Source organism: Burkholderia sp. WSM2232, assembly GCF_000472545.1.
In the GTDB taxonomy this organism is placed as follows: domain Bacteria; phylum Pseudomonadota; class Gammaproteobacteria; order Burkholderiales; family Burkholderiaceae; genus Paraburkholderia.
Map to the genome: position 1 here is coordinate 1 of NZ_AWZV01000043.1, position 40,675 is coordinate 40,675.

Genomic DNA, 40,675 nt, shown 5'->3' on the forward strand with positions numbered 1-40,675 from the left:
GGGCGGTGGGCGGTGCGCGGTGCGCGGTGCGCGGTGAGCGGTGGGCGGTGAGCGGAGCGCCTTGGGCCGTGCGCCCTAGGCAGTGAGCGGTGGGCGGTGGGCGGTGCGCCGTGGGCTGGGCGCGCTTCAAATGCACAGGCGCTGAACCGCGGCGACAGCACCCGCCTGAGCCCAGCAAGCCCCCCAAGCGCCAGGCGAACGGCGCGCGCTACTGGGTGCCCGCACGAAATAAGCCGATGCATTGGGCGCTACAATCGCACGATGAACCAGCCGACCGAACCCACTATCGCCATCGACGTCTACCGCACGCGCCGCGAGCGCGTACTCGCCGCGCTGCGCGCAGCGGGCGGCGGCGTCGCCATCGTGCCGACCGCGCCCGAAGCATTGCGCAACCGGGACGCCGATTATCCGTACCGGCACGACAGCTACTTCTACTATCTGACAGGCTTCACCGAACCCGAGGCGCTGCTCGTGCTCGACGCCAGCGCGGCGCCCGGCGAACCCGCGTCGATCCTGTTCTGCCGCGAGAAAAACGTCGAGCGCGAAATCTGGGAAGGCTTTCGCTTCGGACCCGACGGCGCGCGCGTCGCTTTCGGGTTCGACGCTGCATTTCCGTTCGGCGAGATCGACGTGCATCTACCGCGGCTTCTCGCCGACAAGCCGTCGCTGCACTACGCGCTCGGCGCGTCGGACAAGCTCGACGGCCAGGTGCGCGGCTGGCTGGAGGCGGTGCGCATGCAGGGCCGCGGCGGCGTCGCGGCGCCCACGGCCGCGCACGATCTGGTGCCGTTGCTCGACGACATGCGCCTCCTCAAGGACGACCACGAGCTCGCCATCATGCGCCGCGCCGGGCAGATTTCGGCGCAAGCACACCGCCGCGCAATGGCCGCGTGCCGGCCCGGCGTGCGCGAGTATGAGCTCGAAGCGGAGCTGCTCTACACGTTCCGCAAATTCGGCGCACAGGCGCCCGCTTACACGTCGATCGTCGCGGCGGGCGCCAACGCGTGCGTGCTGCACTACCCGGCCGGCAACGCGATTGCCCAGGAAGGCGATCTGATTCTGATCGACGCGGCGTGCGAGCTGGACGGCTACGCGTCCGACATCACCCGCACTTTTCCCGCGAGCGGCCGCTTCACGGCGGCGCAGCGCGAGCTCTACGACATCGTGCTGGCCGCGCAGCAGGCGGCCGTCGCCGCAACGCGCGCCGGCGCCAGCTTCGATGACCCGCACCAGGCGGCTGTGCGCGTGCTGTCGCAAGGCTTGCTCGACACGGGCATCGTCGAGCGGACGAAGTTCGCTTCTGCCGACGACGTGATCGCCGAGCGCGCCTATGCGCCCTTCTATATGCACCGCACGGGCCACTGGCTCGGCATGGACGTGCACGACGTGGGCGACTACCGCGAGCGCGGCGCGCCGCGCGACGAAGCGGGCATGCTGCCGTGGCGCACGCTGCAGGCTTCGATGACGCTCACCATCGAGCCGGGCCTGTACATCCGTCCGGCGCAAGGCGTGCCCGAGCGCTACTGGAACATCGGCATCCGCATCGAAGACGACGCGATCGTCACGCCAACGGGCTGCGAGCTGATTACCCGCGACGTGCCGGTGGCCGCCGACGAAATCGAGGCGCTGATGCAGGACGCCCGCGCGGCTAACGAAACAAGGAAGTAATCCGCAATGAACGACGTTTCCCCGTCGACGGTCATCCTGAAGCCGCGTGCGCTGGAGCAGACCTTCGATTTCGACGTGACGATTGTCGGCGCCGGTCCGGTCGGACTCGCGCTTGCCGGTTGGCTCGCGCGGCGCAGCGTCACGCGCGAGCTGAAGATCGCGCTGATCGACGCCCGCGAGCCCGAGGATTCGATTGCGGACCCGCGCGCGATTGCCGTGTCGCACGGCAGCCGCATGATTCTCGAACCGCTGCGCTGGCCCGCCGACGCCACCGCGATCCAGCGCATCCACGTGTCGCAACGCGGACATTTCGGCCGCACGCTGATTGACCACAGCGAGCACGGCCTGCCCGCGCTCGGTTACGTGCTGCGCTATGGCTCGATCGTGCACGGCCTCGCCGAAGCGGTGCGCGCCACGCAGGTGCACTGGTTCCGTTCGACCTCCGCCGGCGTGCCGGTGCAGGAAGAAGACGGCGTGACGCTGCCGATCGAAACCGCGGGCGTCACGCGCCGGCTGCGCACGCGCATTCTGGTCAGTGCCGAAGGGGGTCTGTTCGGCGATCAGAAGGGTGACAGGCATGAGGGCCGGCACGGCGTAAAAGGCGGTGACGACGACGCGGCACACGGCCTTGCCGCCGATGCCGCGCATAGCCCTGCTATCGCGAAGGCCCAAACCGCAGAACGCGATATGCTCAACGCCCGAAGCGAAGAACTTCCAATCCCGAACGCCCGAACCGCCGACCGCGACTTCGGGCCGCATGCACGCGGCCAAACCGCGAATCACGATAACGACAAGCACGCCCGCCACCGCGACAGAACCGACACCCGCGACTACGGCCAGACGGCGCTGGTCGGCACCGTCAGCGTGTCGGCGCCGCAACCGCACGTCGCGTGGGAGCGCTTCACGCCGGAAGGCCCGATCGCCCTACTGCCGATGGGCGGCGTGCGCGGCGCCGACTACGCGCTTGTCTGGTGCTGCGCGCCTGAGGAAGCCGCGCGCCGCGCGCAACTTCCCGACGACGCATTCCTGCGCGAACTCGGCACTGCGTTCGGTACTCGCATGGGACGCTTCACGCAAATCAAGGGACGCGCGTCGTTTCCGCTCGGGCTCAACGCGATCGATACGCTGGTGAGAGGCCGCGTCGTCGCAATCGGCAACGCGGCGCAGACGCTGCATCCCGTTGCGGGCCAGGGCCTGAATCTCGGCTTGCGCGACGCGCACGCGCTCGTCGACGCGTTGTCGGCGGAAGGTCCGACGCCGCTCGCACTGGCCACCTTCGCGCAGCGCCGCGCACTCGACCGGCGCATGACGATTGGCGCCACCGACACGCTCGCGCGCCTGTTCACCGTCGACTTCGCACCGCTCGCCATCTTGCGCGGCCTTGCGCTGACCGCGCTGGAATTCGCGCCGCCGGTAAAAACCGCGCTGGCGCGGCAGATGATGTTCGGCCAACGCCGCTGAGCGCGGCGCGCTGTTCGGGCCATGCGGCCAGCGCGGCACATCGGGTGTGGCGCGGCCGGCCCGGCAACCGCCTGAGCCGCGGTAAAACGCAGTTGCCGGATCAGCTTTCGAGCCGAAGCAAAGCGCACCGCGCGAGCCGCCGCTCTCTATGGCGGCGGCCACTTTCATAGGCAATTTAACGACTTACGACGCCCGTCACCGAAGTGCGGGCCATCCGTTAACGCTAAAATAGCGGTTTTCCCTCGCATTTCGCGAACGCTCCGATTGACACTTCGTGCAATCGGCGCTGCGCGCGTCCACGTACGTCATGCCCACCATTGGCTCGCACAATCTGCGCAATAACCTGTTCGTCGCGCCCATGGCCGGCGTGACCGACCGTCCGTTCCGGCAGCTTTGCAAGCGGCTCGGCGCGGGGTATGCGGTGTCGGAAATGGTTGCGTCCAACGCGCAGTTGTGGAAGAGCGAGAAGACCATGCGCCGCGCAAACCACGCGGGCGAGGTGGAGCCAATCGCCGTGCAGATCGCCGGCGCCGACCCCGCAATGATGGCCGAAGCCGCCCGCTACAACGTGGCGAACGGCGCGCAGATCATCGACATCAATATGGGCTGCCCGGCCAAGAAGGTGTGCAACGTGGCGGCGGGCTCGGCCCTGTTGCAGAACGAGCCGCTCGTGCAGCGCATCGTCGAGGCGGTGGTGGGCGCAGTGGGCGTCGGTCCCGACGCCGTGCCGGTCACGCTCAAAATCCGCACCGGCTGGAATCGCGAGAACCGCAACGCGCTGAACGTCGCGCGGCTCGCCGAAGCCGCCGGCATTTCCATGCTCACCGTGCATGGCCGCACGCGGGCCGACCTGTACCACGGCGAGGCCGAATACGAGACCATCGCCGCCGTGAAGGCCGCCGTGCGTATTCCGGTGGTGGCCAACGGCGACATAACGTCGCCGGACAAGGCGCGCCACGTGTTGGCCGTGACCGGCGCGGACGCCATCATGATCGGCCGCGCGGCGCAGGGGCGCCCGTGGCTTTTCCGCGAAATCGAGCATTTCCTGCAGACGGGCGAGCTGCTGCCGCCGCCGCGCATCGACGAAATCCAGCAGGTCATGAACGAGCACCTGGAAGATCACTACGCGTTCTACGGGGAATTTACAGGCGTTCGCACTGCGCGCAAGCACATCGGCTGGTACACTCGCGGCCTTTCTGGCGCCAACGTGTTCCGGCATCGCATGAATACGCTCGACACCACGCGCGAACAACTCCTCGCCGTCAACGAATTTTTCGACGCACAGAAGGCGATCTCCGAGCGCCTCGTCTACGTCGACGAAACCGCTGGCAACCCCGTACCGGGCGCAAGCGGCGAGGACCACACCGACCGACTAGCAGCATGAGCAAGAACAATATCGAACAATCTGTCCGCGACAGCCTGGGCATTTACTTCCAGGACCTCGACGGCTCCAATCCGCACGACGTCTATGACATGGTGATTTCGTGCGTGGAAAAACCCCTGCTCGAAGTGGTGCTCGAGCAGGCCGGCGGCAATCAGTCGCTGGCCGCCGAGTATCTCGGCATCAACCGCAATACGCTGCGCAAGAAGCTGCAACAGCACGGCCTGTTGTAGCGCAGGTAGTTTTCTCGCGCCCTGCCACGTTTCCCTTCGGCTTTTCGTCTTCATCATGATCAAGCAAGCGCTCATCTCCGTTTCCGACAAGTCCGGCATCGTCGACTTCGCCAGGTCGCTGTCGGACCTCGGCGTCAAGATCCTGTCGACCGGCGGCACTGCGAAACTGCTCGCGGACGCGGGCCTCTCCGTCACAGAAGTTGCCGACTACACGGGCTTCCCGGAAATGCTGGACGGGCGCGTGAAAACGCTGCATCCGAAGGTGCACGGCGGCATTCTGGCGCGCCGCGACCTGCCGGAACACATGGCCGCGCTCGAAAAGCACGACATTCCGACCATCGACCTGCTCGTCGTGAACCTGTACCCATTCGTGCAGACGGTCTCGAAAGAAGAGTGCTCGCTTGAAGACGCTATCGAGAATATCGACATTGGCGGCCCGACCATGCTGCGCTCGGCCGCGAAGAATCATCGCGACGTGACCGTCGTGGTCGATCCGGCCGACTACGCGCTCGTGCTGGACGAAATGCGCGCGAGCAACAACAGCGTGTCGTACAAGACCAATTTCCGTCTCGCGACCAAGGTTTTCGCGCATACCGCGCAATACGACGGCGCGATCACGAACTACCTGACGAGCCTCACCGAGGAATTGCAGCACAGCTCGCGCAACACGTATCCGGCTACGTTCAACCTCGCCTTCAGCAAGGTGCAGGACTTGCGCTATGGCGAGAATCCGCATCAGAGCGCCGCGTTCTATCGCGATCTGTCGGTGCCGGCCGGCGCGCTCGCGAACTACAACCAGTTGCAGGGTAAGGAACTGTCGTACAACAACATCGCAGACTCCGACGCCGCATGGGAATGCGTGAAGACCTTCGACGTGCCTGCCTGCGTGATCGTCAAGCATGCGAATCCGTGTGGCGTGGCGGTGGGCGCCAACGCGAACGAAGCGTATTCGAAGGCGTTCCAGACCGACCCGACGTCGGCGTTCGGCGGCATCATCGCCTTCAATCGCGAAGTGGACGAAGCAGCGGCGCAAGCGGTGGCGAAGCAGTTTGTCGAAGTGCTGATCGCGCCGTCGTTCAGCAGCGAGGCGCGCCAGGTGTTCGCGGCCAAGCAGAACGTGCGGCTGCTGGAAATCGCATTGGGCGACGGCCATAACGCATTCGATCTGAAGCGCGTGGGCGGCGGCCTGCTGGTTCAATCGCTGGATTCGAAGAATGTGCAGCCGCGCGAACTGCGTGTGGTCACGAAGCGTCACCCCACGCCGAAGGAAATGGACGACCTGTTGTTCGCATGGCGCGTCGCGAAGTACGTGAAGTCGAACGCAATCGTGTTCTGTGCCAACGGCATGACGCTCGGCGTCGGCGCAGGCCAGATGAGCCGTGTGGACTCGGCGCGCATCGCGAGCATCAAGGCGCAGAATGCCGGCTTGACGCTGGCAGGCTCGGCCGTTGCGTCGGACGCGTTCTTCCCGTTCCGCGACGGCCTGGACGTGGTCGTGGCCGCGGGCGCGACTTGCGTGATCCAGCCAGGCGGCTCGATGCGCGACGACGAAGTGGTAAGCGCCGCGGATGAGCACAACATCGCGATGGTGCTGACGGGCGTGCGTCACTTCCGGCATTGAGTTTCGCTTGAGCGGGGGCTCGTTGTTGCAGCCGCTGTAAGAGACATTGGAACGGTCTGACGGGAATTTCCGTTGGGCCGTTTTGTTTTTGTGGGCGTTTTTTAGTGTTTGGGCGGTGTTTGGGCGGTGTCGAGCGACGGATGGGCGTCCGTTGGTCTGCGTTTCCTCTGCGTTTCCTCTGCGTTTCCTCTGCGTTTGCTCTGCGTTTGCTCTGCGTTTGCTCTGCGGTCGGCGGCGGTTGGGCGGCGGTTCGTCGGCGCTTGAGCAGAGCTCGCTCAGCGTCCGCTCGCGCTCGTCGCCGCTTTGTTGCCGCGTCGACGGACGCAAGCCCGCAGTACGTTCTCGCGGCGTCAATCCGGAGGGTCCTTGCGCTCGTAGCCGTCCCTCACTTCGGGATGCTGGCTGATGTAGGTGCCGAGGCCCTCGCCGCGCTTTGCGAGTCGCCTGAGCGCCGCGACATGTGTTTTGCCGACGCTCCTTTCCGTGTACCAGTACGTCGTGCCCGAGTGGAAGCGAGCCGCGACGAAGTTCTCGCCGATCTCATACGCGACGACGCCAGATTTCCCACTTCTGTTTCCATAGCGCTGCATTCGCAATCCCCTCCGGCTGACAGCCCCAGCAGTTTTTATTCCGCTCGCGCCGCGCTTTGCGGGCCGCCGGCCGGCGTGTCTGTTGTAGTATCGCAGGCACTTGGCCTTAACCGCATGTGCGGCATTTCATGAGAATTCTCGGTATCGACCCCGGCTTGCGCGTCACTGGCTTCGGCGTGATCGACCAGAGCGGACACACGCTCAGCTATGTGGCGAGCGGCGTCATCAAGACTGCCGACGCCGACCTGCCGTCGCGCCTCGGCACCATTTTCGACGGCATTTCGACACTGATCCGCCAGCACTCGCCGGATCAATCGGCGATCGAAAAAGTCTTCGTCAACGTCAACCCGCAGTCTACCTTGCTGCTCGGCCAGGCACGCGGCGCGGCAATTTGCGGCCTGGTTGCGGGCGGCGTGCCGGTTGCCGAATACACCGCTCTGCAACTGAAGCAGGCCGTGGTCGGCTACGGCCGCGCGACCAAGGAGCAGATGCAGCAGATGGTCGTGCGGCTGCTGAGCCTGTCCGGCGTGCCGGGCACGGACGCCGCCGACGCCCTCGGCATGGCGATTTGCCACGCGCACGGCGGCACGACTTTGAGCACGCTCGGCGGCATCGCGCCGTCGCTGGCGAAAAAGGGCTTGCGGGTCAGACGCGGGCGCCTCGTCGGATAATCGTTCGCGGCGTCTTCTCGCGAAGCGCCGCCACGCGCATCGGGCAATCGTTTTTTCACGCGATGCGTGCCCCTGCGATCGGCGGCGCGCACGCGCTGCGCTACACTCGCCCTTTCTCACAAGTTTGAACTCGCCATGATCGGTCGCATTGCCGGCGTTCTGCTGGAAAAAAACCCGCCGCATCTGCTCGTCGACTGCAACGGCGTCGGTTATGAAGTCGATGTGCCGATGAGCACGTTCTACAACCTGCCGTCCACCGGCGAGCGGGTCGTGCTGCTCACGCAAATGATCGTGCGCGAAGACGCGCATCTGCTGTACGGCTTCGGCACCGCCGAGGAACGTTCCACCTTCCGCGAGCTGCTGAAGATTTCCGGCATCGGAGCCCGCATGGCGCTTGCCGTGCTCTCCGGCATGAGCGTGCACGAACTCTCGCAGACGGTCACGCTGCAGGACGCCGCGCGCCTCACCCGCGTGCCCGGCATCGGCAAGAAGACGGCCGAGCGGCTGCTGCTCGAGCTCAAGGGCAAGCTCGGCGCGGACCTCGGTGCAATGGCCGGCGCCGTGTCGGCCTCCGACCACGCGTCCGACATTCTCAACGCGCTGCTCGCATTGGGCTACTCGGAGAAGGAAGCCCTCGCCGCGATCAAGAACGTGCCGGCTGGAACAGGCGTGTCGGACGGTATCAAGCTCGCGTTGAAGGCTTTGTCGAAGGCGTGAGCGTTGGGCGGGCGGGAGCCGTGAGCAATCTGCGCCACCAGCGCACCCTGGCCATTCGGCCGATTTCGCGCCGCGCCTCGCGCGGTACAATGACCGCATGATCGAAACCGACAAACTCGCCGCCGAGCGCATCATCGCGGCCACGCCCGTCTCGCCGAACGAGGAAGCGTTCGAACGCGCGTTGCGCCCGCGCCAGCTCGAAGAATATGTCGGGCAGGAGAAAGTGCGCGGCCAGCTGGAAATATTTATCGAGGCCGCCCGGCGGCGTTCGGAGTCGCTTGACCACGTATTGCTGTTCGGGCCGCCGGGATTGGGCAAGACCACGCTCGCGCACATTATTGCGCGCGAAATGGGCGTGAACCTGCGGCAAACTTCCGGGCCGGTGCTCGAGCGTGCCGGCGACCTTGCCGCGCTGCTGACCAATCTCGAAGCGAACGACGTGCTGTTCATCGACGAAATTCACCGGCTCTCGCCGGTCGTCGAGGAAATCCTGTACCCCGCGCTCGAGGATTATCAGATCGACATCATGATCGGCGAAGGACCGGCCGCGCGCAGCGTGAAGCTGGACCTGCAGCCGTTCACGCTGGTCGGCGCGACCACCCGCGCGGGCATGCTCACCAATCCGCTGCGCGATCGCTTCGGCATCGTCGCGCGGCTCGAGTTCTATAACGCCGAAGAGCTTGCGCGTATCGTCACGCGTTCAGCTTCGCTGCTGAATGCGCAGATTCATCCTGACGGCGCGTTTGAAATCGCGAGGCGCGCGCGCGGCACGCCGCGTATTGCCAACCGGCTGCTGCGGCGCGTGCGCGATTTCGCCGAAGTCAAGGCCGACGGCAACATCACCGCGCAGGTGGCGGACGCGGCGCTGCGCATGCTCGATGTCGACGCGGTCGGCTTCGACCTGATGGACCGCAAGCTGCTCGAAGCGATCCTGCACAAGTTCGACGGCGGACCTGTCGGCGTCGATAATCTGGCGGCCGCAATCGGCGAGGAGCGCGATACGATCGAAGATGTCCTTGAGCCGTACTTGATCCAGCAAGGCTTTCTGCAGCGCACGCCGCGCGGCCGCGTCGCCACGCTGCTCACATACCGGCACTTCGGGCTCGCGGCGCCGGACGCGTCGAGCTCTCTGCCGGGCCTGTGGGACTCGGCTGCGACATAAGCACGGCCTGACCACAACCGGCACGGCGTAGCGGGGCGGTGCAAAAAGTCTCGAACGAGACTAGATAGGCCCGCTGTCGCGGCAAACTTGCACAAGCGCTCAGTCGCAGGTTGCGCATGAACCGCCGATGCGCCGCGCGGCGCCCGGGCCCGCAGTGCGCCTGGTTTCAGCTGTGACCGGATGAGCGTAGTGAATCGCGTATCTGAGGGAGCGCACCGCCGCGTGAGCGCTGTGCGCTGTGCGCGAAGCAGATTCACGCACAGCAACGCGCAAAGCACAACGACGCAACGGCATTTCGCGCGTAACAAACCCGTCGCGATTAACGGCCCGCTTCCGGGACCTTCCTGAAGCTATCGTCGGCCCCCGGCACGTCGAGATGCGATACATCGCCCCACGAGACTATCGTCGCGCGGCCCTCGTCGAAATTCACCACGTTCACGCTCGTATTCAGCAACGCGTAGTCGCGCGGCGCATCGAGCGGCAAACCGCATGCGAAGCGGCGCACGCAGTCGAGCACGCCGCCATGCGCGACGCAGGCAATCCGGCCGCCGGGATGCGCGGCAACCAGCGGCTCGATTGCATGCAGTACACGGTGATAGAACGCGCGCTGCGACTCGCCCTCGGGCGGCGCGAAGCCAGGGTCGCGGGTCTGCCAATGCGCATGTTCATCCGGAAAACGCGCGGCGATTTCATCGCTGTCGTGGCCCTGGAATGCGCCGTAGGAGCGCTCGCGCAACCCCTCGCGCAATTGCACCGGCAAGCCAAGTGCATCCGCAACGGGCTGCGCGGTTTGCCGCGCGCGTTGCAGGTCGCTCGAATAGATCGCATCGAGCCGCGCGCCGCGCTTCGCTTCATCCGCGATACGGCGGGCAAGATGTTGCGCCTGCGCGAGGCCGACCTCCCCGAGCGGAATGTCGATATGCCCTTGAATGCGCTTGATGCGGTTCCAGTCGGTCTCGCCGTGCCGGATAAAGAGGATCTGCGTGGTCATGGGTCCAAGTGGCGCCGTTCGCCGGTGGTGCCGAGCCGCTATTGTCGCAAGAACCGCGCGCAACTCAGGCGTGGGTCTGCAGCCAGAAGGTGACGGGCCCGTCGTTGACGAGCGAAACCTGCATGTCGGCGCCGAATTCACCCGTTTCGACGATTGGATGTTTCGCGCGCGCCGCAGCGACGAAATAGTCGAAAAGGCGCTTGCCTTCGTCCGGCGGGGCGGCTGGCGTGAAGCTCGGCCGCAGGCCGCTGTTGGTGTCCGCAGCCAGCGTGAACTGCGAGACCAGCAGCAAGCCGCCCGCGCGGCCCGCGCCGTCCAGGTTCTGCACCGACAGGTTCATCTTGCCGGCGGCGTCGCTGAACACGCGGTAGCCGAGTACCTTGGCGAGCAGCCGGTCGGCCGCCGCTTCGGTGTCGCCGCGCTCGGCACACACGAGTGCGAGCAGGCCAGCGTCGATTGCGCCGGCCACGCGTTCGCTTTGCCCCTCCACGACGCGCACCTCGGCGCGCCGCACGCGCTGGATCAACGCGATCATCGTGCCGGCTCCGGCTTTGCAGTTCGTTGCATGGCTCGCAAGCTCAGGCTGTCAGCGAGACGCGCGCAAAGCGGCGCTTGCCCACCTGCACTACGTACTCGCCGGCCTCGACTTTCAGGCCCTTGTCGGACACAGTCGCGCCGTCGATCTTCACGCCACCCTGCTCGATATTGCGCAGCGCTTCGCTCGTCGACGGCACGAGGTTCGCCTGCTTGAGCAGTTGGCCAATGGCGAGCGGTGCGCCGGTGAGCGCGACTGCGGGGATATCGTCCGGCACGCCGCCCTTCGCGCGGTGGTTGAAGTCTTCGAGCGCACGCTCGGCATCGGCCTGCGAATGGAAGCGCGCCACGATTTCCTGGCCCAGCATGACCTTGAAATCGCGCGGATTGCGGCCGGCCTCGGCCTCCTTCCTGAACGCCGCGATTTCGTCCATCGGACGGAACGACAGCAGCTCGAAGTAGCGCCACATCAGCGTGTCGGAAATGCTCATCAGCTTGCCGAACATATCTGTCGGCTTTTCGCTGATGCCGATGTAGTTGTTCTTCGACTTCGACATCTTTTCGACGCCGTCGAGCCCTTCGAGTAGCGGCATGGTCAGAATGCACTGCTGTTCCTGGCCATATTGCTTCTGCAATTCGCGGCCGACCAGCAGGTTGAACTTCTGGTCGGTGCCGCCGAGTTCCAGGTCCGCATTGAGCGCGACGGAGTCATAGCCCTGCATGAGCGGGTACAGAAATTCGTGGATCGAAATGGGAACGCCGCTCTGGAAACGCTTGGTAAAGTCTTCGCGCTCGAGAATGCGCGCCACCGTGTAGCGCGACGCGAGCTTGATCATGCCGTCGGCGCCGAGCGGCATCGACCATTCGCTGTTGTAGCGGATTTCGGTCTTCTCGCGGTCGAGCACCAGCGCGGCCTGTTCGAAATACGTCTTTGCGTTCGATTCAATCTGTTCGCGCGTGAGCGGCGGGCGCGTGGCATTACGGCCCGACGGGTCGCCGATCAGCGAGGTGAAATCGCCGATCAGGAAAATCACCGTATGCCCCAGATCCTGCAACTGGCGCATCTTGTTCAGCACGACCGTGTGGCCGATGTGAATGTCGGGCGCGGTCGGATCAAGCCCGAGCTTGATGCGCAGCGGCGTGCCCGTTGCCGCGCTTTTCGCGAGTTTTTGCGCGAATTCGTCCTCGATCAGCAATTCGTCGACTCCCCGCTTGGTGACGGCGAGCGCGTGACGGACTTCGTCGGTGATCGGAAAGGCGGGGGCGGGGTTCGGCTTGTTGGACTCGGTGCTCATACTGGAAACGTGAAGTCGCGAAAAAAACAGATTGTCCCATAGATGCGCTCCGCCGCGCCCTCCAAAGCCGTGGCGAGCGCGGGCGGGCGAGGAGAAATCCGCAGCCGGCCACGCGCGCATGCAAGGCGGGTGCTTCATATTGAACCGCGCTTGCGTCGATAATCTGCTACAACCTTGGCAGACAGGCGATCAGGACGCAGCAGTGAACCCGCAACGAAAAACCATCGACAGGAGCAGCAACGTGGCGCAAGACTCGGCAGACGGCGTCTACTTTGGCTTGATGTCCGGCACCAGCATGGACGGCGTGGACGGAGTAGCCGTACGCTTCGCCGAGGGTGAGCCGCCCGTGGTGCTGGCTGAGGCGTTCGTCGGTTTCGCGGCGGGCTTGCGCGAGGCGCTGTTCGCGCTCCAACAGCCCGGCGAGAATGAAATTGAACGCGAGGCGCTGGCCGCCAACGCGCTCGCCACGCGGTATACGGTGTGCTGCCACGAACTGCTGCGCGAGTGCCACGTCCCTGCCGCCGAAGTGCGCGCGATTGGCGTGCACGGACAGACGGTGCGGCACCGGCCGGAAAAAGGCTATACGCGGCAGATCAACAATCCCGCGCTGCTCGCCGAAATGATGCATATCGACGTGGTCGCCGATTTCCGCAGCCGCGACGTCGCGGCGGGCGGCCAGGGCGCGCCGCTCGTTCCGGCGTTTCACGCAACCGTGTTCGGCGCGAAAGACGAGACGCGCGTGGTCTGCAACCTTGGCGGCATCAGCAACATTACGATTCTGCATGCGACCGGCAACGTGCGCGGCTTCGATTGCGGCCCGGCGAACGCGCTCCTCGACGAATGGGCGCAACGCAACCTCGGCAAACCGTTCGACGAAAACGGGCACTTTGCGGCCGGCGGCCAGGTGGACCGCTCGCTCTTGAACGCGTTGCTCGACGAGCCGTACTTTTCGCAGCAACCGCCCAAAAGTACGGGGCGCGATCTGTTCAACGCCGAATGGCTGGACGCGAAGCTAAAGCCGTTTGTCTCAATCGCGCCCGCCGACGTCCAGGCAACGCTCGTCGCGTTGACTGCTGTGACGATTGCGCGGGAAATCGAGCGACATGCGTCGGACGCGAAAGCAGTCTACGTGTGCGGGGGAGGCGCACGTAACCCTGAGGTGATGAAGGCCCTGCAACAGGCGCTGGAAGACAGCGGCGTACGCGGCGTGCCCGTCATGACCACCGACGCGCTCGGCGTGCCGCCAAGCCAGGTCGAGCCGCTTGCGTTCGCGTGGCTTGCCATGCGCTGCGTCGCGCGCCTGCCGGGCAGTTTGTCGGCGGTCACGGGCGCCAGCGCGCCGCGGGTGCTTGGCGCGATTTACCCGCGCTGACGGCTGCGCCTCGGCGTTTGCGCGTTGGCGGGCGCACATGGGCGTTTCATTCGAGGCGAATGCGGGCCGCGCTTCGCCGTGCGCGGCAGGCAACAAAAACGGGGCCGTAGCCCCGTTTCTGGCAATGTACTGCCTGAGCGGCTTTTAAACCGAGAACGACGAACCGCAACCGCAAGTCGTGGTTGCGTTCGGATTCTTGATGACGAATTGGGCGCCGTTAATGTCGTCCTTGTAGTCGATCTCAGCGCCGACCAGATATTGGTAGCTCATCGAGTCGATCAACAATTGCACGCCGCTCTTGTTCATGACGGTGTCGTCTTCGTTCACGGCTTCGTCGAACGTAAAACCATATTGAAAGCCCGAGCAGCCGCCGCCCTGCACGAAAACGCGCAGTTTCAGGTCCGCATTGCCTTCTTCTTCGATCAGTTGCTTGACCTTGTCAGCCGCTGCGTCGGTAAAAACGAAGGGGGCCGGCATCTCGGTCACGGGTGTTTCGGTGACTGCGTTCATTCGAACTCTCCAGAAAGCTTCTAACCGCTATTGTAGGGCTGATCTCGATATCGTGCCGAAGCCCACAAAATCAATGGGTTCTTACAGAAATCCGGTTTGACGGCCGGCGCGCGCGTGCGTTCGGGCGGCGGGTCGTAAAAAGCGGCGCGCCGTGGCGTCGGATTCGCAGCCTGGAAGGAGTACGGCCACGCAAACGCAGACGGCCGGAAACTGCCGCGCCGGGAAGCCGGATCGCCGTTGCTATCTGGCTATTCCCGCAAGGAATAAAAAAAGCCGCCTTCGCGACAGCGTTGGCGGCTTTTGCTGCGTTCCGGCCAGGGGCCGGTTCGCACCCGAAACGAATTAACGCTTCGAGAATTGCTTGCGGCGACGTGCCTTGTGGAAACCGACCTTCTTACGTTCCACTTCACGCGCGTCACGCGTAACGAAACCAGCCTTCGACAGTTCCGGCTTCAGCGTTGCGTCGTAGTCCATCAGCGCGCGGGTGATGCCGTGGCGAACCGCACCGGCTTGACCCGTTTCACCGCCACCCGTCACGTTGACCTTGATGTCGAACGTGGCAGCGTGGTTCGTGAGTTCCAGCGGCTGACGCACGATCATCAGCGACGTTTCGCGCGAGAAGTAATCGGCGATAGGCTTGCCGTTCACAACGATGTCGCCCTTGCCTGCCTTGATAAACACGCGTGCGACGGCGCTCTTGCGGCGGCCCGTGCCGTAATTCCAGTTACCGATCATGTGGGCTCCCCTTAGATCTCGAGCGCCTTCGGCTGTTGCGCCGAATGCGGATGCGTTGCGTCAGCGTAGACCTTCAGCTTCTTGATCATCGCGTAGCCGAGCGGGCCCTTCGGCAGCATGCCTTTGACCGCCTTCTCGAGCGCGCGGCCCGGGAAGCGTTCCTGCATCTTGCCGAACGTCGTTTCGTAGATACCGCCCGGGTAGCCCGAGTGACGGTAGTACTTCTTGTCAGTGCTCTTGTTGCCCGTGACCTTCAGCTTGCCGGCGTTGATAACGATGATGAAATCACCGGTGTCGACGTGCGGAGTGAATTCAGGCTTGTGCTTGCCGCGAAGACGGTGTGCCACTTCGCTGGCGACACGCCCGAGAACCTTATCCGTCGCGTCAATCACGTACCATTCGCGCGCCACCTCATGGGCTTTTGCGGAAAACGTCTTCATGATCGATCCAAAAAAATTGCTGCGCCCAATGTGTTTTTTCCTGCTTGTAGTGTGCGCATCGAGGCGCGTGCAGGCTCTCCCTGTTCTTCCTCCGCGGGCGCGGATGCGGAAAAGCCCTGAATTATAAAGGAATTTGCAACGCCAAGTCAAAATGTACGGGACTCGGCGCAAAAGACGCCTGGAGCGCGCCTCGCGGCGGCGCGCAACCAATGTGGAAATTGGGCGAAAAAAAACCCGAACAAGTGGTTCGGGTTTAATCCACCAAAGGAGGAGGTGGAGGAGACAGCGTAGGTTGCGCACTGCTGCAACCGATGGGGCAATTATATGAAGCATCCTTGTGCAACGCAAGAACATTTGCATCGCGAAATTCAATTTCATAATGCGGACTAGCGAGCGCAAACGGAATGTCGCTCTGTATTGCCGCAAAATCAAGGTATCTGGCGCGAGGTGAGCACGATGGGGCGACCGCAGCTAGAGTAAAACCCCTAAATCGCGCCCTTCGCGCCCGCACCGGCCGGACATGCCGCGCTGCAACAAGCAAGCCACGATTGCGCATAATTTCGCTCCCAAGTCGCCCCGGGCGCACACGGAGAGGCCGGGCTACAATGCCGTCTCGATATAGCGAAGCGCGGTGGAGTACAGCATGGAATGCAAAGTAAGCTGGATGGGACAGGACGGAATGGCGTTCGCGGCCGAAACCGGCAGCGGCCACCTGGTCGCGATGGACGGCGCGCCCGAAGGCGGCGGCCGCAATCTCGCGCCGCGTCCCATGGAAATGGTCCTGCTCGGCACAGGCGGCTGCACCGCCTACGACGTCGTCATGATCCTTAAGAAAAGCCGCCAGGAAATTGCCGGCTGCTCGGTCACGCTGAAGGCCGAGCGCGCCAGCGAAGACCCGAAGGTGTTCACGAAAATTCACTTCCACTTCACGGTGACCGGCAAGAACCTGAACCCGGCAACCGTGGAACGCGCAATCAACCTGTCGCACGACAAATATTGCTCGGCGTCGATCATGATCGCGAAGACGGCGGAACTGACCCACTCGTTCGACATCGTGGCGAATTGAGCGCCGCGCACCGGCACTGAGCGTAGCGGTCTGCAAGGCGCCGCCTTAAAGCCGAGGTGCCGAGAGCTTTCCAGCCGCACCAATAAGAATGCCGGCGTCTTTTCGGACGCCGGCATTTTTCTGGAAGGTGGCAAAGCAGGCCGATAAGCCGGATTCTGTGCACGCGCAACGTCCGAAAACGCGACGCGCGTGGCAGCCATTCCTCTAGGCGCGCCATTACTGACGCGCTCAAGCTTCCTACCCGCAGACGAGACGGGGGCCCCGCCCTGCATCTCGAAGATGCGCGCCTGCCTACTTGGAATTGCTCCGGGTGGAGGTTACCGTGCCGGTCTGCCTTGCAGCAGCCGCGGTGCGCTCTTACCGCACCGTTTCACCCTTACCTGATCCCGGCTTGCGCCGGGCCATCGGCGGTTTGCTTTCTGTTGCCCTGTTCCGCGTGTCGCCACGGATGGCCGTTAGCCATCACCCTGCCCTGTGGAGTCCGGACTTTCCTCGCCCTCGTTAGCTTCAACTCGTGAAACCGCCGAGGCCGCGACTGCCTGGCCTGCTTTGCTGGCGCCGATTCTAGCATCTGCGCGCCGGCCCGCGCGGAACACCGACTTGTCATCGTAGAAAGCGGGCTCTTCGTTCTCCGGCCACCAGCCCGGGATGCCCAGCACCGGAAGCGGCGCAAACGCCCGGCTGGTCAGTGCTTCGGTGCTTAACAAAGCCGCGCTGACGGCCTCGTCGAGCCATGCGTCGCGCAAAGCGGCGTCCCATCCGAAATAGGCCGGCGGCACCTGGACGATCCACGCGTGTCCAGTGCAGGCTTTGAATGGCGCGATCAGTTTCTCAAGCAGCGCGTGGCCGAAGCAGCGCACTTCGCAACTGACGCCCCACGCGTCGCGGCGCTCCAGCAATAGCGTGCGCCAGTGGAAGCCGCGCAGCGCGGCACTCAGCGCGGGGTCGGCGCACGCGAACAACAGCGCGTTCTCGTCGAACAGCGTCAGCGCGTCGCGCACGCCGCCGCGCGTCGGGCCGACGCCCAGCAGGTCGATGGCTGCCGACTGCCGCGCGTTGAGCGCCGCCTTGATGCGCGGAAAGGCAAACCACATCGACGCGTTGAAGAAGTCATGCAGATTGTGGCGCGTCGGCACGCAGCCCGTGGACGCGATATGCGCCTCATAGGCGGAGCCGGGCGGCAAGTCGTCCTGCGCGATGAAGGCGAGCCGCTGGCCGCGGCCTGTCAACTGCCGGGTTTGCGCGGCGTCGGCATTCATTTCGGCGAGCAGCGCCGCGTAGCTGGTGAGCGCGGCGCGCTGCCAACGCTGGCCGCGCACCGCGAACTGGGCGAACCACGGCTTGGACCAGTCGATTGCAGCAAAGCCAGGCTGCGCGCTTGGGGGACAGTGTGGTGGAAGGTGAGGGCCGGCTGCCGCGGGAAATTGCGGCGCTCGCGCCAGGCCCTGTGGATTCCCCCACACTCCCGCGCCCCGCTTCGCGCTGCGGCATCTCAGTCGGGCCTCAGACCAGCCGCCAACCGATCGATTCGCCGCCGCGCAGCGGCACCACCGGCGTGTCGCCAACTGGCAACTCCGCCGGCAGCGTCCATTCCTCGCGGCGCAGGGTGACTTTGCCGGCGTTGCGTGGCAGACCGTAAAAATCGGCGCCGTAGAAGCTCGCAAAGCCTTCGAGTTTGTCGAGCGCCCCGGCTTTGTCGAACGCCTCGGTGTACAACTCGAGCGCGTGCAGCGCCGTATAGCAGCCTGCGCAGCCGCACGCGTGCTCCTTGAGGCCCTTCGGATGCGGCGCGCTGTCCGTGCCGAGGAAAAAGCGCGGATTGCCCGACGTCGCCGCTTCGACCAGCGCGAGGCGATGCGTTTCGCGCTTCAGCACCGGCAGGCAATAGTAATGCGGGCGAATGCCGCCCTGGAAAATCGCATTGCGGTTGTAGAGCAGATGGTGCGCGGTGATCGTCGCGCCCAGCAGTCCGGCCGGCGCGCCGGCTTCGAGGACGTAGTCCACCGCGTCTTTCGTCGTGATGTGTTCGAACACCACTTTGAGCGCCGGAAACTCGCGGCGCAGCGGCGTCATCACCCGGTCGATGAAAACCTTCTCGCGGTCGAACAGATCGATCGACGAATCGGTCACCTCACCGTGCACCAGCAGTGGCATGCCGGTTTCCTGCATCGTTTCCAGCGTTTTTGCGCACTTCATGATGTCGGTCACGCCCGCGTCCGAGTTCGTGGTCGCGCCGGCCGGATACAGTTTCACGCCATGTACGAAGCCGCTTTCGCGCGCACGGCGAATCTCGTCGGGCGGCGTGTTGTCGGTGAGATACAGCGTCATCAGCGGTTCGAACTTCGCGCCCGCCGGGATGGCAGCGACGATCCGCTCGCGGTACGCCTGCGCCATCGCCGTCGTGGTGACCGGCGGTTTCAGGTTCGGCATGATGATCGCGCGGGCGAACTGGCGCGCGGTATCCGGCAACACCGCCGCCAGCATGGCGCCGTCGCGCACGTGCAGGTGCCAGTCGTCCGGGCGGGCTAGCGTGATGGAATCGGGGGAAGCGTTGGGAGCGGTCATGGCGAGTGAAGAACGAAAGCGGAACGGAAACTGATTGGAAACCGGGCGAAAACTGCGGCGAATGAACAACGCCCGCAAAGCACCGTCGACGAGTTCAAACCGTCGTGTTGCGGCCTGAATACACGTCAATTTTGCTATTTGGCGCTTCTGGCTCGGTGATATGCTTGGAAAATCATCATTGTAACGGCTCGCCCCGTTCACAGGCTCACCCGCAACATGTGCCAACTTCTAGGAATGAACTGCGCCGCGCCGACGGACGTCACGTTTTCGTTCACCGGCTTCGCGGCGCGCGGCGGCGTCACCGATCACCATGCCGACGGCTGGGGCATCGCCTTCTTCGAAGACAAAGCGTGTCGCCTGTTCATCGACCATCAGTCGTCGGCGACCTCGCCGATCGCGGAAATGGTCAAGCGCTATCCGATCAAATCGAAGAACACCATCGCGCATATCCGTAAGGCGACGCAGGGGCACATCCTGCTCGAAAACTGCCACCCGTTCATGCGTGAACTATGGGGGCGGCATTGGATCTTCGCGCACAACGGCGATCTGAAGGACTATTCGCCGGTACTGTCGGGCGTCTATCAGGCGGTGGGCACGACCGACAGCGAACTCGCGTTCTGCGCGCTGCTGGAAGGTCTGCGCAAGACTTTTCCCGGCGCGCAGCAACCGCCGCTCAACGAACTCTTCGCCGCGCTGGAAACGCTCACGCGCGAAATCACGCAGTTCGGCGTGTTCAACTTCCTCATGTCGAACGGTCAGGCGCTGTTCGCGCATTGTTCGACGCATCTGCATTACATCGTGCGGCGCTGGCCCTTTTCCACCGCGCATCTTGTCGATGCAGACGTCTCGATCGACTTCGCCAAGTACACCACGCCCGAAGATCGCGTCGCGGTGATCGCCACCCAGCCGCTCACCGACAACGAAGTGTGGACGGCGTTTGCGCCCGGCGATCTGCTGATGTTCCAGCATGGCGACGTGATCGGCCGTGTGAATGTGCCGGTTCCTGCCTCGGTTCTGGAGAAGCTGCGCAATCCGGCTCTCGATGCGTCTGCTTCAGCAAGCACGATTGCCGCTTCGGCGGCGGCCGCGCCTGCTGTGGCCGAGCTCGAAGTGGATCTCGAAGCGGCGGACGACGCGGCAGCGTTCGAGTCGTGAACCACGCCGCGGGCGCCACCGCGCATCCATAGCCAATAGTAAAAAAGCCGCTCTTTCGAGCGGCTTTTTTGTCTGACGCGCCCGCTGCCGCGCGCAACACGCGGCAGCGGCAGCCACAACCTCAGTGCAGGATTTTCGCCAGAAAGTCCTTCGCGCGATCGGATTTCGGATTGGCGAAGAAGTCTTCCTTGCGGTCGTCTTCGACGATCAGGCCCTTGTCCATGAAAATCACGCGGTGCGCGACTTTCTTCGCGAAGCCCATTTCGTGCGTCACGCACATCATGGTCATGCCTTCCTGCGCGAGCTCGACCATCACGTCGAGCACTTCGTTGATCATTTCCGGATCGAGCGCCGACGTGGGCTCGTCGAACAGCATGGCGATCGGGTCCATCGACAGAGCGCGGGCGATCGCCACGCGCTGCTGCTGACCGCCCGATAACTGCCCCGGAAATTTGTCCGCATGCGCGCGCAAACCGACGCGGTCGAGCAGCTTGAGACCCTTCGCCGCCGCTTCGTCCTTCGAGCGGCCGAGCACCTTGATCTGCGCGAGCGTGAGGTTCTGCACGATGGACAGATGCGGGAACAGCTCGAAGTGCTGGAACACCATGCCGACCTTCGAGCGCAACTTCGACAGATTGGTCTTCTTGTCGGTCAGCGACTGCCCGTTGATGACGATCTCGCCCTTCTGGAACGGCTCGAGGCCGTTCACCGTTTTGATGAGCGTGGATTTGCCCGAACCTGACGGCCCGCATACCACGACTACTTCACCCTTTTTGACTTCCGTCGTGCAGTCGGTCAGCACCTGAAACTGGCCGTACCACTTCGAAACATTCTTGATAGAGATCATCTTGCGACCTTTTTCTGAAGACCTTTGACGAGGCTCGACGCAATCACGCAGATCACGAAGTAACACGCGCCCGCGAACAGTACCATTTCGACATTCGTGCCGTCACGGTCGCCAATATTCGTGGCGGTGCGGAAGAAGTCGGCGAGGCTGATCACGTAGACGAGCGACGTATCCTGAAAGAGCACGATGCCCTGGGTGAGCAGCAAGGGCACCATTGCGCGGAATGCCTGCGGCAACACCACGAGACGCATTGACTGCGCGTAGTTCATGCCGAGCGCGAACGACGCATTGACCTGCCCGCGCGGCACGGACTGAATGCCGGCGCGAATGATCTCGGAGTAATACGCTGCCTCGAACAGCGAGAAAGCGACCATCGCCGACGCGAGACGAATGTCGATATCCGCCGACAGACCGAGCACGTTCTGCAGCAACTGCGGCACGATGAGGAAGAACCACAGCAGGACCATCACCAGCGGGATGGAACGGAAAATCGTCACGTAGCCCTTCGCGAACCACTCGAAAGGCTTGAACGACGACAGCCGCAACATCGCGAGCACAGTGCCCCAGATAATGCCGATCACAATCGCGATCAGCGTGATCTTGAAAGTGACGACGGCACCGGTCCACAGCGTAGGCATTGCGCCCGGAATACCGCTCCAGTCGAAATGGTGCATCACTTGCCTCCGATATAGCCGGGCAACCGGGTCTTCGCTTCGACCCAGCGCATCAGTTGCATTACGACCAGGTTGATCAGCACGTACGCGAGCGTGACGGCGATAAACGACTCATACGTCTGTGACGTGTAGTCGACGAGCTGGCGCGCCTGCGCGGACAGATCCAGCAGACCGATGGTCGAGGCGACCGCCGAGTTCTTGAAGATGTTCAGGAACTCGGACGTGAGCGGCGGCACGATGATCCGGTATGCAACCGGCAACAGCACATAGCGGTACGTCTGCCATTGCGTGAAGCCCATCGCAAGGCCCGCGGCGCGCTGGCCGCGCGGCAACGCGTCGATGCCCGAGCGCACCTGTTCGCACACGCGCGCGGCGGTGAAAAGCCCCAGACAGATGATCGACGCCGAGAAGAACTGCGCGCCCGGCGGCAGTTGCTTGAACCAGGTGCCGATGGAGACGGGCAGCAATTCCGGTATCACCAGATACCAGGTGAAGAACTGCACGATCAGCGGAATATTGCGGAAAATCGCGACGTAGACCGTGCCGATGCCCGACGCCCATTTGTTCGGCACCGTGCGCAGCACGCCGAAAAAAGAACCGACGATCAGCGCGATCACCCATGCCGACAACGACACGGTAATCGTCACCCAGAAGCCCGACAGCAGCCAGCCCAGGTAAGTGGTCGGCTCGCCGGTGGAGACGGGACTCAGCAGAATGCCCCAGTTCCAGTGATATGACATGACGAAGACTCCAGCAAAAAGAAACGGAAGAAGCGCGCGCCCCTTCCGTTTCATTCAGCATTTCAAAAAAACAGCTAAGGTTTAATCGATTGCCTTGTCATTCGGGCTCTTGAAGAGCGCCTTGATGTCGTCGCTTTCCGGGAAGTTGAGATTCAGGCCCTTCGGCGGGATCGGCGATTCGAACCACTTCTTGTAGATCTTGTCGGCTTCGCCCGACGTTTCGACCTTCGCGATCGCCTCGTCGACGACCTTCTTGAACTCCGGATCGTTCTTGCGCAGCATGCAGCCGTAAGCTTCATGCGACTGCGGCGCGCCGACGATCACGAAATCGCCCGGTGTGTTCGACTTGGCGCGTTCGCCTGCGAGCAGCGCGTCGTCCATCATGAACGCAGCGGCGCGGCCGGTGGAGAGCGTCAGGAACGACTCGCCGTGGTCCTTCGCGCTGATGATGTTCATCCCCATGTTCTTGTCCTGATTCATCTTGCGAAGCAGGCGCTCGGACGTGGTGCCGGCAGTGGTAACGACCGTCTTGCCCTTCAGGTCGGCCCAGTCCTTGATGCCCGAATCTTTCTTGGTCATCAGACGCGTGCCGATCACGAAGATCGTGTTCGAGAACGCCACCTGTTGCTGGCGTTCAGCGTTATTCGTGGTGGAGCCGCACTCCATGTCGACCGTGCCGTTCTGCACGAGCGGAATACGGTTTTGCGACGTAACCGGAATCAGCTTCACTTTCAGGTTCGGCGCATTGAGCTTCTGCTTGACCGCCTCAACTACCTTCAGCGCGAATTCCTGCGAATAGCCGATGACATTCTGCTTGTCGTCGTAATAAGAAAACGGAATCGACGATTCGCGATGGCCCAGCGAGATGACGCCTGTGTCCTTGATTTTTTTCAGCGTGCCGGCGTCTTGCGCGTGCGCGCCAACCGTAAACAGTCCGAGAGTCGCGAGCAGCAGCGCAGCTTTTTTAACCTTCATGTTTGATCTCCTTGGCAAGAACCGGCGCCAGTTTAGCAAAGTAATTATTCTGAAAGTATGGCTATAAACCATTGTTGTTGCGCGCACGCCGCTATTCACAGGCGGCGGCTTCGCGCAGTCGGTCAACCTTTCCGGACATGCAAAAGCGGGCGGCATCGTCGCGATGCCGCCCGCCGGGCACAACACGCGCTCTTGTGGAGCGCGTTCAGACCATGCGCATTCACGTGGAATGCGCGGCGCATCCGCGAGGTAGCGGACCGCCGTTTGCTGCATTTTGCAAGCCCGATATCAAGGATACAGGCCACGCATTTCGCGCGCTTGCAGAATCCGCTTACACGCAACGATAAACGCTGCCGTACGCACCGAAACATTCTGCTCGCTCGACACCTGCCAGACGGCGGCAAACGCTTCGCGCATCACGCGCTCGAGGCGCTGGTTAATCTCGTCTTCGGTCCAGAAGAAGCTGGAAAAGTCCTGCACCCATTCGAAGTACGACACCGTCACGCCGCCCGCGTTGGCCACCACGTCCGGAATCACGAGGATGCCGCGATCGCGCAGGATGTCGTCGGCAGCCGTGGTGGTCGGGCCGTTTGCGCCTTCCACGACGATCTTCGTCTTGATCTTGCCGGCGTTCTTTTCGGTGATCTGGTTTTCCAGCGCGGCCGGAATCAGAATGTCCGACTCCACTGTCCAGAATTCCTCGTTCGTCACCGCGTCGGCTTCAGGGAAACCGCCCACGCCACCCGTCTTCGCCACATGATCCAGCAGCGCTACTGCGTCAATACCGGTCGACTTGTAGAGCGAGCCCGTGTGGTCCTGCACCGCGACGACCTTCGCGCCCGCTTCCTGGAACAGACGCGCGGCAATCCCGCCGACGTTGCCGAAACCTTGCACTGCAATGCGCGCACCTTCGATGTCGAAGCCGATGCGGCGCGCCGCTTCACAGCCGACCACGAACACGCCGCGGCCCGTCGCTTCGCGGCGGCCGAGCGAACCGCCGAGCGTGATCGGCTTGCCGGTCACGACGCCGGTTGCCGTTTGGCCCTGGTTCATCGAGTACGTGTCCATCATCCACGCCATGATCTGCTCGTTCGTGTTCACGTCCGGCGCGGGAATGTCGGTGTTCGGTCCGATGATGATGCCGATTTCGCTCGTGTAGCGGCGCGTCACGCGCTCCAGTTCGCCGCGCGAGAGCTTGCGCGGATCGAGGCGGATGCCGCCCTTCGCGCCGCCGTAAGGAACGTTCACAGCGGCGTTCTTCACCGACATCCATGCGGACAGCGCCATCACTTCCGACAGCGTCACGTCCTGGTGATACCGCACGCCGCCCTTGCCCGGACCACGCGACACGTTGTGCTGCACGCGGTAGCCCTCGAAGTGCGCGACCGTGCCGTTATCCAGCTCGATAGGCACGTCGACGATCAGGATGCGCTTCGGGCGCTTCAGGGTTTCGAGCCAGCGGGACAGCGAGCCGAGGTACGGCGCGACGCGGTCGACCTGGCGCAGGTAGTTGCCCCAGGGGCCGAGGTCTTCGCGATTGAGGTAGGAGGGAACGGATTGCGACGTTGAGGCAGATTCGGCGACTTGCTGCTGGGAAGACATGAACGCTCCGGCGTTGATCGAATAGCAGCATTGTCGAAAAACGCCGTTTTGAAATCCAATGCCGTTTCCTTATTCGATTATGTTTTTTTTGCATAACCGGGCGGAAGCTACAATTTCGCGTCGCCGGCAAGCAGGTTCGCGCGGCCTGGGCGATCTGGGCGGCCTCGCGAACTGACGGCTTGGCTCGTCAAGCGCCGCTGTGCGCAAGTTCTTCCGACACCACGTCCCATAACTGGCGCACGAGAAGCTGGCGCGCGTCGTCGCTCTTCGCAGCCAGCTTGTCGCGATATAGGCGAATCTCCATAGTCAGCGTGAGTTGCCCTTCGGGCGTGCCTCGCGTCCCGCGGTCGAGCCGGATCAGTTTGCCGTCCGCGACCGCATCTTCCACCGCGCTGTGCGGCAGAAAAGCGATGCCGTGGCCCGCCAGCGCCATTGCCTTCAGACCTTCCGCCATATCGGTTTCGTAAAGCCGGTCCAGATAGAGGCGCTCGGGCGCGTTGGCGAGAATCACCTCGGTCATGCGACCCAGATATGCATTGGGCGTGTACGACAGATAAGGCGTGGGCGCCTCGACGGAGCCAGGCAGCGTGTGGCGCGGGCGGCTCGCCCGTCCCGGCGCGGAAAACGGACTGATCGGCTCGTTGCCGAGCGTCAACATATCGTAGCGGCCCGGATCGAGCGCGACCGGATGGCTCGGATGGTGATAGCCCATCATCAGATCGCAGCCGCCTTCCACCAGCGAAAGCGCCGCGTCGTGCACGTTCAGCGCACGCAACCGCGTATGGATCGGGCCCATCTGCGCTTCAATGCGTTGCAGCCAGCGCGGGAAGTACGTGAGCGACAGCGTGTGCGGCACGGCGAATTCAATGGTCGCCTGCGGCGTCGCCGTATGACCGCGCAGCAGCGCGCGCGCCTCATGGAACTGCGAGAGCATGGCCAGCGCCTGCTCGTTGAATACCTGACCGGCAGGCGTAAGCCGCGTTGGATAGACCGAACGGTCGATAAGCTCCGTACCAAGCCACGCCTCCAGCGCCTGAATGCGCCGCGAGAAAGCCGGCTGCGTGACATGCCGCAGTTCAGCGGAACGGCTGAAACTGCGCGTTTCCGCGAGCGAAACGAAGTCTTCGAGCCATTTCAGTTCCATGCGAAGCCTGCTGCCGGCGAGAAAGAAGAAGTCAGCATTTTAGTGTGTCCGGCGGTGCGCGCCGTTCGGATCGACGCTCGCCCCGGCATGCATTGCTCGCCGTGAATCGCACGCGGCCCGCGTCTTCCGGGCGAATCGGGCCGTAGTGGTAAAATTCGCGGTTCCCTCCGTTTCCGATCCGCTCGCCGCGACTTCACATACAGCGAGCGCTCAACGCTTAGACCAGCCGCCATCATGTCCGACACCCGCCCCGACACCCTGTTCGCGCTGAATGCGCTCTCTCCGCTCGACGGCCGCTATGCGTCGAAAACCGAAGCCCTGCGCGACTGGCTCTCGGAAGCCGCGTTCATGCGCAATCGCGTGACCGTCGAAATACATTGGCTGATCGCGCTTTCGCGCGCCGGCTTCGCCGAAGTGCCGCGCTTTTCGGAGGCAGCCGAACAGTTCCTGCTGCAACTGGCCGAGCGCTTCACCGCGCACGACGCCGCGCGCATCAAGGAAATCGAGCGCGTGACGAACCACGACGTGAAAGCCGTCGAATACTGGCTGAAGGAGTCGGTCAAAGGCCAGCAGGAACTGGAGCGTGCGAGCGAGTTCATTCACTTCGCGTGTACCTCCGAAGACATCAACAACACGTCGCACGGCCTGATGCTCGCGGGCGCTCGCGAGCACGTCATTCTGCCGGCGCTGCGTACCGTGCACCAGAAGCTGGTCGCGCTGGCTCACGCGCACGCCGCGCAACCAATGCTGTCGCGCACGCACGGCCAGCCGGCGAGCCCGACCACGCTCGGCAAGGAGATTGCCAACGTGGCCGCGCGGCTGGAGCGCGCCATCGAACGGATTGCGAAGGTCGAACTGCTCGGCAAGATGAACGGCGCAGTCGGCAACTTCAACGCGCATCTGTCGGCGTATCCGGAGTTCGACTGGGAAGCGTTCTCGCGCGAAGTGGTCGAACAGCGTCTGAAGCTCACGTTCAATCCGTACACGATCCAGATCGAACCGCACGACTACATGGCCGAACTGTTCGACGCGGTCGCGCGTGCCAACACCATCCTGCTCGATCTCGACCGCGACGTGTGGGGCTACATTTCGGTCGGCTATTTCAAGCAGCGCACGAAAGCCGGCGAAATCGGTTCGTCGACGATGCCGCACAAGGTCAACCCGATCGACTTCGAAAACTCCGAAGGCAACCTGGGCCTCGCGAACGCAACGCTGCGCCACCTCGCCGACAAGCTGCCGGTGTCGCGCTGGCAGCGCGACCTGACCGATTCAACGGTGCTGCGCAACATGGGCGTCGCGTTCGGCTATTCGCTGCTCGCGTACGACTCGCTGATCCGCGGTCTGGACAAGCTCGAAGTGAACGCACAGCGTCTGAACGAAGATCTCGACAACTGCTGGGAAGTGCTGGCCGAGCCGGTGCAAACGGTAATGCGCCGCTACGGCATCGAAAATCCGTACGAGCAGTTGAAGGAACTGACGCGCGGCAAGGGCATCACGCGTGAGGCGCTGCAAACGTTCGTGAGCGCCCTTGATATTCCGCAAGACGCGAAAGACCGCCTGCTCGCGATGACGCCCGCTTCGTATATCGGCAAGGCAGTGGAACTGGCGAAGCGCATCGGCTAACGCCTGGGTTGTTCGCTGCCGGCCTTCCCGGTAGTTGCCGCTCGACGCAAAAGAAAAGCCGCTCCTCAGAGCGGCTTTTCTACATCTGCACGGCAATCAGAGGCAAGGCGCCTAGCGCTTGTCGATCTGCTTCAACACGTCGTCGACGATCTGTTCGGGCGACAGTTCGATGCTCACCGTCACGGCCTCGTCCGCGCCCGGTTCCTCGAGCGTGTCGAGCTGGCTTTGCAGCAGCGACGGGTCGAAGAAATGGCCGGTACGCGTGGTCAGACGCTCTTGCAGCAGTTCGCGCGAGCCCTTCAGGTAGACGAAGCACACGTCTTTATCGCCGTCGCGCAGAATGTCGCGATAGGAGCGCTTGAGCGACGAACACGTGAACACGGCCGTCTCGCCCGCCTTCTGCTTTTCTTCGATCGCGGCGCGGATAGTTTTGAGCCACGGCCACCGGTCTTCGTCGGTAAGCGGAATGCCGTGGTGCATCTTCTCCTTGTTCGCGGCGCTATGAAATGCGTCGCCGTCGGTGAACGCGCAGTGCAGGCGCTCCGCCAGCATCTCGCCAATTCTCGTCTTGCCGGCGCCCGACACGCCCATTGCGATCAGAATCATCAAAAACTCCTTACAGGACCGCCGCTAGCGCGAAGGTCAACAGCAAACCCATCAGCGAAATGATGGTTTCGAGAAGCGACCATGTCTTGAAGGTCTGCCCCACCGTCATACCGAAGTATTCCTTGATCAGCCAGAAACCGCCGTCGTTCACGTGCGAGAAGATCAGCGAGCCCGAGCCCGTTGCCAGCACCAGCAACTCCGGCTTCACCTGAATCGCGCTGGCCGCGGCGATAGGCGCGACGATGCCGCAGGCGGTGGTCATTGCGACAGTGGCCGAACCTGTCGCGAGACGGATCAGCGCCGCGACGAGCCAGCCGAACAGCAGCGGCGACAAATGCGCGGAAGTTGCGGCCGCAACGATTTCCTTCGAAATGCCGCTATCCATCAACACGCGGCCAAAACCGCCACCCGCGCCGACGATCAGCGTAATGCCCGCGATCGGCGCGAGACATTCGCCGCAGAACTTCTGGATCTGGTCGCGATTGAAGCCACGGCTCGCGCCAAAGGTCCAGAAGCTGACCAGCACGGCGATCAACAGCGCGACGTCCGAGTTGCCGACGAAGCGCAGCAGGTCGTTCGGCAAGGTCTTCGGCGTGAACACGAGATCGGCCCAGCTGCCGACCAGCATCAGGATCACCGGCAGCAGAACCGTGAAGAGTGTGATGCCGAAGCTCGGCAGTTCGCGCTTGGGCGCCGAATTCGTGCCGCCGGGCGTGCCCGACAGCGCGACTTCATCCTTGTTGAGAAATTGCGCGGCAAGCGCGTTCTGTTCCGGCAGCTTCACATAGCGGTTGATCAGCAGGGCAAACAGCGGACCGGCGACGATAGCCGTCGGCACGCCGACGATCAGGCCGTACGCGATCGTCTTGCCGATGTCCGCGTGATACTGCTGCACCGCGAGCATCGCGGCCGGGTGCGGCGGAATCAGCCCGTGCACGACCGAGAGGCCCGCGACCATCGGCAGGCCGACCAGCAGCAGCGATTTGTTGGTGCGCTTGGCGACGTTGAAGGCGATTGGAATGAGCAGCACGAAACCCACTTCGAAGAACACCGGCAAACCGACAATGATCGCGACGACCATCATTGCCCAATGGATGTTCTTCTCGCCGAACCAGTCGATGAGCGTCGTGGCAATGCGCTCGGCGCCGCCGGACTCGGCCATCATCTTGCCAAGCATGGTGCCAAGGCCCACCACTACGGCAATGTGCCCGAGCGTGTTGCCGTTGCCGGTTTCAAACGACTTGACGATGGTCGCCATCGGCATGCCGGACACAAGCCCCAGCAGCAGCGAGACGATGATCAGCACAAGGAACGGATAGACCTTGTAGCGGGTGATCATCAGGATCAGCAGGGCGATGGCGATCACCCCGTAAACCAGCAGCATGCTGCCGTGAACAGCTTCCATGAAGCTCCTCCTTTGCGTTATTGATTGTGGTGCGGACGACGGCAGCCACCAGATCTCATGGCGACCGGCGCGCCTTGAAGGCTACGAACCGCGCGGTCGCTGAATTTTACTGTCTGTTGTCTTGAAAAGCCCGCGAAAACAGCATGCATATCTGCAACGAAGCCTCGCCGCGGCAGCCGAACCGGCTGTATCGACGAGGCTTTGTATTTCCTGACTTGCTGACTGACTTGTATCAGGCGGATTCTGACTAATGAGCCGGCGCGGCCAACTGGCTGGCGGCGCGGGCGAGACGCGTGACTTCGTCCCAGTTCTGCGCGGCAAGCGCGGCCTTCGGCGTGAGCCACGAACCGCCCACGCAAACCACGTTCGGCAGCGACAGGAAATGCGTGGCCGTTTCGGCAGTGATGCCGCCGGTCGGGCAGAACTTCAGCGTCGGAAACGGGCCATGAAAAGCTTGCAGCATCGGCACGCCACCGGCTTGCTGCGCCGGGAAAAACTTCACGATCTCGTAGCCGAGCTCAAGCGCGGTGATGATGTCGCTCGGTGTCATCACGCCGGGCAAAAGCGGCAAGCCGGCGTCCTGCGCGGCCTTGTGCATATCTTTGGTGAGGCCCGGCGAGACGCCGAACTGCGCGCCCGCTTTCTTTGCCTGTGCACAGTGCTCCGGCTTTGTGATCGTGCCCACGCCGACCACGATGTCTTCGGCCAGCTGGCTCGCGCGCTCGNNCNCCGCGAGCCCAGCCGGCGTGCGCAGGGTAATCTCAAGCACCTTCACGCCGCCCGCATGCAATGCGCGCGACACGTGTTCGCCCTGCTCGACCGAATCGAACGCGAGCACCGGAATCACGGGACCGAGGCGGACTATCTCGCTTACTGTTTTCGACGTCATAGTGAAACTCCTTGTTTCTGCCAGTTGCCAGTTGGATCGCGACGACTGGCTTGTTTGGGCTGCCCGGTTGACCGGCTGCGCAGGCTTGTTGTCTGCAGGATGCCGCTAGCCGGCGTGAGTGGTGCTGCTTCGCGTTTCGCCGTGCTGAACGGCAGGCGCTGCCGCGGATGCCGCATGCTCGCCGTGCGACGCGGCACGCTCGCCGACCATCGGCCCGAACACCGACGCGCCCTGCTCGGCAGGCGCCGCGGCTGCCCGGAACACGCCGAACAGCTCGCGGCCGAAGCCGACTTCGTTCTCGGCCTGATGCAGCGGCTGGGCGCCGGGCCGCGCGGCCCATTCTTCTGCGTCGACTTCGACATCGAGCACGCCCGCTTCTGCGTCGATGACCAGCATGTCGCCGGTGCGGACCTTGCCGATCGGGCCTTGCAGCAGCGCTTCCGGCGACAGGTGAATCACCGCGGGCACCTTGCCCGACGCGCCCGACATGCGGCCGTCCGTGACCAATGCGACGTGAAAGCCCTGATCCTGCAACACACCGAGCAGCGGCGTCAAACGATGCAGCTCAGGCATGCCGTTTGCCCGCGCGCCCTGGAAGCGCACGACGGCCACGAAGTCGCGCTTCAGCTCGCCGTTGTCGAACGCTTCCTGCACGGCTTCCTGCGAGTCGAACACGATGGCCGGCGCCCTTACCTTGCGATGCTGCGGCGCCACCGCCGAAATCTTGATGACGCCGCGACCCAGCTTGCCCTGCATCAGGCGCAAACCGCCGTCCGGCTGGAACGGCTCCTTGATACCGCGCAACACCGCAGTGTCTTCGCTCGCTTGCGCGCCGGGCACCCATTGCAGCTTGCCGTCGATCAGCTTCGGTTCTTCCGTGTAATGCTGCAGCCCCTTGCCTGCGACGGTGTTCACGTCTTCATGAAGCAAACCGCCTTCCAGCAGATTGCGCACGAGGAAGGCGACGCCGCCCGCCGCGTGGAAATGGTTCACGTCGGCCTTGCCGTTCGGATAGATCTTGGCGAGCAGCGGCACGGCTTGCGACAGCGTGTCGAAATCGTCCCAGTCGATCACGATGCCCGCCGCGCGCGCGATCGCCACCAGGTGCAGCGTGTGATTGGTCGAGCCGCCCGTCGCCAGCAGCGCGACGATCCCGTTGACGATCGCCTTTTCGTCGATCACGTGGCCGATCGGCATGTAATTGCCGCGCTCGACGGTCAAGTCGAGCACGCGCCGCGCCGCCTGTGCCGTGAGCGCGTCGCGCAAAGGCGTGTGCGGGTGCACGAAGGCCGAGCCCGGCAGATGCAGGCCCATGATCTCCATCAGCATCTGATTGCTGTTGGCGGTGCCGTAGAACGTGCAGGTGCCGTGGCCGTGATAGGCGGCGGCTTCCGCTTCGAGCAGCGCGTCGCGGCCGCATTGGCCGGTCGCGAACTGCTGGCGCGTCTTCGCTTTGTCGTCGTTAGAGAGACCGCTCGTCATCGGGCCGGCCGGCACGAAGATAGTAGGCAGGTGGCCAAATTGCAGCGCGCCGATCAGGAGGCCCGGCACGATCTTGTCGCAAATGCCGAGGCACAGGGCCGCGTCGAACATGTTGTGGGTGAGCGCAACCGCCGTGCCCATCGCGATCACTTCACGCGAGAACAGCGACAGCTCCATGCCCGCGTTGCCTTGCGTGATGCCGTCGCACATGGCCGGCACGCCGCCCGCGAATTGCGCGACGCCGCCGTTTTCGCGCGCGGCCTGCTTGATGATATCGGGGTAGTTTTTGTACGGCGCGTGAGCCGAAAGCATCTCGTTGTACGAAGAGACGATGCCGATGTTCGGCTCGCGGATCTGCTTGATAACGAGTTTGTCGTTGCCCTCGAGGCCCGCAAAACCATGAGCCAGATTGGCGCACGAAAGCGCGCCGCGCGCCGGGAACTTGCCCTGCGCCTGATGAATGCGGGCGAGATATGCCTCGCGAGTCGGCTTGCTGCGTTCGATCACGCGCTGGGTGACCTTCAACAATTGCGAATGCGGGGAAACCATCTGAGCTCCTTCGTCGCTGGCGTCAGGCGCGCGGGCGCTATGCCAGGTAGGTATCGCGGGAAGTCGGACCAACCGACGCCGGCAATGTTAGTAGAAAAACTACACGACCGCAATCAGGATTCCTGCTGCGCTGCCGCATCCAGGTTTGGCCGGGAAGCCTTATTGGGTGCGCCTCCGGGAATAATTTCACCAAACCTAGGGATAACACCTACGGCCTAAATGTAGTTTTTGTACCTTCCCGCGCTATCAGCTATAGTCCACGCATTCTTCAGCATAGTGCGAGTCTTCCAATGATGCTGTCCCAGGTCGAAGAGATGCGCGAGCAATTGCGCCCGTCCGAGCGCAAGCTCGCCGACTACGTCATCGAAGCGCCGCGCGAAGTGCTAGATCTCTCGATGACGGAGGTCGCCGCCCGCGCGGGCGTGAGCCAGCCGACAATCGCGCGGTTTTGCCATGCGCTCGGCTTTTCGGGGTTTCGCGAGTTCAAGATCCGGCTCGCGCAGGGGATCGCCACAGAAGTGCCGGCCGTCTATCGCGATGTCCGTCCCGACGAGCCGGCGCCGGGCGTCGCCGCGAAAGTGCTCGACCGCACCATCGGCGCATTGATCCAGGTGCGCAACAATCTGTCGACGGATAGCATCGCGGCCGCCATCGACGTGCTCGCGCAGGCAAAGCGCATAGAGTTTTACGGCGCGGGCGGCTCGGGCATCGCCGCGCTCGACATGCAGCACAAGTTTTTCCGGCTCGGCATGCCGAGCGTCGCCTATTCCGATCCGCACACGTTCCTCATGTCGGCGGCAATGTTGGGGGAAGGCGACGTCGTGGTCGCTATCTCGAACACGGGGCGCACTCGCGATATTGTCGATGCCGCGAAGTCGGCCGTCGCGGGCGGCGCCAAAGTAATCGCCATCACGCACGGCAATTCGCCGCTCGCGCGGATCGCGTCGGTTGGACTGTTCGCCAATGTCGACGAAGACACCGACATCTTTTCGCCGATGACGTCGCGCACCTCGCACCTCGCGATCGGCGACATTCTTGCTGTTGGCGTCGCGTTGCAGCGCGGGCCGCAACTCGCGGAAAAGCTGGCTGGCGCGAAAGAACTGATTTCGCGCAGAAGAATTGGCGTGGAAGGGTGAAGCGTTCGGCACAGCGGCATGCCGCGTTGTTACTTTAGACGCAAAAAGCGAACGGGCTCCTTGCGGAGCCCGTTCTGGGGTGCTGACTGCGGTCTCTAGTGAACCGAGATCGTTATAACTCGACGCCTCCGGATTGCAGCGCCATCAGCAAGCGGCCGCGAAGCCGCGCCACGACCTCCGACCAGTCGCTGCCAGCAGCTCTGCGAAACAGACGCATGCTCGGATACCACGGGCTATCGCTGCGTGTGTAATGCCAGCGCCAGTCGCCGAAAAACGGCAGCAATAACCACGTCGGCTTGCCCATCGCGGCTGCGACATGCGCGACGGACGTATCGACGGTCAACACCAGGTCGAGCGCCGCAATCGCGTTGGCAGTCTCGTCCATGCTGTTCAGCGAAGCGCCCACGTCGTGAAAATTCCCGAGACGCCTGGCGTAGTCCGCGGCCTCGTCGGCGCCCGCTCCTTTCTGAAGGCTGAAGAACTCGACGTCCTCGACCTTGAAGAGATCGTCCAGCACCGAGAGCGACGGCAGCGATCGCTGCTTGTCGTTCTCATGCGTGGGCGCTCCCTTGAACACCACGCCCACCTTGAGCTTGCTCTTGCTCTCCTTGAGCGCGGTGAATGCGGTCGTGCCGGGCGCCTGCAGGAAAGGCACGGACTGCGGCAGCGCCTCCAGGTCCAGGTCGACATGAGCGGGAATCGCGTGCGGATAGACCCAGTAGTCATGCTGCGGCAACTCCGCGGCCTGCGCCACGCTGAACACGGCGTCAGCTTCTTTCGAGTGCTCGAAGAGCGTGACGAGCGGCGCCTGACAAACCACCGAAACCCGTCCCGCGCCGCAACGCTCCCGAAGAATCCGGGCGAAGCGCAGGAAGAAAATTTCGTCGCCGAGACCGAACTCGCTCCAAATGACGATAGATTTTCCGTCGAGCCGCTCGCCGGCCCATACGGGAATTGCCGATGGCGGTTGGGCTTTCGTGCGACGCTGCCAGCCGAACTTGCTCATCCACGCTTCGCGAACTGCAAAGCCTTCGCGCAGCTTGCCGCGCGCAATGGTATGCAGCGCGTGATAGAGACGCGGCAAATGCTGGTCGGGCAAACACTTGATGCACCGATCCCACAGATCGTCGATCGCGTCGATCAGGTCCCAGCGCAGCCAGGCGAGCATTGCGCCGTGATACACATCAAAGCGATACGGGTAGGACTTCAGCGCGAGCTGCCAGGCGCGCAGGCTTTCCTGTGCGTCGCGTGCCTTTGCAGCGGTGTTGATCATTTCGCGCGCAGTCGGCACCGCACGCTTGCGCAGAACAACTTCGATTGCGCATTCGGCAAGACCGCGCGCTGTCTGATCGACGCTCGCGCGCCGCTCGTCGTAATGATCGCGCACCAGCGAGACTCGCTCGCATGACGCCATCGGCGCAAAGGCACGCACCATGTCGAGCACGTTCACCGAGCCAGGCAGCGTTTTCTCTGGCTTGCAGATAGTAAAGCTTACCTTGTGCTCGCGATTGAACGGACTCGGCCATTTGCCCTTTTCATACAGATCTTCGTCGGGCACGGTCAGAATGACATAGCCGCCCGGCTTCAACAACTCGAGCCATCTGGCGAGCGCCTGAAGAGGATTGGCGATATGTTCAAGGCAGTGACTGGAGTGCACGAAATCGAACGACGCGTCCTGTGCGCCCGACATGTGCAGCGCGTCGCCTTGTGCCTTGTCCCATGACACGATCTCAGTTACGCGAGGAAAAACGTGCGCGTGAGCCTTCAGCGGATCGTCTCCCGCACCGATATCGATACCCTTGCCCACGAAGTAGTGCTGCTGGAAAGCAGGATCGCGCGCGCGGCGTAGCGCGGATTTACTTGTCTCGTTCATGCTCGCCTCACTGCGCCTGATGCATCTTGTCGAGCCACAGCGCTTGCATGCGCTCACCCAGAATCTCGGGGCGGCCCTGGAAGATCAGCTTTTCAATCGCTTTCGGCCCGGCCAGCGAGGCCGCCAGCTCACGACGCTCCTGCGCGTTTTCGATCAGACGCAACGCGGAGGCCTTGTACTCGTCGTTCGTTTTCGTGATGGTCCACTCAGGAAAGCCGAGGCGGCGGAACATGCCTTCGTCGATATGCTCGTGCACTTCGCGGCCGGTCTTGCAAACACCAACGAGTCCCGCCCATACCGTATCCACGATGCCATTCGTGTTGCCGAACGGGAACGGATTCAGGAACAGATCGCAACCTGCAATCACGTTCATGTAACTGGCGTAGCCCTGATGCTTGTGCACGACGGCGTTCTTTCCGATGAGCCTGCGGATCAGGTTACGCACCTGCGGGAACACAAGACCCGTCGCCTGGCCCACGAGGAAATGGAATTCGACCGGCACGCTCGATTCGCGGGCGATTGCGGCGCAGGTGTTCAGAAAGCCCGGGTTCAGCTTGATCGTCGTGCCGGCCACCGCGATCTTGACTACGTTCGACGGCGCCTTTTCAGTCGGCAGAGTCAGTTCGCGCATGGCCGCCGGGGCGCGGTACGGCATGCCGTCAGACGGCAGCTTGAGCAGCTTTTCGCTGAAGCAGGCTTCGTCGCCGACATAGTCTTCTTCGACCACCACGTAGTCCATCGCGTGGCCGTGCGTGGTAGCCGGATGGCCCAGGGCCATCAACTGCAACGGCGCGACGCGCAAGCACGCCATGACCATGGTGATGGGAAACATGCCGACGCTCGGCATGTACATCATCTGCGCGTTGCGCGCTTCGCTCGTATTACGCACCTGACGCGCGACTTCCCACATGTTGGCGCCCTCGAAAGGAATGAATTCGTGGAACACCTCCTTGCCGGCATCGTCGACACGACCGTCGTAGCCCATGCCGACCAGGTGAAACTTGTCGCGCATCGCGACGAGAGTTTGCGAATGCGTGCGGTAGATGGAGTGATTCTTCGAGAACCACTCGAGCACCACCAGAACGACCGGCTTCTCGCCTTTCACCCGGACCGGCTCGCGCGTGACGTCGGCGATGCCGAGCGTGGAGAGCTTGCGACGGATCAGCGCGTTGATCGGCTTCTTGATGTCGTGCTTGGAAGGCAGGTCTGCGTAGCTGCAGTGCATGTAGACGTCGTGCAGGACACCCATCGGCAGGGAATCGACGCTGTCGATCTGGTCGAGCCGCTCCGGCAGCCAGCGCAACAGCAGCTCACGCTTCTGATGCGCCGACGGCGTACCGAGGAAGCGCGAGGACATGATGGTCATCGCGAGCGACGCGGCCATCGTCTTGTCGAGTTTCCACAGCGCGTCCCAGTCGAGACGGACTTCCGATTCCGGCAAGTAAAACAGCTGGAATTTGCGGACTTCGCTGTTGCGCAGCTCAATAGCATTGCGCGCGTCTTCGTTCACGCCAAGCGAACGAAGGATGTGGTCGGCATTGCGGAACGGGCTGGCTGCAAACATCGCAGCGAGCCAACGCTGGAACAACACGGTGCGAGCAATGCCCGGTTCGGAGAAGGTGAACTTCGGATCGGTCACGAGACTCGTGATCGCGGATGTGAGACGCGCCAGCAGGTGATCGTCCATGATGTCCTGCGCTTCGTTGGACTGCGCCCAGACGTCGACATCCATCAGGATGCCGTAATGTTGATCGATCTTGTTGAGAAGTTGCAGCAGTTCACGGCTCGCCTTTTCGTGTTCGCGGCGATAGCAAAGATATTCGAACTTGTTGATGCTGAATTTCATGACACTCTCCGGGAGGAATGAGGTAACGCTTGCGATGAGGTGATGGGCGCGAAAGGCGCCATTGAAAGTTAGTGTTTCCAGGTAACCGACAGCCAGTACTGCAGGGGCTTCTTGCCGGGCTCAACCCAGGAAGCCGATGAAAAGCCATAGGGTTTCGATACCGATGCCGAGACCGTTGCACCGATCGGCGTGAGCCAGTCGACGCTAGCGCCGTAGCCGGCGAGCGTGCGGGTGTTCGTGACGCCCGGTACGCCGACATAGCTCTGTTCCCAGTTGGCCCACGGGGAGTGATTGACCCGGCCGAGGGCGAAGTCAGAGAAAACGCCGAGCTGGAGCTGGTGGCCGGTTGCAACAGGAAAGCGCTGATAGAGGCCTGCATTGATGACGACGCCTTCGTCGAACGACACTTCGTCGGCACGGTAGGCGCGAACGGCGTCCGGACCGCCGGCGGTGAGCTTTTCGCTCGCGTCCAGGTTGCGGCTTGCCAGTTGGGAATTGACCCGACCCGTCAGAAACAGATTGCCGCTGCGCGTGAGCGCGTAGGTACCAAATCCAAAACCGGTCAGCTTCGCGTAGTTGCCCGCGCGGTGGGGACCTGCGTCGAGCGCGGCGTCGTCGTTGCGCTGATGACCAAGCGTCAACGCTGCCTGCCCGCTCAGGATGTTGGTGCGCAGTTGCTGCGGACGATCGCCGTTGTCCGCTTGCACCGAAAAGCGTACCGAGTCGAGCGTGCTGTGCGAGGCAAAGCCGTAGTCCTTGTAGGTCGTCGCAGCCTGGCTGTGCAGTACTGACGCGGCGCCCCAGACGTTGGTGTCGAGACCACGCATGAACGGGTAGAGCACGCCTGCCTGGGCTGTGGTGGCGACGCCAGCGACCGGCGTGCCCGCGTTGATCGTGTATTGCTGGCGCGTGATGCCACCGGTCACACGCAGGCCATCGTCGAAAACCGGCACGCTGCCGGTTAGCGAGCCAGTCCACATTTTCTTGTCGGTGCCCATCAGCGTGAACGCATAGCTCTCGCCAGCGCCAAAGTAGTTGTTGCCCGAGGCGGTGACGCCAAAGCGATAGCTGCCCGTGGACTGTATGCCCTGGTTGTCCATGATGAGGTCGGCCTGCATCGGCTTGCCTTTCGCAGCAATGCTGAAGGTCACTTCGATATCGCCCACGCCCTGGCCCGGCGAAAACTGCGGGGCTTTGTCGATGGCGACACCAGGCACGTCTTGCAGCAACTGCGTGGCGCGTTCTAGGCGGGGCATGCTGAGCACGCAGACGTCGGTGGCCTGATCGCCGTGGCACAAGGCATGGGTGATGAGACGCTGCAAGCGGGCGTCGTCGACGCGCGACTTGTTCTTGACCACGATCTTGCGGATTCGGCCCGGATACACCGTGAAAACGGGGGTGGCGCCCTTCTGCGCGGCACGCCAGTCGTCGTCGGTCATCAAGACCTGAACGACCGGAAAGCCGCCCTGGCGCAGCGCGTCCGTTAGACGGTCCGACCAGCGATTTACGTCGCCCAGATGGGCCGGGACATTGCCGAGCGTTGCTGCCTTCTCATGCAGCACTTTCATCATCGTTGCCTCATCGCGGCTGCCCGCGGGGATTACCTTGAACGCGACGGTTGCCTGAACGGCCGGCAGGGCGGCGCTCAGAGTTGCGACCGGCTCCGCGTGAGCGACACCTGTCATCAGCAGCGGCAGCACCCACATTGCGCGAGTGATCTGCCTATTTACTTCGTTTTTGCGCCACAACATCGAATTAACCTTGCACTCAGATTAAATACCATGGCGCCACGATTACGGAATTTTGTGCCGAAACTGCGTCGCCCCATGAATAAGAGATTAAGAGTCGGGCGGTTGGAAACGAATAGGACTATTCCAAAAAAACTCTGAGCATCGCAAAAAGATTTTTCGGAACAGAGGTAAGCCCTAGGGATCTCCGCGCAAGGTCTTCGCGGAAAAACGCTGAACTCTTAATAATGTGAATAGGAATTTTCCGAATTATTTAGCGGCTAGACATTTTTTTAATAATTAATGGTTTAAAGTTCACGACCAATCGGTCTATTACAGCCACAAGCGATTTTTGACGTAAACGAAAAAGGGCGGTGCGCGACACACCGCCCATCAAGCATCCAATTGCGAACTTTGATCGGGTGATCGCCCCGGAAGGTCGATCACCCTGCTCCCGCCTCACCGAGGCTCACGCCCGCTTCGCAGCAGGCGCGAGACCCGATCAGTGCGTCAGGCCGCGCCCTTGACCGTGGCGCGTGACGTGCTGCCCGTGGGCGCAAGGCCCATCTTCAGCCAACCATGCGACTTCACCACGTACGCCTTGCCGTCCCTCACACCGCTTTCCGTGTAGAAGTACTCGTGCGTCTGCATGTTCACCGACAGGTCCGCCTTCGTCTTCTGCTGCGGATCTTCATACGTGAAATGCTTCACACCCTCAGCGCCGTCGCGGTATGCCAGATGACGATCCAGCGCGCCAGCATGCGTGAGCAACTGCACATCGGCGGAGTTCGTCGTCATGTCGACCGTGACGTGCTCCAGTTCGGCATCCGCCCAGAACACCGGGTCGCCGGCCTCCAGCGTCAACGTCTGTTCGGTTTCCAGATACCAGTGCGCCGACAGCATGTCGCTCATGAAGTATGCCGCTGCGCCGCCCACGCCAATCGCACCGATAGCGCCCGCAGCAATGCCACCGCTGCCGCCGCTGCCACCGCCCGAACCGCCGACTGAAGACGCGCCACCGTTGTCGACTGGAGGCACGTTGCCACCGTTGTCGACCGGAGGCGTTTCGCCGCCGTTCGTGCCGCCGTTCGTGCCGCCGTTCGTGTCGCCGTTGCCACCGGTTGTGCCACCGTTGTCGCTGCTATTGGTGCCGCCGTTATCACCGGGGACCAGCACCGTGCCGTTATCGATGATCACGACCGTACCGTTGTCCGTCGTGTTGATATCACCGTTGATGTCGGTGCCATTGCCGTTCGTCGAGTTGCCCGAGATTTCGCCCGAGCCGTTGCCCGAGATGTTGATCGAACCATTCGGGTCAACGATCACGCCCGTACCATCCGTGCTGTTGCCCGAGATGTTGATCGTGCCGTTGTCCGTCGTGTTGATCGAA

The 40,675-nt window shown here is 63.0% G+C and carries 34 protein-coding genes, 1 other RNA gene and 2 pseudogenes; 13 read left to right on the top strand and 24 right to left on the bottom strand.

Annotated features, from left to right (window positions below):
- Positions 1–261 precede the first annotated feature (261 nt).
- The 5 genes from F757_RS0128010 (at position 262) to purH (ending at position 6,364) form a co-directional block, all read left to right on the top strand.
- Entirely contained in the window at positions 262–1,668 is a 1,407-nt protein-coding gene (locus F757_RS0128010; RefSeq protein ID WP_027214275.1) for an aminopeptidase P N-terminal domain-containing protein, read from the top strand.
- 6 nt (positions 1,669–1,674) lie between these two features.
- Positions 1,675–3,129 (top strand): UbiH/UbiF/VisC/COQ6 family ubiquinone biosynthesis hydroxylase, encoded by a 1,455-nt coding sequence (locus tag F757_RS0128015; RefSeq protein ID WP_027214276.1) that lies wholly within the window; start codon positions 1,675–1,677, stop codon positions 3,127–3,129.
- A gap of 307 nt (positions 3,130–3,436) precedes the next feature.
- A complete protein-coding gene (gene dusB / locus F757_RS0128020; RefSeq protein ID WP_027214277.1) occupies positions 3,437–4,513 on the top strand; it encodes a tRNA dihydrouridine synthase DusB in 1,077 nt (358 codons plus the stop codon).
- Positions 4,510–4,743, top strand: coding sequence for a Fis family transcriptional regulator (locus tag F757_RS0128025; protein ID WP_006049915.1), 234 nt, complete (start codon positions 4,510–4,512; stop codon positions 4,741–4,743). The genes dusB and F757_RS0128025 overlap by 4 nt, the downstream gene beginning before the upstream one ends.
- 55 nt (positions 4,744–4,798) lie before the next feature.
- The gene (gene purH, locus F757_RS0128030; RefSeq protein ID WP_027214278.1) at positions 4,799–6,364 is read left to right on the top strand and encodes a bifunctional phosphoribosylaminoimidazolecarboxamide formyltransferase/IMP cyclohydrolase; all 1,566 of its coding nucleotides are present in this window, start codon (positions 4,799–4,801) and stop codon (positions 6,362–6,364) included.
- A gap of 350 nt (positions 6,365–6,714) precedes the next feature.
- Here the strand turns inward: purH and F757_RS0128035 are convergent, their stop codons facing one another.
- Positions 6,715–6,954, bottom strand: coding sequence for a hypothetical protein (locus F757_RS0128035; protein WP_027214279.1), 240 nt, complete (start codon positions 6,952–6,954; stop codon positions 6,715–6,717).
- A gap of 128 nt (positions 6,955–7,082) precedes the next feature.
- On the opposite strand from F757_RS0128035, the gene ruvC reads away from it, so the two are divergent.
- The 3 genes from ruvC (at position 7,083) to ruvB (ending at position 9,504) form a co-directional block, all read left to right on the top strand.
- Positions 7,083–7,625, top strand: a complete 543-nt coding sequence (gene ruvC / locus F757_RS0128040; protein ID WP_027214280.1) for a crossover junction endodeoxyribonuclease RuvC — start codon at positions 7,083–7,085, stop codon at positions 7,623–7,625.
- Positions 7,626–7,760: 135 nt separating this feature from the next.
- The gene (gene ruvA / locus F757_RS0128045) at positions 7,761–8,342 is read left to right on the top strand and encodes a Holliday junction branch migration protein RuvA (RefSeq protein WP_013340457.1); all 582 of its coding nucleotides are present in this window, start codon (positions 7,761–7,763) and stop codon (positions 8,340–8,342) included.
- A gap of 97 nt (positions 8,343–8,439) precedes the next feature.
- A complete protein-coding gene (gene ruvB / locus F757_RS0128050) occupies positions 8,440–9,504 on the top strand; it encodes a Holliday junction branch migration DNA helicase RuvB (protein WP_027214281.1) in 1,065 nt (354 codons plus the stop codon).
- A 319-nt stretch (positions 9,505–9,823) separates the two neighbouring features.
- Here the strand turns inward: ruvB and F757_RS0128055 are convergent, their stop codons facing one another.
- The 3 genes from F757_RS0128055 to tyrS all read right to left on the bottom strand — a co-directional run bounded on the left by F757_RS0128055 (position 9,824) and on the right by tyrS (position 12,324).
- Positions 9,824–10,495, bottom strand: a complete 672-nt coding sequence (locus F757_RS0128055) for a histidine phosphatase family protein (RefSeq protein ID WP_027214282.1) — start codon at positions 10,493–10,495, stop codon at positions 9,824–9,826.
- Positions 10,496–10,559: 64 nt separating this feature from the next.
- A complete protein-coding gene (gene dtd / locus F757_RS0128060; protein ID WP_027214283.1) occupies positions 10,560–11,030 on the bottom strand; it encodes a D-aminoacyl-tRNA deacylase in 471 nt (156 codons plus the stop codon).
- A gap of 43 nt (positions 11,031–11,073) precedes the next feature.
- Entirely contained in the window at positions 11,074–12,324 is a 1,251-nt protein-coding gene (tyrS, locus tag F757_RS0128065) for a tyrosine--tRNA ligase (protein ID WP_027214284.1), read from the bottom strand.
- Between the two features lie 241 nt (positions 12,325–12,565).
- On the opposite strand from tyrS, the gene F757_RS0128070 reads away from it, so the two are divergent.
- Positions 12,566–13,696: an anhydro-N-acetylmuramic acid kinase gene (locus F757_RS0128070; RefSeq protein WP_027214285.1), complete on the top strand. Its 1,131-nt coding sequence runs from the start codon at positions 12,566–12,568 to the stop codon at positions 13,694–13,696.
- Positions 13,697–13,840: 144 nt separating this feature from the next.
- On the opposite strand, the gene erpA is transcribed toward F757_RS0128070, so the two are convergent.
- The 3 genes from erpA to rplM form a co-directional block, all read right to left on the bottom strand.
- Complete coding sequence (gene erpA / locus F757_RS0128080) at positions 13,841–14,206, bottom strand: iron-sulfur cluster insertion protein ErpA (protein WP_013340463.1); 366 nt, start codon at positions 14,204–14,206, stop codon at positions 13,841–13,843.
- 342 nt (positions 14,207–14,548) lie between these two features.
- On the bottom strand, positions 14,549–14,941 hold the full coding sequence (gene rpsI, locus F757_RS0128085; protein ID WP_013340464.1) for a 30S ribosomal protein S9: 393 nt from the start codon (positions 14,939–14,941) through the stop codon (positions 14,549–14,551).
- 11 nt (positions 14,942–14,952) lie between these two features.
- Positions 14,953–15,381 (bottom strand): 50S ribosomal protein L13, encoded by a 429-nt coding sequence (gene rplM, locus F757_RS0128090; RefSeq protein ID WP_027214286.1) that lies wholly within the window; start codon positions 15,379–15,381, stop codon positions 14,953–14,955.
- Positions 15,382–16,024: 643 nt separating this feature from the next.
- Between rplM and F757_RS0128095 the strand changes: the two genes are divergently transcribed.
- Entirely contained in the window at positions 16,025–16,447 is a 423-nt protein-coding gene (locus tag F757_RS0128095; protein WP_025602559.1) for an OsmC family protein, read from the top strand.
- A 128-nt stretch (positions 16,448–16,575) separates the two neighbouring features.
- On the opposite strand, the gene rnpB is transcribed toward F757_RS0128095, so the two are convergent.
- The 3 genes and pseudogenes from rnpB to pyrC all read right to left on the bottom strand — a co-directional run bounded on the left by rnpB (position 16,576) and on the right by pyrC (position 19,012).
- Positions 16,576–16,998, bottom strand: an RNA gene (rnpB, locus tag F757_RS34745) — RNase P RNA component class A.
- Positions 16,999–17,085: 87 nt separating this feature from the next.
- Positions 17,086–17,706, bottom strand: a pseudogene (locus F757_RS34225) (DUF3025 domain-containing protein); the annotation flags it as partial.
- A 244-nt stretch (positions 17,707–17,950) separates the two neighbouring features.
- The gene (gene pyrC, locus F757_RS0128105) at positions 17,951–19,012 is read right to left on the bottom strand and encodes a dihydroorotase (protein WP_027214287.1); all 1,062 of its coding nucleotides are present in this window, start codon (positions 19,010–19,012) and stop codon (positions 17,951–17,953) included.
- 216 nt (positions 19,013–19,228) lie between these two features.
- Here pyrC and F757_RS0128110 point away from each other — a divergent pair, with 216 nt between their 5' ends.
- Positions 19,229–20,167, top strand: coding sequence for a class II glutamine amidotransferase (locus F757_RS0128110; RefSeq protein WP_084531060.1), 939 nt, complete (start codon positions 19,229–19,231; stop codon positions 20,165–20,167).
- Positions 20,168–20,288: 121 nt separating this feature from the next.
- Here the strand turns inward: F757_RS0128110 and F757_RS0128115 are convergent, their stop codons facing one another.
- The 6 genes from F757_RS0128115 to F757_RS0128145 all read right to left on the bottom strand — a co-directional run bounded on the left by F757_RS0128115 (position 20,289) and on the right by F757_RS0128145 (position 26,149).
- Positions 20,289–21,014 (bottom strand): amino acid ABC transporter ATP-binding protein, encoded by a 726-nt coding sequence (locus F757_RS0128115; protein WP_013340469.1) that lies wholly within the window; start codon positions 21,012–21,014, stop codon positions 20,289–20,291.
- A complete protein-coding gene (gltK, locus tag F757_RS0128120) occupies positions 21,011–21,688 on the bottom strand; it encodes a glutamate/aspartate ABC transporter permease GltK (RefSeq protein ID WP_027214289.1) in 678 nt (225 codons plus the stop codon). The genes F757_RS0128115 and gltK overlap by 4 nt, the downstream gene beginning before the upstream one ends.
- A complete protein-coding gene (locus F757_RS0128125; protein ID WP_027214290.1) occupies positions 21,688–22,428 on the bottom strand; it encodes an amino acid ABC transporter permease in 741 nt (246 codons plus the stop codon). The genes gltK and F757_RS0128125 overlap by 1 nt, the downstream gene beginning before the upstream one ends.
- 81 nt (positions 22,429–22,509) lie before the next feature.
- Positions 22,510–23,403: a glutamate/aspartate ABC transporter substrate-binding protein gene (locus F757_RS0128130; RefSeq protein ID WP_027214291.1), complete on the bottom strand. Its 894-nt coding sequence runs from the start codon at positions 23,401–23,403 to the stop codon at positions 22,510–22,512.
- Positions 23,404–23,691: 288 nt separating this feature from the next.
- Entirely contained in the window at positions 23,692–25,005 is a 1,314-nt protein-coding gene (locus tag F757_RS0128135) for a Glu/Leu/Phe/Val family dehydrogenase (protein WP_027214292.1), read from the bottom strand.
- Positions 25,006–25,192: 187 nt separating this feature from the next.
- Positions 25,193–26,149 (bottom strand): LysR family transcriptional regulator, encoded by a 957-nt coding sequence (locus tag F757_RS0128145; RefSeq protein WP_027214293.1) that lies wholly within the window; start codon positions 26,147–26,149, stop codon positions 25,193–25,195.
- Between the two features lie 234 nt (positions 26,150–26,383).
- On the opposite strand from F757_RS0128145, the gene purB reads away from it, so the two are divergent.
- Positions 26,384–27,772, top strand: a complete 1,389-nt coding sequence (purB, locus tag F757_RS0128150) for an adenylosuccinate lyase (RefSeq protein ID WP_013340475.1) — start codon at positions 26,384–26,386, stop codon at positions 27,770–27,772.
- A gap of 111 nt (positions 27,773–27,883) precedes the next feature.
- Here the strand turns inward: purB and F757_RS0128155 are convergent, their stop codons facing one another.
- From F757_RS0128155 to edd, 4 genes are all read right to left on the bottom strand, one after another.
- Entirely contained in the window at positions 27,884–28,378 is a 495-nt protein-coding gene (locus F757_RS0128155) for a gluconokinase (protein ID WP_025602549.1), read from the bottom strand.
- A 10-nt stretch (positions 28,379–28,388) separates the two neighbouring features.
- Positions 28,389–29,783 (bottom strand): GntP family permease, encoded by a 1,395-nt coding sequence (locus F757_RS0128160; RefSeq protein WP_027214294.1) that lies wholly within the window; start codon positions 29,781–29,783, stop codon positions 28,389–28,391.
- A gap of 247 nt (positions 29,784–30,030) precedes the next feature.
- Entirely contained in the window at positions 30,031–30,672 is a 642-nt protein-coding gene (gene eda / locus F757_RS0128165; protein ID WP_027214295.1) for a bifunctional 4-hydroxy-2-oxoglutarate aldolase/2-dehydro-3-deoxy-phosphogluconate aldolase, read from the bottom strand.
- Between the two features lie 105 nt (positions 30,673–30,777).
- On the bottom strand, positions 30,778–32,703 hold the full coding sequence (edd, locus tag F757_RS0128170; protein ID WP_027214296.1) for a phosphogluconate dehydratase: 1,926 nt from the start codon (positions 32,701–32,703) through the stop codon (positions 30,778–30,780).
- Between the two features lie 290 nt (positions 32,704–32,993).
- Between edd and F757_RS0128175 the strand changes: the two genes are divergently transcribed.
- The gene (locus F757_RS0128175) at positions 32,994–33,839 is read left to right on the top strand and encodes a MurR/RpiR family transcriptional regulator (RefSeq protein ID WP_027214297.1); all 846 of its coding nucleotides are present in this window, start codon (positions 32,994–32,996) and stop codon (positions 33,837–33,839) included.
- Positions 33,840–33,951: 112 nt separating this feature from the next.
- On the opposite strand, the gene F757_RS0128180 is transcribed toward F757_RS0128175, so the two are convergent.
- The 4 genes and pseudogenes from F757_RS0128180 to F757_RS36330 form a co-directional block, all read right to left on the bottom strand.
- Positions 33,952–35,712, bottom strand: a complete 1,761-nt coding sequence (locus tag F757_RS0128180) for a methyltransferase domain-containing protein (protein WP_027214298.1) — start codon at positions 35,710–35,712, stop codon at positions 33,952–33,954.
- A gap of 7 nt (positions 35,713–35,719) precedes the next feature.
- Positions 35,720–37,558, bottom strand: a complete 1,839-nt coding sequence (locus F757_RS0128185) for a peptide transporter (protein WP_027214299.1) — start codon at positions 37,556–37,558, stop codon at positions 35,720–35,722.
- A gap of 68 nt (positions 37,559–37,626) precedes the next feature.
- Positions 37,627–39,309 carry a ShlB/FhaC/HecB family hemolysin secretion/activation protein gene (locus F757_RS0128190; protein WP_027214300.1) on the bottom strand — a complete coding sequence of 561 codons (1,683 nt, stop codon included), beginning with the start codon at positions 39,307–39,309 and terminating at the stop codon, positions 37,627–37,629.
- Positions 39,310–39,795: 486 nt separating this feature from the next.
- Positions 39,796–40,675 (bottom strand): annotated as a pseudogene (locus tag F757_RS36330) (hypothetical protein); the annotation flags it as partial.

Bases quoted from the DNA above. Each gene is read 5' to 3' on its own strand.
- F757_RS0128185 (WP_027214299.1), bottom strand. From the start codon at position 37,558: ATGAAATTCAGCATCAACAAGTTCGAATATCTTTGCTATCGCCGCGAA.
- F757_RS0128125 (WP_027214290.1), bottom strand. From the start codon at position 22,428: ATGTCATATCACTGGAACTGGGGCATTCTGCTGAGTCCCGTCTCCACC.
- gltK (WP_027214289.1), bottom strand. From the start codon at position 21,688: ATGCACCATTTCGACTGGAGCGGTATTCCGGGCGCAATGCCTACGCTG.
- F757_RS0128035 (WP_027214279.1), bottom strand. From the start codon at position 6,954: ATGCAGCGCTATGGAAACAGAAGTGGGAAATCTGGCGTCGTCGCGTAT.
- edd (WP_027214296.1), bottom strand. From the start codon at position 32,703: ATGGTTTCCCCGCATTCGCAATTGTTGAAGGTCACCCAGCGCGTGATC.
- F757_RS0128010 (WP_027214275.1), top strand. From the start codon at position 262: ATGAACCAGCCGACCGAACCCACTATCGCCATCGACGTCTACCGCACG.
- F757_RS0128155 (WP_025602549.1), bottom strand. From the start codon at position 28,378: ATGATTCTGATCGCAATGGGCGTGTCGGGCGCCGGCAAGACGAGAATT.
- F757_RS0128110 (WP_084531060.1), top strand. From the start codon at position 19,229: ATGTGCCAACTTCTAGGAATGAACTGCGCCGCGCCGACGGACGTCACG.
- ruvC (WP_027214280.1), top strand. From the start codon at position 7,083: ATGAGAATTCTCGGTATCGACCCCGGCTTGCGCGTCACTGGCTTCGGC.
- F757_RS0128115 (WP_013340469.1), bottom strand. From the start codon at position 21,014: ATGATCTCTATCAAGAATGTTTCGAAGTGGTACGGCCAGTTTCAGGTG.
- F757_RS0128180 (WP_027214298.1), bottom strand. From the start codon at position 35,712: ATGAACGAGACAAGTAAATCCGCGCTACGCCGCGCGCGCGATCCTGCT.
- F757_RS0128190 (WP_027214300.1), bottom strand. From the start codon at position 39,309: ATGTTGTGGCGCAAAAACGAAGTAAATAGGCAGATCACTCGCGCAATG.
- F757_RS0128160 (WP_027214294.1), bottom strand. From the start codon at position 29,783: ATGGAAGCTGTTCACGGCAGCATGCTGCTGGTTTACGGGGTGATCGCC.
- ruvB (WP_027214281.1), top strand. From the start codon at position 8,440: ATGATCGAAACCGACAAACTCGCCGCCGAGCGCATCATCGCGGCCACG.
- F757_RS0128015 (WP_027214276.1), top strand. From the start codon at position 1,675: ATGAACGACGTTTCCCCGTCGACGGTCATCCTGAAGCCGCGTGCGCTG.
- ruvA (WP_013340457.1), top strand. From the start codon at position 7,761: ATGATCGGTCGCATTGCCGGCGTTCTGCTGGAAAAAAACCCGCCGCAT.
- F757_RS0128145 (WP_027214293.1), bottom strand. From the start codon at position 26,149: ATGGAACTGAAATGGCTCGAAGACTTCGTTTCGCTCGCGGAAACGCGC.
- dusB (WP_027214277.1), top strand. From the start codon at position 3,437: ATGCCCACCATTGGCTCGCACAATCTGCGCAATAACCTGTTCGTCGCG.
- purB (WP_013340475.1), top strand. From the start codon at position 26,384: ATGTCCGACACCCGCCCCGACACCCTGTTCGCGCTGAATGCGCTCTCT.
- F757_RS0128095 (WP_025602559.1), top strand. From the start codon at position 16,025: ATGGAATGCAAAGTAAGCTGGATGGGACAGGACGGAATGGCGTTCGCG.
- rplM (WP_027214286.1), bottom strand. From the start codon at position 15,381: ATGAAGACGTTTTCCGCAAAAGCCCATGAGGTGGCGCGCGAATGGTAC.
- F757_RS0128055 (WP_027214282.1), bottom strand. From the start codon at position 10,495: ATGACCACGCAGATCCTCTTTATCCGGCACGGCGAGACCGACTGGAAC.
- erpA (WP_013340463.1), bottom strand. From the start codon at position 14,206: ATGAACGCAGTCACCGAAACACCCGTGACCGAGATGCCGGCCCCCTTC.
- pyrC (WP_027214287.1), bottom strand. From the start codon at position 19,012: ATGACCGCTCCCAACGCTTCCCCCGATTCCATCACGCTAGCCCGCCCG.
- tyrS (WP_027214284.1), bottom strand. From the start codon at position 12,324: ATGAGCACCGAGTCCAACAAGCCGAACCCCGCCCCCGCCTTTCCGATC.
- F757_RS0128025 (WP_006049915.1), top strand. From the start codon at position 4,510: ATGAGCAAGAACAATATCGAACAATCTGTCCGCGACAGCCTGGGCATT.
- F757_RS0128130 (WP_027214291.1), bottom strand. From the start codon at position 23,403: ATGAAGGTTAAAAAAGCTGCGCTGCTGCTCGCGACTCTCGGACTGTTT.
- F757_RS0128175 (WP_027214297.1), top strand. From the start codon at position 32,994: ATGATGCTGTCCCAGGTCGAAGAGATGCGCGAGCAATTGCGCCCGTCC.
- rpsI (WP_013340464.1), bottom strand. From the start codon at position 14,941: ATGATCGGTAACTGGAATTACGGCACGGGCCGCCGCAAGAGCGCCGTC.
- dtd (WP_027214283.1), bottom strand. From the start codon at position 11,030: ATGATCGCGTTGATCCAGCGCGTGCGGCGCGCCGAGGTGCGCGTCGTG.
- F757_RS0128135 (WP_027214292.1), bottom strand. From the start codon at position 25,005: ATGTCTTCCCAGCAGCAAGTCGCCGAATCTGCCTCAACGTCGCAATCC.
- purH (WP_027214278.1), top strand. From the start codon at position 4,799: ATGATCAAGCAAGCGCTCATCTCCGTTTCCGACAAGTCCGGCATCGTC.